We start from the raw sequence: 57,671 nt of genomic DNA on the forward strand, positions 1-57,671 counted from the left end.
TCTGCGGGGACCTGGTCGAGGAGTCCGGCGAACCGCAGGCGGGCCGGGACGCCTTCCCCGCCCGCTGGCCGCTCTCGCTGGACCGGCTGCTGGCGCTGGGCGGCGAGGACGCGGTGTACGTGCCGGGTCCGGTCCGTCCGGCACCATCCGGGTGTGCCCGATGAGTCCGCGTCCAGGGCATATGCGACCCTGGACGCATGATCTTCATCGCCGTCAAATTCACCGTCCGCAGCGAAGAGCGGGACAACTGGCTCCCGGCCGTCGAGCCCTTCACCCTGGCCACCCGGCAGGAGCCGGGCAATGTGTTCTTCGAGTGGTCGTACAGCGTGGAGAACCCCGACCAGTTCGTCCTGCTGGAGGCCTTCGCCTCCCCCGAGGCCGGGGCCGCCCACGTGAAGTCCGAGCACTTCGCGGCGGCCATGGACCTGATGGCGGACCTGGTCGCCGAGACCCCGGAGATCATCAACGTGGAGGTGCCGGGCGAGGGTTGGTCCCGGATGGCGGAGGTCACCCCGCGCCCGCGGTGAGGCCCCCGCGCCTCTTCCGGCGCGGCCCCGGTCAGGCCGCGTGGCCGCCGTCCACCACCAATTCCGCACCGGTGATGTAGCCCGCCTCGGCACCGGCCAAGTAGGCGACGAGGGAAGCGACTTCGTCCGTGGTGCCGAAACGGTCCAGGGCGGTCGCCGCACGCTGGCCGGCGGCGAAGGGGCCGTCGGCCGGGTTGAGGTCCGTGCCGACCGGACCCGGCTGCACCAGATTGACCGTGATGCCGCGCGGGCCGAGCTCGCGGGCGAGCGGCTTGGTGAGACCGGCCAGCGCCGACTTGCTCATCGCGTAGAGGGTGGAGCCGGGACCGCCCGCGTGCCGGCTCAGGGCCGTACCGATGGAGATGATGCGGCCACCGTGCTCCATCAGTCCCGCCGCCGCGCGGCAGGCCAGGAACACCGCCCGCACATTCACCGCGAGCACCCGGTCCGCATCGGCCGGGGTGAGGGTGCCGATGGGGCCGAGTACGCCGATCCCCGCGTTGTTGACCAGGATGTCCAGCCGGCCCAGCGCCTCCGCGGCGCCGGTCACGGCCGCCGGGACCGCATCGGGGTCGGCCGAGTCCGCGCGCAGGGCGACGCCTCGCCGCCCGTACGAGCGGATCCTCGCCACGACCTCTTGGGCGGCCGCCTCGTCCTGTACGTACGTCAGTGCCACGTCGACGCCCTCCCGGGCGAGCCGCACGGCCGTCGCGGCGCCGATGCCGCGGCTGCCGCCGGTGACGAGTGCGGTGCGGGTCGTGCCGGTCACAGTGCTGGTCATGACGGTTCCTCCGTCGGTCGGTGGTGTCCGGGCCGTTGCCCCGACACGGACCAGCAAAGTCGCTGCGCCCGGCCGTCACCGGCGGGAATCGGACCCCTGCCTGGGCTGCGCTCCCCATTGCCCGGCCGGCGCGCACCGATGAGTCTCCACATCTGCCGGCCCGCCGGCCCGGCCGGATCCGGCACCTTCCCGCCCGATGCCCGAGCAGGCTTCTCCGGACAGGGCGACGCCGGTACGGTGATCGTTCCGCGTGCGAGCCGTCGAGGTCTCCACACCTTTTCCCGTGGAGAACCAGGAGAAGCAGCCAGGTGTCCTCGATCGCCGCGCCCGCCCTCGCCCCGTCCCGCCGCGCCTGGCTCACCGATCTGCCCGTGCTGCTCGTCGCCGTCGTCCGGGGTTCGAGCTACCTGGCGGCCAAGGGCATCACCACCGCCCAGACGGTCCTGGCCGTGCTCGTGCTGCGGTTCGCCGTCGTACTGTCCGTGGCCGGCCGGCGCAGGCTGCGGGCGCTTCCTCTTCGTCTTCTGCACGCTCTTCGCCTTCTTCGTGCAGATGTGGTCGGTACGCCGCACCTCGCCGTCCCGGGTCGGCCTGCTGCTCGGCACGGAACCGCTGTGGCCGCCGCCGTGGGCATCGCGATCGGCGGCGAGCGGCTCGGCGTCTGCGGCGCGGCGGGTGCGGTGCTCGTCCTGGCCGGTACCGCCCTGGGCCGCCGCGCGCTCACCCCGGCCGCTTCCTGAGCCGGCCGCCGGGCGCGCCGCCCGTCCGAAAGTCTCGTCTTCCGCGACTTTGGTCGCCGGTCGCCTCCGCACGGCCGGGATCACCTGCCCGGCCTCGGTAGTTTTGTGGCATGACCCGTACGGAATACCGCTGGCTGCTGCCCTCGGCCATGGCCGACCCCGAGCTGCCCGGCGACCGGCCCGGCCGCTCACGACGCACCGTGCGGGACTGGGCCGTCGACCTGACGGCCTTCCTCTGTGCGCTCGCGGTGGGCATGATCACGGTCGCGACGATCGAGGCCGACCCCACCACCCCCGACGGCGTCCTGCTCGCCGACATCGTGGTCGGTGCCCTGGCCTGCTGTGCGCTGTGGGTGCGGCGGCGGTGGCCGGTCGGCGTCGCGGTGGGCCTGGTGCTGATCTCCACGGTCGAGCCGGTCGCGGCGGGGGCGATGCTCGTCGCGCTGTTCAGCGTGGCCGTGCACCGCCCGTTCCGGCCCGTGGTGGCCATCGCGGTGCTGTCCATGGCCCTCGTCCCCGCACAGACGTATCTGCGCCCCGACCCCGAGACCTCGTTCATCGAGGCCGTGGTCATCGGAGTGCTGCTGACCCTGCTGGTGGTCAGCTGGGGCATGGTCGTACGGTCCAGGCGGCAGCTCGTCGTCACCCTGCGCGAACGGGCCCAGCGGGCCGAGGCCGAGGCCGGACTCCGCGCCGAACAGGCGCAGCGGCTCGCCCGCGAGGCCATCGCCCGCGAGATGCACGACGTCCTCGCCCACCGGCTGACCCTGCTCAGCGTCCACGCGGGCGCCCTCGAATTCCGCCCCGACGCGCCGACGGCCGAAGTGGCCCGCGCCGCCGGGGTCATCCGGGACAGCGCGCACGAGGCGCTCCAGGACCTCCGCGAGATCATCGGGGTTCTGCGCAGCCCCGGCGAGAGCGACGGCGACCGGCCGCAGCCCACCCTCGCCACACTGGACTCACTGATCGGCGAGTCCCGGCTGGCCGGCATGAAGGTCACCCTCGACAACCGCGTCGACGACCCCGGCGCGGCCCCCGCCGCCACCGGCCGCACCGTCTACCGCATCGCCCAGGAGGGCCTGACCAACGCCCGCAAGCACGCGCCCGGCACCGAGGTCACCGTCACGGTCGCCGGCGCCCCGGGCGAGGGACTCACCGTCGAGGTGCGCAATCCGGCGCCCACCGAACCCTTCGAGCAGGTCCCCGGCTCCGGCCAGGGACTCATCGGCCTCACGGAACGCGCCACCCTGGCCGGGGGCAGCCTCGACCACGGGCCGCAACCCGGCGGCGGCTTCCGGATCAGGGCCTCGCTGCCGTGGCCGGCCTGACCGCCGCGGGCACCCGGGGGCCCGGCACGGCCGGTCTTCGGGCCTGGCTACGGTGGTCGCCATGACCACCCCGACCCCGATGGACCCCGCGGCCCGGCCCGTCCGGCTGATCATCGTCGACGACGACCCGCTCGTACGCGCCGGACTCACCCTCATGCTCGGCGGCGCCGACGACATCGACATCGTGGGGGAGGGGGCGGACGGCACGGAGGTCGCCGGACTCGTCGACCGGCTGCGCCCCGACGTGGTGCTGATGGACATCCGCATGCCGGGCATGGACGGGCTGACCGCGACCGAGTCGCTGCGCACCCGGCCCGACGCCCCGGAGATCATCGTCCTGACGACGTTCCACGCCGACGAACAGGTGCTGCGGGCCATCCGCGCCGGAGCGGCCGGTTTCGTACTGAAGGACACCCCGCCGGCGCAGATCGTCGACGCGGTACGACGGGTGGCGGCCGGCGATCCGGTGCTGTCGCCCGCGGTGACGCGTCAGCTCATGGCCCGCGCGGCCGGGACCGGGCCCCGCACCGGCCGTGACGACCGGGTGGACCGCGCCGACCGGGCACGGGTGCGGGTCGCCGCACTCGCCGAGCGGGAGCGCGAGGTCGCGATCGCCGTCGCACGCGGCCGTTCCAACGCCGAGATCGCCGCCGCGCTCTACCTCAGCGTGGCGACCGTGAAGACCCAGGTGTCCCGGATCCTGACCAGGTTCAACTTCAACAACCGTGTCCAGATCGCGCTGTTGGTGCATGACGCGGGCCTGCTCGACGATGACGGCACGGAGCCGGCGGCATAGGGTGAACCGGTCGGTCCGAAACGATCGGGCCGACCGGGCCGTCAGACCACAAGGGGCGATCCCATGTCCGATGCCAGTGGCCGTGCCGATGTCGATGTCGATCTGCGCGGGATCGCGGACTTCACCGCGAACCCCTATCCGTACTACGAGAAGCTGCGCGCCGCGGGCCCGGTGCACAGCGTCCGCACCGACGAGTTCGAGCGCGTCTGGCTGGTGGTGGGGTACGAGGAGGCCCGCGCCACCCTCGCCGACCCGCGGTTCGCCAAGGACTGGCGGGGACTGCCGGGCGCACCCACCGAGAGCGACCCCATCTTCCTCAACATGCTGGAGCTGGACGCACCCCACCACACCCGGCTGCGCAAGCTCGTCGCCCGGGAATTCACCGCCCGCCGGGTCGAGGCGCTGCGCCCTCGCGTCCAGCAGATCACCGACGAACTCCTCGACGCGATGGTGCCCGCCGGCCGTGCCGATCTCGTCGAAGCGCTGGCCTTCCCGCTGCCGATGACCGTCATCTGCGAACTGATCGGGGTGCCGGACCTGGACCGCGCCGCCTTCCGCGGGCTGTCCAACGGCGTCATCACCCCGGCCTCGCCGCTCCAGGAGATGGAAGCGGTCCGCGCCATGAACGCGTACCTGCTCGAACTCATCGAGGACAAGCGGTGCTCGCCCGGCGACGACCTGATGAGCGCGCTGGTGCGGACACGCGACGAGGAAGGGGACCGGCTGTCGCCCGACGAACTCGTGGGCATGGCCTTCCTGCTGCTCGTCGCGGGCCACGAGACCACGGTCAACCTGATCGCCAACGGGGTACGGGCACTGCTCGACCACCCCGGCCAGCTGGCCGCCCTCCGCGACGACCCGGAGCTGACCGGCGGTGCGGTCGAGGAGATGCTGCGCTACGACGGGCCGGTGGAGAACGCCACGTTCCGCTACCCGCGCGAGCGGGTCGTGATCGGGCGCCGGACCGTCCCGGCGGGAGCGCCGGTCCTGGTCTCCCTGGCCGGCGCCGACCGTGACCCGGCCCGCTACCCGCGACCGGACACCTTCGACATCCGCCGGGACGCCCGTGGCCACCTGGCCTTCGGGCACGGCGCCCACTTCTGCGTGGGTGCGCCGCTGGCCCGGACGGAGGGCAGGATCGCGATCCGTACGCTGCTGGAGCGCTGCCCCTCCCTCGCGCCGGACCCGGACCCGGATGCGGGGGAGCTGGACTGGATTCCCGGGATGCTGATGCGGGGGGTGCGCGGACTGCCCGTCCGCTGGTGAGCCGGGGCGCCCCGGACCGGGGGACTCGACCTGGAGACGGGCGCCGCTCCCGGCGGGAGACCTCGCACGCCTCCGCGATCAGCAGCGCGGACAACGCCTCCCGGCCGTCGCACGGGTTGGCCCGATCGCCCCGCACCACCCCTACGAACGCGTCCAGTTCGGCCTCGTACGCCGGAGCGAACCGCTCCAGGAAGCCGGGCCAGGGCGAGGAGGGGGCCGGCGGGCCCTGCGGTTCGGCCGAGGTGACCGGTGTACGGCCGTCCAGTCCGACCGTGATCTGGTCCAGCTCGCCCGCCAGCTCCATCCGGACGTCGTAACCGGCGCCGTTGCAGCGGGTGGCCGCCGCCGTCGCCAGGGTGCCGTCGTCCAGGGTCAGCAGCACCGCCGCCGTGTCGACGTCGCCGGCCGCCCGGAACATCCCGGGCCCGGCGTCCGACCCGGCGGCGTACACCTCCGTCACCTCACGGCCCGTCACCCACCGCAGCATGTCGAAGTCGTGGACCAGACAGTCCCGGTACAGCCCCCCGGAGAGCGGCAGATACGCGGCGGGCGGCGGGGCGGGGTCCATCGTCACCGCCCGCACGGTGTGCAGCCGGCCCAGCGCACCGGCCCGCACGGCGTCCCGGGCCGCCGTGTAACCCGCGTCGAACCTGCGCATGAAGCCCAGCTGGAGCACGCTCCCGGACCGGTCTACCTCGCGCAGCGCGCCCAGCGTTCCCAGCAGGTCCAGCGCGATCGGCTTCTCGCAGAACGCCGGGAGCCCGGCCCGCGCCGCCCGGCCGATCAGCTCCGCGTGCGCCGAGGTGGCCGAGGCGATCACCACCGCGTCCACCCCCGCGCCGAACACCTCGGCGGCGCCCGGGACCGCCGTCGCGCCGACGTGCCCGGCGACCTCTGCCGCCCGCGCCCCGTCGGTGTCCGTCACCACCAGGGCGTCCACCTCGGGATGGCGGGCCAGCACGCCCGCGTGGAAGGAACCGATCCGGCCGGTGCCGATGAGTCCGATGCGCATGGACCCAACGTGCCGTCCACCGGCTGCGCTGTCAACCATATGTCCTGACAAGGTGCGCCTTGTTCGTTGGTCATGCTGTCCGGACAACAGGACAACAGGACGACCGGACGACCGGTCTTCCGGAGTTTCTGACGTGAGGGATACCCTCCACGCGTGCCCAAACCCACCACCGACCCGGCCGCACTCGAACTCGGCGTGGACCGTTCCAGCCCGATCCCGCTCTACTTCCAGCTCGCCCAGCAGCTGGAGGCCGCCATCGAGCAGGGCCGGCTCGCCCCCGGCAGCCTCCTCGGCAACGAGATCGAGCTGGCGGCACGGCTCGGCCTGTCCCGGCCCACGGTCCGCCAGGCCATCCAGTCGCTGGTCGACAAGGGGCTGATGGTGCGCCGTCGCGGCGTCGGCACCCAGGTGCTGCACAGCAGGGTCAGGCGCCCGCTCGAACTGAGCAGCCTCTACGACGACCTGGAGGCCACGGGCGGGCACCCCACGACCCGCGTCCTGCGCAACACCGTCGAACCCGCCGACGCGGCGGTGGCCGAGGCCCTCGCGGTCGCCGAGGGCACCGACGTCCACCTCGTCGAGCGGCTGCGGTACGCGCACGGCGAGCCGCTGGCACTCCTGCGCAACCACCTGCCACCCGGGATCGTCGACCTGGACACCGCGCGGCTGGAGGCCACCGGCCTGTACCGGCTGATGCGCGGCGCCGGAATCACCCTGCACAGCGCCCGCCAGACCGTCGGCGCCCGGCTCGCCACCGCCGAGGAGGGGACAGTGCTCGCCGAGGCGGAAGGGGCCGCCCTGCTGACGATGGAGCGCACCACCTTCGACGACACCGGGCGGGCGGTCGAATTCGGCTCCCACATCTACCGGGCCTCCCGCTACAGCTTCGACTTCCAGCTGCTCGTACGGTGACGACGGCCGCCCGGCCCCGTTGACGCCGCGTACCACCACCGCTAGAACTCCTCCAGCCGCACTCGGGCGGCCGGGAGAGAAGGCGGACCCACCATGCGTACCTCTCGCAAGGCAGCAACCCTGATCACCGTCGCGGCCCTCGGTCTGGGGCTCGCCGCCACCGGCTGCAGCGGCTCCGGCGGCCGGAGCGCCGAGGAGAGGCCCGCGCGGGGCGGCGCCGGCGCGGCCGCCGGGACTCCCCGGATGAAGATCGCGATGGTCACGCACTCCGGGGAGGGCGACACCTTCTGGGACATCGTGCAGAGCGGCGCGAAACAGGCGGCGGCCAAGGACAACGCCGAGTTCCTGTACTCCGCGAACAAGGAGGGCAAGGAACAGGCCCAGCTGGTGCAGGCCGCCATCGACCAGAAGGTCGACGGGCTGATCGTCACGCTCGCCAAGCCGGAGGCCCTCAAGGACGTCGTCGCCAAGGCCGTGAGGGCCGGCATACCCGTGGTGACCATCAACTCGGGCGCACGGTTCTCGAAGGAGGCCGGCGCGCTCGGACACATCGGGCAGGACGAGCAGGTCGCGGGTGAGGCCGTCGGCGACGAGCTCGACGCACGGGGCCGCAGGAAGGCCCTCTGCGTCATCCACGAGCAGGGCAACGTGTCGCTGGAGGAACGCTGCGCCGGGGTGCGCAAGACCTTCGGCGGCGAGGTCGAGAACCTGAACGTCGAGGGCACCAACATGCCGGCCGCCACCTCCTCGATCGAGGCGAAGCTCCAGGCAGGCAAGGACATCGACGCGGTCGTCACCCTCGGCGCCCCCTTCGCCGCCGCCTCCGTCAAGGCCAAGGAGGGCTCCGGCAGCAGGGCCGAGATCGACACCTTCGACCTGAACGCCGAGGTCGTCGAACGGCTGAAGGCCCGGGAGGTCGGCTTCGCCGTCGACCAGCAGCCCTACCTCCAGGGCTACCTCGCCGTCGACGGACTGTGGCTCAACCGCACCAACGGCAACGTCGTCGGCGGCGGAAGGCCGGTGCTCACCGGTCCGGCGATCGTCACGGCGAAGGACGTGCCGCAGCTGGAGAAGTACACCGCGCGCGGTACCCGGTGAACCTCCCGCACCCCGCCGCGCCCACCCGGCGCCGACACACGCGTCCCGCCCCTGCCGGGCGGTGCCGGCGACCGCTCGGGGATACTTGGCCAGCCGGGCCGGGAGTACACCATCCCCGGCCCCTCCAAGCAGCACAGCGAGCAGCACAAGAAGGGCACGGCGTCGTGGCAAGGGTTCGGACAGGGGTACGTGCGATGGGCGCCGTGCTTGCGGCGGTGCTCGGGGCTTCCCTCGTGGGATGCAGCAGCACCGGTGGCAAGCGGGCGGAGGAGCGCGCGGCCCGGGCCGCCGCCGAGGGCCGGGCCGCGGTGGACACACCCCGCTGGACCTTCGCGATGGTCACCCACTCGGGCGACGGCGACACCTTCTGGGACATCGTCCAGCGGGGCGCCGAGCAGGCGGCCGTCAAGGACAACATCAAGTTCCTGTACTCGCACAACGACGAGGCGCAGCAGCAGGCCCAGCTGGTGCAGGCGGCCATCGACCAGAAGGTCGACGGGCTGGTCGTCACCCTCGCCAAGCCCGACGCGATGAAGGACGTCGTGGCCAAGGCCACCAGGGCCGGAATCCCGGTGATCACGGTGAACTCGGGCTCCGCGGAGTCCAAGCGGTTCGGCGCCCTCACCCACATCGGCCAGGACGAGTCCATCGCGGGCGAGGCGGTCGGCGAGGAGCTCAACGCACGGGGACGCAAGAAGGCGCTGTGCATCCTGCACGAACAGGGCAACGTCGGCCACGAGCAGCGCTGCGCCGGAGCGAAGAAGACCTTCGACGGCCAGCTGCAGAACCTGTACGTCGAGGGCACCAACATGCCCGACGTCCAGGCGTCCATCGAGGCGAAGCTCCAGGCCGACAAGAACATCGACGCGGTCGTCACGCTCGGCGCGCCGTTCGCGGACGCCGCCGTCAAGGCGAAGAAGACCGCGGGCAGCAGGGCCGAGATCGACACATTCGACCTGAACGCCAAGGTCGCCACCGCCCTGACGGACAAGACCCTCGGCTTCGCGGTCGACCAGCAGCCCTACCTCCAGGGGTACGAGGCCGTCGACCTGCTCTGGCTCTACCGCTACAACGGCAATGTGCTCGGCGGTGGCCGGCCGGTCCTCACCGGACCGCAGATCATCACCTCCAAGGACGCCGCCGAACTGGCCCAGTACACCAAGCGGGGGACCCGATGAGCACGGTTGCCGGACCGTCCGCCCCGGCCGGGACCGACGAGCGGCTGATGCGCACCTCACCGCTGCGCAGGCTGCTCGGCCGCCCCGAGCTCGGCTCGGTGGTGGGTGCCGCGGCCGTCTTCATCTTCTTCTCGATCGTCGCCGACAGCTTCCTGCGCGCCTCCAGCCTCGGCACCGTGCTGTACGCGGCCTCGACGATCGGGATCATGGCCGCGCCGGTGGCGCTGCTGATGATCGGCGGCGAGTTCGACCTCTCCGCCGGTGTGCTGGTCACCAGCTCCGCGCTGGTCTCGTCGATGTTCAGCTACCAGATGACCGCCAACGTCTGGGTCGGCGTCTTCGTGTCGCTGCTGGTCACCCTGGCCGTCGGGGCGTTCAACGGCTTCATGCTGACCCGTACGAAACTGCCGAGCTTCATCATCACGCTCGGTACCTTCCTGATGCTGACCGGCCTCAATCTGGGCTTCACCAAGCTGATCAGCGGCACCGTTTCCACCAAGGCCATCGGCGACATGGAGGGCTTCGACTCGGCCCGCAAGGTCTTCGCCTCGCAGTGGACGATCGGCGGCGTCGAGTTCAAGGTCACCATCCTGTGGTGGGCGGTCCTCGTCGCGATCGCCACCTGGATCCTGCTCCGTACCCGCTTCGGCAACTGGATCTTCGCGGTCGGCGGCGAGGCCGACGCGGCCCGCGCGGTCGGCGTACCGGTGATCCGCACCAAGATCGGGCTCTATCTCGGGGTCGCCTTCGCCGCCTGGGTCTCCGGCCAGCACCTGCTGTTCTCCTTCGACGTGGTGCAGTCCGGAGAGGGCGTCGGCAACGAGCTGATCTACATCATCGCGGCCGTCATCGGCGGCTGTCTGATCACCGGCGGTTACGGCTCCGCGATCGGCTCCGCGGTCGGCGCCTTCATCTTCGGCATGACCAGCAAGGGCATCGTGTACGCGGAGTGGAACCCGGACTGGTTCAAGTTCTTCCTCGGAGCCATGCTGCTCCTGGCCACCCTGCTCAACGCATGGGTACGCAAGCGCGCGGAGGCGACGAAATGACGGCCCCCAAGGCACCGGCCGACCGGGAGGCGCCCCACCGGGCGCTCGTCGAGCTGGACCACGTCAGCAAGTTCTACGGAAACATCAAGGCACTGACGGACGTCTCGCTGGAGGTCCACGCGGGCGAGATCTCCTGCGTGCTCGGCGACAACGGCGCCGGCAAGTCCACCCTGATCAAGATCATCGCGGGGTTGCACCGGCACGACGCCGGGACCTTCCTCATCGACGGCGAGGAGACCACTCTCGCCAACCCGCGCGACGCGCTGGACCGCGGCATCGCCACGGTCTACCAGGACCTGGCCGTCGTCCCCCTGATGCCGGTCTGGCGCAACTTCTTCCTCGGCTCCGAGCCGACCACCGGCGCCGGCCCCTTCAAGCGCCTCGACGTGCGGCTGATGCGCGAGACGACCCGCTCCGAGCTGCTGCGCATGGGCATCGACCTGCGCGACGTCGACCAGCCGATCGGCACCCTCTCCGGCGGCGAGCGCCAGTGCGTCGCCATCGCGCGGGCCGTGTACTTCGGCGCCAAGGTCCTCGTCCTGGACGAGCCCACCGCCGCGCTCGGCGTCAAGCAGTCCGGGGTGGTGCTGAAGTACGTGGCGGCCGCCCGCGACGCGGGTCTCGGCGTGGTCCTCATCACGCACAACCCGCACCACGCGTATCTCGTCGGGGACCGTTTCGTCCTGCTGAAGCGGGGCGCCATGTCCGGCAGCCACACCAAGGAGTCCATCACCCTGGACGAGCTGACCCGTCAGATGGCGGGCGGCAGCGAGCTGGAGGAGCTCAGCCACGAGCTGGAACGGGCCCCCGCGCCGACGCATCTGGGCGGCCACCCGGTCAAGGGCGACGCCGAGTAGCCCCGGCCGGTACCGGCCCCGTACCCGCCGGTCCGCCAGCCCAGGTGCCCCGGCAGTGGCAGAATCGAGCCCGACGGGCGCAGTCCGCCGCCGGGAGCACCGCCTCCGGCCCCCCAGACCCCGCAGGGACGATGAGCACGTACCGCGACTTCACACACCGCGGCTCCGCCCGCGCCACCGTCCTTCGGACAGTGGGCACCAGGGAGCGGCGCTCGCACCTCACGGCACCGCGGGTACCCACCGTCGGCATCGACATCGGCGGTACGAAGGTGATGGCGGGCGTCGTCGACGCCGACGGCAACATCCTGGAGCAGCTGCGCACCGAGACGCCGGACAAGTCCAAGAGCCCCAAGGTCGTCGAGGACACCATCGTCGAGCTGGTCCTGGACCTCTCCGACCGGCACGATGTGCACGCCGTCGGCATCGGCGCGGCCGGCTGGGTCGACGCGGACCGCTCCAAGGTGCTCTTCGCCCCGCACCTCGCCTGGCGCGACGAACCGCTGCGCGACGCCCTCGCCTCCCGCCTCGTCGTCCCCGTCATGGTCGACAACGACGCCAACACCGCCGCCTGGGCGGAGTGGCGGTTCGGCGCGGGCCGCGGCGAGGACCACCTCGTCATGATCACGCTCGGCACCGGCATCGGCGGCGCGATCCTGGAGGACGGCCAGGTCAAGCGCGGCAAGTACGGCGTCGCCGGTGAGTTCGGCCACATGCAGGTGGTGCCCGGCGGGCACCGCTGCCCCTGCGGGAACCGCGGCTGCTGGGAGCAGTACAGCTCCGGCAACGCCCTGGTGCGCGAGGCCAAGGAGCTGGCCGCCGCGGACTCCCCGGTGGCGCACGGGATCATCGAGCGGGTCAAGGGCAACATCCCCGACATCACCGGGCCCCTCATCACCGAACTGGCCCGCGAGGGCGACGCGATGTGCGTCGAGCTCCTCCAGGACATCGGCCAGTGGCTCGGCGTCGGCATCGCCAATCTGGCCGCCGCGCTCGACCCCTCCTGCTTCGTCATCGGGGGCGGCGTCAGCGCCGCCGACGACCTGCTCATCGGACCCGCCCGGGACGCCTTCAAGCGCCATCTCACCGGCCGCGGCTACCGACCCGAGGCCCGGATCGCCAAGGCCCAGCTCGGCCCGGAGGCGGGTATGGTCGGCGCGGCCGACCTCGCCCGGCTGGTGGCCCGCAGATTCCGCCGTGCCAACCGCCGCCGGGTCGAACGGTACGAGCGGTACGCCCAGATCTACGACCAGGCAGCGAGCACCATCCGCAATACGCGCAACACCCGCACCTCCTAGGGATCCCCAGACACATGACCGCAGCCGAGCACCCCGTCCTGCCGCGTCAGTCCACGCCGCCCGACGACGGCCGGCCGCCGCAGGACCGGCGCCGGACGATCCGCCGCAGGCTGATCACGGCGACCATCATCGTGCTGCTCATCGGCATCCCGGCCGGCTATCTGCTGATCTCCGCCGGGCAGAGCCGCCGCGCCGGTCAGAACAAGGAGGCCGAGGCCTCCGCGCAGGGGCTCCGGGAGGGCTGGCCGTCCCGGATGCAGCGCCGGATCTTCGAGCTGCCGATGCCCGGCAACTCCCTGGACGTGCAGTACTACGAGACCAACAACTGGAAGGCGAGCCGGCTCTACGTGGAGTTCCGCACCACGTCCGCCGGGCTCGACCGCTTCCTCGGCCGGATGGGCAGCGGCCGCTCCGACCTGGAGCCCGGCAGGGTGACCATCGGCGACCGCGACCGGAAGGTCTCGGGCTGGCAGTTCGGCTCCGGGGTCGAATGGGCGGGCACCAGGCACACCAACAAGGACCCGCGTCCCACTCAGGACATCATGGTGAACATGACCGACCCGATGAACCCCGTCGTGTACGTGGTCTCCGCGGCGACCCCCTGAGCGCCGACCCCGCCCCCGCAGGCTCTGCCGACCACCTGCGTCACCTGCATCGCCTGCGTCACCCGTGTCACCTGCATCACCCGCGCCACCCACGTCACCCGCGTCATCCGCGTCACCCGGCGGCGGCCGTCCCGGCCGGTCGCGCGCGGGCGCGCAGTGTCCCCGGCGCAAGGCCCAGCCGGGACTCGGCCGTCTCGATGGCCACATCGCCGTAGTCCGGGCCGTCCTGCGGCGCGTCGTCGTTCGCGTACGCCCCCAGCCCGTCGACCGTGATGAGGATGTGCAGGGCCGCCCCGACCTCGTCGTCGGTCGTGAACTCTCCGGCCCGGACACCCTTGCCGACCAGGGCGACCACCTCGGCGCGCGTCTGTGACTCCTGCGCGCCCACGGCCTCGCGCAGCGCCTCCTTGAACCTGCTGAGGTGCCGCGCGTTGAGCCACAGGCGGCTCAGGTCCCGGTGGTCGCCGTCCGTCAGGCGCACCAGGAAGCGTGCCAGCCGCTCCACGGGCGGCAGATCCTCCTCGTCCGAGGGCAGCAGCGACCCGCGTTCCGTCGTGGCGGCGAAGGCGAACGCCTCGCCCAGGAGACGGTCCGCGACCGGGAAGTAGTGGCTGATCAGACCGGGGCGGACACCCAGGGCGTCGGCGACGCGGCGCAGCGTGATCCGCTCCAGCCCCTCCTCCAGTCCGATGCGGGCGGCGGTCCGCAGTATCTCCGCGCGGCGCTGCTCGGGCAGCTTCCTGGATTGCTTCGGCCGACCTCTTGACGTCATGGACCAAAGGTTATTGGATCGGTGACCAATAAGTTGTTGGCCATGTGCCCAATAAAGGCAGCGTCGCCCGGACATCCGAGAGGCCTCGATGACGACACCACCCACCACCGCCGCAGGAGCCCTCGACGGGCAGGGCTCCGAGCGCCCGGGGCAGCCGGAGACCCGCGGGATCGACCTGATTCCCGCCGACGAGCGCGGCGGTCGCCCACGGCAGCTCTTCGCGGTCTGGGCGGCGCCGAACGTCAGCTATCTGAGCCTCGTCGTCGGCGCCACGCTGATCCTGATGGGGCTCACGCTCCCGCAGGCCGTCGGCATCATCCTGGCCGGGAACCTGCTGTGGATCTGTACGGGCGTCATCGCGGCCGGCGGTCCGGCCGCCGGTACCAGTGGGTCGGTCATCTCACGCGCGTTCCACGGCGTCATCGGCAACAAATTCGTGCTCGTCCTGACCGGCTGGCTCATCGCCGCGGCCTATCTCGCCCTCAACTGGTCGGCCGCCTCGGTCGCGGGCATCGCACTGGCCGCCCGGACGGGTCTGCCGGACAACGCGGCCGTCCACGCGAGCGTCATCGTCCTCATCGCCGCGGCGACGCTGCTGATCGCCATCTACGGATACGCGACGATCGTCCGCCTCTACACCGCGCTCAGCGTCCTGTTGACCGTCGTGTTCATCGTGGTCACGGGATACGTGCTCGCCGGGACGGACTGGTCCTACGCCCCGGCGGAGCCCCTCAGGGGCGGTGCGCTGGTCGCCACGATCGGCATCGGCTTCGCCATCATCGCCTCCACGCCGCTCTCGTACAGCAACAGCCCCGACCTGGCCCGCTACCTGCCGCGCGACAGCAGCCCGTTCGCCGTGGCCGGCTGGACGGCGCTGGGCGCGTACGTGCCCAGCGTCCTGTTCACCACGGTCGGCGCCCTCGCCGCCACCACGCTCGACATGACCGACCCGCAGGCCGCGCTGGAGGGCATTCTGCCGGGCTGGTTCGTCCCCGTCTTCGTCGTCGCGGTGGTCGTCAACACCATGGCGAACAACGGAATGACGGCCTACAGCGCCAGCCTGTCGATCCAGTCGGTCGGCGTCCGGCTCGCACGCATCCCGGCCGTCCTGACCATCGGCGTCCTCGGCACGGCCATGACGCTGTACGCGATCCTCGTCCAGGACTTCCTGACGAGCGTCAACACCATGCTCCAGCTCGTGGTCGTCGTGACCGGTCCGGCCATGGCGGTAGCCGTGACCGACCTCGTCATGCGGCGCAACCGCTACAACGGGGCGGACCTGATCAAAGAGGAGCGCGGCGGGCCGTTCTGGTACCACCGCGGTGTCCACTGGTCCGGCATCCTCGCGCTGGTCGGCGGCGGCGTCACCGCCCTGATGTGGGTGAACACCACCTTCTGGACCGCCCCGCTCGCGCGGCTCATGGGCGATGTCGACCTGTCGGTCCCGGCCGGCATGGGTGTCGCCGCCGCCGTCTACTGGGCCGCCGCCCGCATCCTGCGGACCGTTCCCCGTCCCTGACGGTTCCCGCCGCCCGCCCCCACGTACAGCACCACCGGAAGGAAACCCGTGTACGCCGATGTCATCGTGACGGCCGACCACGTGGAGACATTCGCCGAGGAGTCTCCCCACCCGCGGACCGACGAGGCTCCAGACCCGCGGGCGACCGCCACCGCCACCCCTGTGGCCACCGCGAACGCGATCGCGATCCGCGACGGCCGCATCCTCGCGATCGGCGCCGCCCCGGACCTCGAACCGGTGCGCGGCCCCGGCACGGTCGTCCACACGTTCCCGGGCGCCACGATCCTGCCGGGCCTCACCGACGTCCACGCCCACCCGGTGTGGGGGTCGATCGAGATCGGCAGCGGCGTGGACCTCTCCGGCGCCTCGACGCTCGACCAGGTGTTCAGCTGCCTGGCCGACGCCGCTCAGGGGCGGCCGGCGGGCGACTGGATCACCGGCTTCGATCTCGACGTCAACGTCTTCGACGAAGAACCCACCGGCACCGTGTTCGCGGACCCGTTCCCCGGCCGGCCGATCTCGCTGATGACGCGGGACGCGCACGCGCTCGTCGTGAGCCCCCGCGCGGTCGAAGTCGTCGGGCTCACCGGCCGCGAGACGTTCACCGACGCCTCGTCCGTCGAGGTCGGACCGGACGGCCGCCCCACCGGTCACGTGGTCGAGCTCCAGGCGATGGACCTGGTGTTCGCCCACTACCCCGAGGTGCCGGTGGACACCGCCGCCGGGTACGTGCGCCACCAGCTCGACATCCTCGCGCGCAGCGGGCTGACCGCACTGCACGCGCTCGACTTCACCGACCCGTCCGAATCCGTGTACCGGCACATCGAGGAGCACGGGGAACTGCCGCTGCGCATCCGCTGCTCCCCGCTGGTGCCGGCCGACTCGGCCCCCGAGGTGTGGCAGGACATCGCCGACCAGCAGGGACTGCGTGGGCGGCGCTGGCACGTCGAGGGCGCGAAGTTCATGCTCGACGGCACGGCGGACAACGGCACGGCGTGGTTCGAGCGGCCGGACACCCACGGCGAGAACCGGGAGCCGCTCTGGCGCGACCTCGACGCCTACCGGGCCGCCGTGCGGTTCTTCACCGAACGCGGCATCCCGACCGCGACCCATGCCATCGGCGACCAGGCCGTGCGGTTCGCGCTCGACGTCATCGAGGAGGTCGGCCCGGCCGGCCGCGCCCCCCACCGCATCGAGCACATCGAGTCCGTCCCCGACGACCTCCTCGGACGGTTCGCCGAACTCGACGTGGTGGCAAGCCTCCAGCCCGTCCACGGCACCCGGCACACCCGGGCCGACGCCACGGACAACTGGTCACGGCGGATCGGACCCGACCGCGTCGCCCACGGCTGGCGCACCCGCGACCTGCTGGACCACGGTGCCGTCGTGGCACTCGGCTCCGACTGGCCGATCGGTCCCGGGGACCCGCGCATCGGCCTCGCCGACTGCCAGCTCCGACGCCCGGTCGAGGAGCCGGACACCGCGCCCGTCCAGCCCGGCCAGGCGATCTCCGCCCGCGAGGCCTACACCGGAATGACGGCAGCGGCCGCCCGCGCCGCCGGAGCCTCGCACGAGCTCGGCCGGATTGTGCCGGGCCATCTCGCCGACCTCACCGTCTTCGCCGCGAACCCGCTCGGCCTCGCCCCCGAAGCACAGCCCGGCAACCCCGTCCTCGCGACGGTCGTCGGCGGAGCGGTGCAGCTCCACCCGAACAGCACAGAAGGAAACCAGTGACCGCCATGTCCATCCCCCGCCCCGAGAACCGTCCCCACATCGAGGTCGCGGCCACCGACCCCTACGAGCGCGGCGTCGCCCGGGGCGAGCAGCTCCACGACGGCATCCCCGCCGCGATCGAGGTGTACGACCGGCTCTTCGCGCTCGGCGGCATCACCGCCGCCCGGGTACGGGAGGACGCCGAGCGCGCCCTCGAAGCGACCGGGCGCTTTTGGCCCGCGGCCCGCACCGAGATCGCGGGCATCGCCAAGGGGGCCGGTGCCGAGGAGTGGCGCGTGGCAGCGCTCAACGCCCGCACCGAGATCCTGGCCCGCAGCGTCGCCGTGCCACCGGGGGAGTGCACCACGATCGTGCGCCGCGACGGGGCCGCGGGCACCTTCGGCGTCCAGACGTGGGACTGGCACGTCGAGCTCAACGGCATGTGGCACACGCTGGAGTCGCGCGGCGGCGCCCATGACGTCGTCGGCCTCACCGAGAACGGCATCCTCGGCAAGATGGGCGTCAACAGCGCCGGTCTCGCCCTGCACTTCAACATCCTCGGCCATGTCGACGACGGCATCGGCGGCATCCCCGTCCATGTGCTCTCGGCGATCGTCCTCGAAGAGGCGGGGAGCGTCGCCGAGGCCGTCGAGATCATCCGCAGCGCGCCGCTCGCCTCGTCCGGATCGTTCGCGCTCTTCGACGAGAGAGACGCCGTGCTGCTCGACATGAGCCCCGTCGGCATCTTCGAGACGCGTCCCGAGAACGGCACGCTGCTGCGTACGAACCACTTCCTGACGCCGACGCCGGCCGCGGGCGAGAAGACCTGGCTCTACCAGCCCGATTCGGGCGAGCGCTACGACTTCGTCCGCGACCGCCTCGCCCGCAGGCAGCCGCCGACCACGGTCGACGAGCTCGCGGACTTCCTCGTCACCGGGGCGGGCGAGCCCCCGGTGACCTGCCTGCCCGACCCGGACATGCCGCTCGGCCGGCGTTGGGCCAGCCTCGCGACCATCACTCTCGAACCCGCGACGCGCACCGCCAGGATCCTCGACGGCACGCCCGCCGACATCGGCGTACGCGACTGGCGGATCCTCACCGCCGGCTGATCCCGGCGCCGCGCCCACGGGCCCGGACGACGACGAGCGGACCGGCCGGGCCCCATGACCCGGCCGGTCCGCTCGCACAGTGTGATCCTCGCCCGCACCACGGCCGGCGCCCGACCGCCGACCGTCGACGGCCCACGACCGAGGGCGGACCATGACCGAGGGCGGACCATGACCGACGGCGCACCTGCGGCAGCCGCCTACCGCACGGCCCGCAGCAGACCGGCGATCTCGGTGAAGCCGTGCCGCTCGGCGTGCTGGAGGGGCGTGACCCCCTCGCCGTCCGGGAGGTCGGCCGTGGCACCGGCGGTGATCAGCAGCTCGATGATCTCCTGGTGCTCCGGCCCGCCGTCGCCGAGGATGACGGCCTCCAGCAGCGCGGTCCAGCCGAGCCGGTTGACGTGGTCGACGTCGATGCCGGTCTCGCGGAGGACGGCCCGGACGTAGTCGACGTGGCCGCGCTCGCTCGCGGGGATGAGGGAGGTGCCGCCGAAGCGGTTCGTCACCTTCGGGTCGGGGCCCGCCGGGAGCAGGGCGCGCATCATGGCGACGCTGCCGGTGACACCGGTGACCAGCCAGGGGCTGTCGAGGCGGTCGTCCTGGGCGTCGGGGTCGGCGCCGGCGGCGACCAGCGTCTCGGCGACGGCCACATGACCGGCGAGCGCGGCCAGCAGCAGGGGCGTGCGCAGATGTGCGTCGCGGGCCTCCACCGCGGCGCCGGCGGCGAGCGCGGCCCGCACGGTGTCGGCGTCACCCGCCTCGGCGGCGAGCAGCAGATCGCGGTCGAGGGCGTTCGACGCGGCGCTCCTCGACCGCCGGGGGATCCGGGTGCGCAGCGCGGACAGGGTCGTCGTCATCGTCGTGCGCACCGCGATTCCGATCCCCGCTCTCAGGGCCGCGCGGACGCGGACGGAGGAGAGAGGGGACCGGCGGTGCACGGTACGGGGGGTTCCGTGCACCGCCGGGGTCACAGCGGCCGTACCTCGCAGAGGCGTCGGCATGGCCAATGGCTACTTGGCGAGCTCGGCGACGCCGGCCCGGGCGAACTTCTCGTCCAGGTCGCCGCTCGGGGCGCCGGCCACGCCGATGCCGGCGATCGGGGCACCCTTGACCGTGACCGGGGCGCCGCCGGCGAGGAACAGGGTGCCGGGGATGTCCTTCAGGGTCGGGGCGTTGGCCAGGCGCTTGGCGAGCTCGGAGGTGGGGGCGTTCCAGGAGACGGCGGTGAACGCCTTCTTCTGGGCCGCGTCGTAGGACTGCGGGCCGGCGCCGTCGCCGCGCAGGGTGACGACGGTGTTGCCGTTGCGGTCGACGACGGCGACGGAGACGCGCTGGTTCTCCTTCTTCGCGGCGTCGAGGGTGGCCTCGGCGGCCTCGATCGCGGCCTTGACCGTCAGGTGCGTCGTGCGCATCGTGTTCTTGTTCTTCACGTCGGCCTTGGCGACCGCGGCGGCGGGTGCGGCGGCCGGAGCGGCGTTCGCCGAGACCGCGCCGAAGGCACCGGCACCGAGGGCGGCGGCGAGGGTCACGCCGGTGGCCAGGACGCGGGTCCGCTTGGAGATCTTCTTCATGATGGCTGTTCCTTGTGGTCGTCGCTCGGGTCCGGGGCCCGGGCGGTCCCGGGGCGGGGAGGCCGGGAGGACCTGCGCCGTCCCGCTCCGGGATCAATCCTGCGGCCGTGGTGGGCCTCGGCCGGTCGACCCGGCGGCTCGTCGTCGGCGCCTGCCCGGTGGACCCCGGGGTCGACCGATCGGTTGACCCCGGCCCGCCACGCGCGGCCGGAGCGGACCGGACAAACGCAGGGCAGGACACTCGGGGCAGGACCCACGGGGCTCGACGCACTCGGAGCACGACGCACAGGACACGACGCATACGGCGGCGGACACCGCGAAGAAGCACCATAGGTGTCATCGATAGGTGGCATCGATGTTGAGTCTTGGACTCTATAGGGCCTGGTCGTGCATGGTGGAACACGTCAGTCCAACGGGGCCGGCACCCACCGAAGGGAGTGACCATGTACAACCTCGCCGCAGGTGTCGGGGCTTTCCAGCGCGATGTCTTTCCGGCAAAGGCGGAGCTCTTCGCCCACCTGGCCGACACCCATCGACCGTCGACGCTGTTCATCGGCTGCTCGGACGCCCGCGTGGTTCCGGAGCTGATCACCAGCAGCGAGCCGGGCGAGCTGTTCGTCGTCCGCACCGCCGGAAACCTCGTCCCCGCCCACACCCCCGCACCGGACGGCATCGCGGCCAGCATCGAGTACGCCGTCGCCGTCCTCGGTGTGGAGGAGATCGTGGTGTGCGGGCACTCGGCCTGTGGCGCGATGACCGCACTGGCCGCGCACCACGACCTGTCCGGCGCACCCGCGATCGCCCAGTGGCTGCGCCACGCCGACGCCTCGGTCGCCCGCACCGCAGCCGACGGCCAGGACGTGGCGGCACTGGTGCGCGAGAACGTGCGCGCCCAGCTCGCGAACCTGGCCACCCATCCCTCGGTGGCCAGGGCGAGCGCCGCGAACGCGATCACACTGCGCGGCTGGGTGTACGACATTCCCACCGGAACCGTCGAGGAACTCGTCTCCACCGGCGGGGTCGCCGCCCGCGCGGCCTGACCACCACCACAACACCCCTGACCACCATGAACTTCCGGCCGCCTCCCGGGGCCGGTGCACCGAAAGGAATCCCTCTCATGACGCACGCCCAGTTCGACCCCACCGCCCGCCAGCTGCTCGCCGCCGCGGCAGTCGAGGCCAAGACCCGCAAGGACCTCTCGTGGCAGCAGATCGCGGACGCCGCCGGGCTGTCGGTCGCGTTCGTCACCGCCGCGGTCCTCGGTCAGCACGCCCTCCCGGCAGCCTCCGCCGACGCCGTCGCCGAGCTTCTCGGCCTGGACGAGGACGCGGCGATGCTCCTGCGGACCATCCCCACCCGCGGCTCGATCCCCGGCGGCATTCCCACCGACCCGACCATCTACCGCTTCTACGAGATGCTCCAGGTCTACGGCACCACCCTCAAGGCCCTGGTCCACGAGGAGTTCGGCGACGGGATCATCTCCGCGATCAACTTCAAGCTGGATGTCAAGAAGGTCGCCGACCCCGAGGGCGGCGAGCGCGCCGTCATCACCCTCGACGGCAAGTACCTCCCGACCAAGCCGTTCTGACGTCTCGTCAGTACCGCATTGAGCGGGCCGACGGAGACCGTTCCGTCGGCCCGCCCGGCTCAGGGGCGGTCGGTGAGGTAGCCACCCATGGAGGTGAAGTACTCCGTGGCGGGCAGCTCCCGGCCGTCCTCGGTGCGTACCCGGGTGATGGCCAGGCCGTGGTTGCGGCCGGTGCGGGCGTCGGCTCCGGCGACGATCACCACGCCCTCGCCCTCGCGGTAGAAGATCCGGCCGGGCGTACCGCCGTAACGGCCCCGGGACACCACCGAGGCGAGAACTTCGAGCCGCTTGCCGCGGTGGAAGGTGAAGGCGCTGGGGTACGGCTCCGACTGGGCGCGGACCAGGCGTTCGAGGTCCTCCGCCGGCCAGCTCCAGTCCATGCGGATGTCTTCGGCCGACCGCTTGTGGAAGAAGCTGGCCAGGGAGCGGTCCTGCTTGGTGAACTCCGTCTGCCCGGCGGCGATCAGGCCGAGTGCGCCGATGGTGACCGGGGCGATGAGGTCGACGGTCTTGTGGAAGAGATCCGTGGCGGTGTCCGCCGGTCCGACCGGAACCGCCTCCTGCCGGACGATGTCACCGGCGTCCAGATCGTCGTCCATCATGTGCGCGGTGACACCCACCTCGGACTCCCCGTTGATCAGGGCCCAGATCAACGGGGAGAATCCGGCGTACTTCGGCAGCAGCGAGTCGTGGACGTTCAGTGTGCCGTGGCGCGGGAGGCCGAAGATGTGCGGGGGGATCCAGGTGCGCCAGTTGTTGGCGACGATGATGTCCGGGTCGGCCTCCTTGAGGCGCTCGAACAGCTCGTCGTCGTCGGGACGGTTGCGTATCAGCACCGGGACGCCGTGCTCCTCGGCGAGGTCGGCCACCGAGTCGCTCCAGATCTTCTCGTACGCATGCTCGCTCTTGGGGTGCGTCACGACCAGTTCGACACTGTGCTCGGAGTCCAGGAGGGCTTGCAGGGTGCGGTGCCCCCAGGTCTGGTAACCGAACATGACGACCCGCATGGGGTTCCTCCTCAGGGCAGGGATAGACCGGCAGTAAGTAAAGCAAGGCTTACCTTAGTTTGCAACAGGGCGATTTCGGACCTTGATTGACGATCCGTCAGGTGATGGTGCGCACTCCGTGACGGGCCGCCCTATCGACAACGTCGTGCGATTAGCTTAGGCTCACCTAAGTTTGGACGGGTGGCCTGCTCGGCATGCCCGCCTCTCGTATCTTTCCTACGCCTGACAGGCGGCTTTCCCGCACGATGGGAGTGACATGTCACCGGTTCTTCCTGGCGACGCACCACTGGTCCATGACCTGATCGGAATCGGCTTCGGCCCCTCCAATGTGGCCATGGCGATCGCGCTCAGCGAGCACAACACCCGCGTCGGCAGGCAGGAGTCCGTCACCGCCCACTTCTTCGAGCAGCAGCAGAGCTTCGGCTGGCACCGCGGCATGCTGATCGACGACGCCACCATGCAGGTGTCCTTCCTCAAGGACCTGGTGACGCTCCGGAACCCGTCCAGCGAGTACAGCTTCCTCTGCTATCTGCAGAGCAAGGGCCGGCTGATCGACTTCATCAACCACAAGAACCTCTTCCCGCTGCGGGTCGAGTTCCACGACTACTTCGAGTGGGCCGCGGCCAAGGTCGACGACATGGTCTCCTACGGTCACGAGGTCGTCTCCGTCACGCCGTTCGTCCACGACGAAACCGTGGAGTACCTGGACGTGACCGTCCGCTCGGCGGAGGGCCTCTCGGTCCACCGGGCCCGCAACCTCGTCATCGGAACGGGACTGCGCCCGCTGATGCCGGAGGGCGTGGAGCGGGGCGACCGGGTCTGGCACAACTCCGATCTGCTGCGGAAGGTCGACGCGCTGGAGGGCACCTCGCCCTCGCGGTTCGTCGTCGTGGGCGCCGGCCAGAGCGCCGCCGAGAACGTCGCCTACCTGCACCGCCGCTTCCCCGAGGCCGAGGTCTGCGCGGTCTTCTCCCGCTACGGCTACAGCCCCGCCGACGACAGCAGCTTCGCCAACCGGATCTTCGACCCGGGGGCGGTCGACGACTACTTCGCCGCGCCCGAGAGCGTGAAGAACCGGCTGATGGCCTATCACGGCAACACCAACTACTCCGTGGTGGACATCGACCTGATCGACGACCTGTACCGGCAGATGTACCAGGAGAAGGTCCTCGGCACCGAACGCCTGCGCTTCGTCAACGTCTCCCGGGTCACCGGGGTGCAGGAGACGCCCGACGGCGTCCGTACCGTGGTGAACTCCCTCGTCACGGGCGAGGAGACGCTCCTGGACGCCGATGTCGTGGTGTTCGCCACCGGTTACAGCCCGGCCGATCCGCTCGGCCTGCTCGGCGAGGTCGCCGACCGCTGCCTGCGCGACGACGCGGGGCGGGTACGCGTCGAGCGCGACTACCGGGTCTCCACCGACCCCGGACTGCGCTGCGGAATCTACCTCCAGGGCGGCACGGAGCACACCCACGGCATCACTACGTCCCTCCTGTCCAACACCGCGATACGGGTGGGTGAGATCCTGGACTCGCTCCTCGACCGGGGAGCCAAGTCCGCCTCCGACGAGGCCCGTCCGGTCGCCGACGGCACCGGTACGCACGCGTGAGGTGCGGGGCAGGCCAGGCCGCCCCGGCGGATCACGAGGGATGACGAACGTCGACATGCGCACGATTGCAGTTGAGCGCCCCGCACCCGGGGGTACGACGCAGGCCCGCCGGCGGCGGATCCTGGGTCTGGGCGCGCTCCTGGCCGCCCTGGTGATCGCGGCGGCGGTGTCGCTGGCCGTCGGCGCGCGTGCGCTGAGCCCCGCCGAGGTCTGGCACGGGCTGTTCACGGCGCCCGAGGCCGACCGGCGGCTCACCGAGATCAGGCTCATCGTGCACACCGTCCGGGTGCCCCGGACGGTGCTGGCGATCGTGGCGGGCCTCGCCCTGGGGGTCGGCGGTGCGCTGATCCAGGGGTACACCCGCAACCCCATAGCCGACACCGGCCTGTTGGGGGTGAACGCCGGCGCCTCGTTCGCCGTGGTGTCGGTGATCGCGGTGTTCGGGTTCGCCGACCCGTTCCAGTACGTCTGGTTCGCCTTCCTCGGGGCGGCGGTCGCCGGTGTCGTCGTCTTCGGCCTGGCGAGCATCGGCCGGGGCGCGGGAAACCCGCTGACGCTCGCCCTGGCCGGGCAGGGGCTCACGGTCTTCCTCGCGGCGATGACCACCGCGGTCGCGCTCTCCGACCAGAAGTCGCTGAACGCGCTGCGGTTCTGGAACTCGGGCTCCGTGGCCGGTGTCGGATTCGACGTCATCCGGCCGGTCACCGCGTTCATCGCGGTCGGACTGGTGCTGGCGCTGATCACCCTGCCCGCCCTCAACCTGCTCAATCTGGGCGACGACGTGGCGCGGGGGCTGGGCGTGAACATCGCGCTGAGCCGGACCGTCGGCATCGTCGCCATCACCCTGCTGGCGGGCGCGGCCACGGCGGCGTGCGGCCCCATCGCGTTCCTCGGCCTCATGGTGGCCCACGTGGCCCGCCACCTGACCGGCCCGGACTACCGCTGGCTGGTGCCGTACGCCGGGCTGCTCGGCTCCGTGATCCTGCTGGTCTGCGACATCGCGGGCCGACTGGTGGTGCGGCCGGGCGAGTTGGACGCCGGCGTCGTGGTCGCCCTCCTCGGCGCCCCGTTCTTCGCGGTCCTGGTGTGGCGCGGAAAGTTCAAGAGCGCATGAACGGGACGGACATGAATCCATCGGTGGCACCGGGCGTACGGCTCGGCCAAGTGTCGTTCGTCTGGCGGCCCTGGCTCGTCCTGGTCACGCTGCTGCTGGCGGCGGCGGCCTTCCTGATCTTCTGCATCTCCATCGGCGTCGGGGACTTCCCCATCGGGCTGCCCCGGGTGATCGCCACCATCCTCGGCCGGGGCGAACAGGTCGACGAGTTCGTGATCATGGACCTGCGGATGCCGCGCGCCCTGGCCGGTCTCGTCGTGGGGTTCGCGCTGGGGATGTCCGGGGCGATCACCCAGTCCGTCGCACGCAATCCGCTCGCCAGCCCGGACATCCTGGGCATCACCGGGGGAGCCGGCGCGGTCGCGGTCTTCCTGGTGACGGCGTCGGGCGGCGCCGCGGCGGCGGTCGTCGGCTCGGTGGGCCTGCCCGCGGCGGCGCTCGCGGGCGGTCTCGGCACCGGTCTGCTGGTGTACTTCCTGGCCTGGCGGCGCGGGATCGACGGCTTCCGGCTCATCCTCATCGGCATCTCGGTGAGCGCCGTGATGGAGGCGATCACGACCTGGCTGCTGGTCTCCGCCGACATCAAGGACGTGGCCAGGGCCCAGTCGTGGCTGGTCGGTTCGCTGGACGGCCGGTCGTGGGACGAGGTCCGGGTGGCGTTCTGGGGCACGCTCGTCCTCGTCGTCGTCGTGGCCGCCGTCGCCTTCCAGTTCAAGCCGATGCACCTCGGCGACGAGGTCGCCGCCGGCCTCGGCGTCCGGTACTCCCGGGTGCGGGCCGCCCTGCTGCTGTGCGCGGTCCTGCTGGCCGCGCTGGCGGTGAGCGCGGCCGGTCCGGTCCCGTTCGTCGCCCTGGTGGCGCCGCAGGTCGCGATGCGTCTGGCCAGGTTCCCGACGCCGCCGATGGTGGCCTCCGGTCTGGTCGGCGCGGTGCTGCTGATCGGCTCGGACCTGGTCGCGCGCACGGCGCTGCCGATCACCCTCCCGGTCGGCGTGGTCACCGCCGCGATCGGCGGGCCCTTCCTCATCTACCTGCTGGTGCGGGCAAACCTCAGGTAGGCGCCAAGAATGCGGAACAGATCTACACAAGGAGGGCTCGTGGCCGCTCAGTTCACCACCGGGACCGATGCCGGAACCGACGCCGTGACCGGCGCCGGGGTCAAGGGCGTACCACGGCTGGCGGCCAGGGGCGTCACGGTCGGATACGGCGGCCGGACAGTCATCGACGGCCTCGACGTGGCGATACCCCCCGGGGTGATCACCACGATCATCGGCCCCAACGGCTGTGGGAAATCCACCCTGTTGCGCACGCTGACCCGGTTGCTCAAGCCGACCTCGGGGGCGGTCGTGCTGGACGGCGAGGACATCGGCAGGCTCCGGACCAGGGACGTGGCGAAGAAGCTCGGTCTGCTCCCGCAGGCGCCGGTCGCGCCCGAGGGGCTGACCGTGGCCGACCTGGTCGCCAGGGGGCGCCACCCGCACCAGAGCTGGCTGCGGCAGTGGTCCTCGGACGACGCCGGCGTGGTGGAACGCGCACTGGCCATGACCGGGGTGTCCGAGCTGGCCGACCGTCCGGTCGACTCGCTCTCCGGCGGACAGCGCCAACGTGTCTGGATCTCCATGACGCTGGCCCAGGGCACCGATCTGCTGCTCCTGGACGAGCCGACGACGTACCTGGACCTGGCGCACGCGATCGACGTGCTCGACCTGGTCGACGACCTGCACGAGTCGGGGTGCACCGTGGTCATGGTGCTGCACGACCTCAATCTGGCGACCCGTTACAGCGACAACCTGATCGTGATGCGGGCGGGCTCCATCCTGGCGCAGGGGCACCCGCGCGATGTGATCACCGCCGAGTTGCTGGACGAGGCCTTCGGGCTGCGGGCCACGGTCATCGACGACCCGGTGGGCGACCGGCCGCTCATCGTGCCGATCGGCCGTACGCACGTCCGGCTCGACCCGTAGAACCCGGCGTTCCGGGAGGACCGGCCCAAGTGATGCCCGACAGGGGAAAGTTCGAAGGTTAGGCTAGGCTGACCTCACTTGAACAGGGTAAGGTTTGGCTGCCCTTACATTGAGGTGCAGTGGACTGTGTGAAAGCAAGGGATACCGGATGCTTCTCCATCGAACGACGCGTGTGAGGCCCTGGCGGCGGGTGGCGGCGACACTGGCCGCCGCGACGCTCGGCGTCGGCCTCCTCGCGGGGTGCGGTTCCGATTCGGCGGACAAGAAGAACGAGGACGCTCCGGCCGCCGCCTCCGGCGCCTTCCCGGTCACCGTCGAGCACGCATTCGGATCCACGGAGATCACCAAGGCCCCCGAGCGCGTCGTCTCCGTGGGCTACACGGACGACCAGGCCATCCTGGCCCTGGGCATCAAGCCGGTCGGCATGGTGGACCAGTACCCGAATCCGGCGGGCAAGTCCCCCGACATCAACACCCAGTGGCCCTGGGTCAAGGACAAGTGGGGCGACACCCGCCCCGAGGTCGTGATGAGCAACGGTGACTCGGGCCCCAATTACGAGAAGATCGCCTCGCTGCGGCCGGACCTGATCATCGCGGTCTACTCCGAGATCGACAAGGCCGCCTACGAGAAGCTCTCCAAGATCGCCCCGACGGTGGGCCGCACCAAGGGCGAGAAGGAGCCCTTCAGCGCGCCGTGGCAGGACAACGCGGTGCACATCGCCAAGGCGCTGGGCAAGGAGTCCGAGGGCACCGAGCTGGTGCAGGGCATCCAGGGCAAGCTCGACGCGGCCGCCAAGGCGCACCCGGAGTTCGCGAAGCAGACCGCCGTGGCGCTGTCCTGGTACAAGGACTCCGTCGCGCCGTTCACCTCCACCGACGTGCGCGGCCGACTGGTGACGGGCACCGGATTCAAGTACCAGACCAAGATCGACTCGGTCGCGGACGGCAAGTTCTTCACCGTGCTGTCCCCCGAGCGCATCGACCTGGTCGACGTCGACCGCATCTTCGTCATCAACGACAAGGCGGACACGGACGCGCTGAAGAAGTTCGAGCTGTTCACCAACCTCCCCGCGGTCAAGAACGGCAAGGTCTCGTACCTGCTGGACAGCGAGGGCCCGGCGGTCGGTGCCGCGATGTCCCAGGGAACCCTGCTTTCCTTGCCGTACGCGATCGACGAGCTCGTCAAGTCGGTCAAGTAGCAATGCCGACCGGACGGCCCCGTCCCCGGAGAGATTTGGTCTTCGTGTGAGTTCCACAGACGCTCCCGTCGCCCCCGCAACCCTGCGCACGGCGACCGGGGGCGAGGCCACCGCGTGGGTCGTGGCGCACTGCCGCCGCGCCCCGTGGCTGACGGCCTCCACCGTGTTCACCACGGTGGCCGGGGCGGCGCTCCAGGTGCTTCCCGTGCTCCTGCTGGGCCAGGTGGTCGACGGGGTGGTCGAGAACGAGTCGCGCTCCGTGCTGGTCACGGTCGGGGTGCTGATGGGGGCCGCCGCGCTGCTCGGCGGGGGGCCCACCGCGCTCTCGACATATCTGATCGGGCGGCTGGGCGCGGATCTGCTCGCCCGGCTGCGGGAGGGCGCCGTCCGCGCGGTGCTCGGGATGCCGAGCGCCCGCGTCGAACAGGTCGGCCGGGGCGATGTGCTGTCCCGGGTCGGTGACGACGTGGCCGTGCTGTCCAGGGGCATCAGGGCGGCCATCCCCACCGTGTTCTCGGCGGGCGTGCTGGTCGTCATCGCCACGGTCGGCATGTTCGGACTGGACTGGCGGCTCGGCCTGGCCGGCGCCGGCGCACTGCCCGCGTACGCGCTGGCCCTGCGGTGGTACCTGCCCCGCTCCGCACCGCTCTACCGCAAGCAGCGGGCCGCACAGGCCGACCGTGCGCAGGCGCTGATCAGCGGTCTCGACGGGATCGACACCGTACGGGCGTACCGCCTGGAGGGCGCCGTCCGCGAGAAGGTCACCGAGGAGTCGTGGCGGGTGCGCGATCTCGGCGTCGAGGTGTTCCGGTTCTTCGGGCGGTTCGTCGGCCGGGAGAACCGCGCCGAGTTCATCGGACTGGTCCTCATCATCGTGGTCGGATACGCCCTGCTGGAGGCCGACGCCGCCTCACTGGGCGAGGTGTCCGCGGCCCCGCTGATGTTCCACCGGCTGTTCACCCCGCTGGGCGCCATCATGTTCACCTTCGACGAGGCGCAGAAGTCCGGCGCGAGCCTCACCCGTCTGGTCGGGGTGCTGGGGGAACCCGCGGAGGACCGGCTGGTGGGCGATGTGTCCGTCGCGCAGGCGGACCCCGGGGCGTATCCGGTGACCGTGGAGGGGCTGACCTTCAGCTATCCCGGCAGCGACGAACCGGTCCTGCAGGAGGTGAACCTGTCCGTCCCGGCCGGGGGTTCGCTCGCCCTGGTGGGCGCGACGGGCGCGGGCAAGTCGACCCTGGCCGCCCTCGTCGCCGGCACGGGGACGCCGCAGACCGGGTCGGTGCGCATCGGATCGCAGGACCTCGCCGGTCTGGACGAGGCCGGGGCGCGGGCCCTGGTGAGCATCCTGACGCAGGAGACCCATGTCTTCTCGGGGCCGCTCGCCGAGGACCTGCGGCTCGCCGCACCCGGCGCGAGCGACGACCGGCTGCTGGACGCCCTGCGCACGGTCGGCGCCGGCGAGTGGGTGGAACTGCTGCCCGACGGGCTGAACACCATGGTCGGTGAGGGCGGCGAGCGCCTCGATGTCACCAAGGTCGCCCAGATCGCCCTGGCCCGGCTGGTGTTGGGCCGCACCCCGGTGGTGGTGCTCGACGAGTCGACCGCGGAGGCGGGCAGCGAGGGCGCCGCCGAACTCGAACGGGCCGTGCTGGCCGCCTGCTCGGGCCGGACCACGCTGTTCGTGGCGCACCGGCTGACCCAGGCGATGGCGGCGGACCGGATCGCCGTGCTGTCCGAGGGACGTGTGGTGGAGGAGGGAACGCACGGGGAGTTGGTGGCTCTGGGCGGCCAGTACGCGCGCCTGTGGCGCGCCTGGCGCGAGGGCAGTTAGCCAAGCCTGAGTTGGGTCAAGCCAACTTTCATATCCTGGAAGGATGCTGAGTCGTCGATGATGGAAACGAGCGCCCCTCGTGTGCTGCTTTCTCCCGCTCGCCTGACCGCCGTACGCCGGCGGACCGGCGACTACGGTGACCGGACCATCGCCGGAGCGTGCGCCATCGCACTGGGGTACTGGGCGACCGGCGCCGGCCCCGAGGGCCTGGACCTCACCCCGGGTACGCAGTTCACCGACGTGCTCGGCTGGGTCGACAACGGCGGCGCCGGGAGCGCGGGTTGGGAGCCCGGCGAGGACGGCCGGAGCATCGCCGTCCCGGCCGGCGCGGCCCTCGCCGACGTACAGCTCGCACTGGACGACCTGGCCGACTTCCCGGACCGGCCCCTCGGCACCGTCGGCCCGTCCGGTCCGGCGGCGAGGCTCGAATCCCTGGCCCGGTGGAACGACACCCGGGCCGACCGGGTCCGCCCGACCGTCGTGGAGATGTTCCGCGAGCAGGCCCGCAGCCGACCGGACGACATCGCGATCATCGATGAACACCGCTTCTTGACCTACCGTCAGGCGGACGAGTATTCAGCTCAGTTGGCCCACCACCTGATCTCGCGCGGACTCGGTGCGGAGCAGGTCGTCGGGATCTCGCTGGGACGCTCCGCCGAGATGGTCGTCGGGCTCCTCGCCGTGCTGCGGGCGAAGGGCGCGTTCGTGCCGCTCGACCCGCAGTGGCCTGCCGCGCGCCGCGCCGTCGTCGTCGAGGACGCCCGCGCCGTACTGCAGCTCAACGACTCGGGTGAGTGCGGCCGGGGCGAACCGGAAGCCGTGGCCGTCGATCTCGGCGACTGGAAGTTCGGCGGCCATCCGGCCGAGGGACCGGAGGGGGACATCCCCGGCACGGCCCTGGCCTATGTGATCTTCACGTCCGGTTCGACCGGGCGGCCCAAGGGCGCCATGATCCGGCACGAGGCCATCAGCGAGCGCCTGCTGTGGCAGGTCGAGGAGATCCTCGGCTTCGGCCACGACGACGCCTCGCTGTTCAAGGCGCCGCTCTCCTTCGACATCTCCGTCAACGAGATCTTCCTGCCGCTGGTCTCCGGCGGACGGCTGGTGATCCTGCGGCCCGGCGGCGAACGCGACCCGCACCACCTGCTGAGCGTGATCGCCGAGCACCGGGTCACCTTCACCTACCTGGTCTCGTCGATGCTGGACGTACTCCTGGAGATGGCGGGCGACTCCGGCTGCCTGGACAGCCTGCGGCACGTGTGGTGCGGCGGCGAGGTACTGACCCCCGAGCTGTACGAGCGGTTCCGCACCCAGCTCGACATCCCGCTGTACCACGGCTACGGCCCGGCCGAGACGACCATCGGCGTCTCCCACGTCGTCTACCGCGGCGAGGCCGAGCGGCTGTCGACATCGATCGGCAGGGCCAACCCCAACACCCAGCTGTACGTGCTCGACGACGAGCTGCGCCCGGTCGCCGTCGGGGTCGGCGGCGAGCTGTACGCGGGCGGCTTCCTCCTGGGGCGCGGTTACGTCAACGCACCCGGCCTGACGGCGTCCCGGTTCGTGGCCAACCCCTTCGCCTCCGACGGGTCCAGGCTGTACCGGACCGGTGACCTGGCCCGGTTCGCCCCGGACGGGTCGCTGGACTTCCTCGGCCGCGCCGACAACCAGATCAAGATCCGCGGCATGCGGCTGGAGATCGAGGACGTCGAGGCGGGCCTCGCGGAACACCCGGGGGTACGCCACACCTGCGTCGTCGCGAAGAAGAACACCGCGGGCGGCACCTACCTGGTGGGGTACGTGATCCCCGCCGCCGGTCACGAGGACCTGCGGGCGGACGACGTCAAGGCGTGGGCCGCCGGGCACATGGTCGAGTACATGGTGCCCACCCACCTCGTCGTGATGACGGAGTTCCCGCTCACCGCCAACGGCAAGCTCGACCGGCGCGCCCTGCCGGAGCCCGTCATCGGCACCGGCTCCGTCGTGGCTCCCGTCACCGGGAACGAGCGGGCGGTGTGCGCGGCCGTCGCGTCGGTGCTGCGGCTCGAACAGGTCGGTGTCGACCAGGACTTCTTCCGGCTCGGCGGCGACAGCATCCTGGCCGTCTCGCTGCTCGGCGCACTGCGGGACGCCGGGCTCTACGTCACCGTGCGGCAGATCTTCACCCACAGCGGCCTCGGGGCGCTGGCCGCGGTGGCGAGCCGCGAGGACGTGTCCGTCGCGGACCGCGGCGATGTCGCGACCGGCTCCGTCGTGGGATCGCCCATCGTGCAGTGGCTCGGCCGGACCACCGACGCCATCGACGGCTTCGTGCAGTCCGTCGTGCTCAACACCCCGGCGGAGCTGACCGCCGAGGCGCTCGACGGGATCCTCGCCGCGGTGCTGGGGCGGCACGACATGCTCCGTGCCGAGCTGGTGCGGGGCGAGCGCTGGGGCTTCGAGATCCCCGAGGCCGGCCGGGCCGTCGTGGGGTGGCAGGAGAGCGGCCGCCCGCTGGAGGAGTGCGTCGCGCTCGCCGCCGAGGGGCTCGACCCGGACCGGGGCGTGATGCTGCGCGCGGTGTGGCGCCGTGCGGCGCGGCAACTGGTCCTGGTCGCCCACCACGTCGTGATCGACGGTGTGTCCTGGCGGATCCTGATGGACGATCTGGCCACGGCATGGAGCCGGTACGCCTCGGGCGCCCCGGTCGAACTGCCGCGGGCGGGCACGTCGTTCAGGCGATGGACGCAGTTGCTGGCGCGCACGGACTTCGATGCGGACCGCACCCATTACGAGCGGCCGCTGCCGGGCGCGGACGCACCGCTGGGCAGGCGTGCGCACACCGGGGCGGACACCGTCGCCCGGGAGCGGACCAGGACCGTCGGCATCGGGCCCGAGGACACGGCCGCGCTGCTGGGCGCCGTCCCCGCGAGGTTCCACGCGGGCGTCAACGACGTACTGCTCACCGCGCTCGCCGTCACCCTCGCCCGGTGGCGCCGCGACCGCGGCCAGGACCAGACCTTCGCCCACATCGAGCTGGAGGGACACGGCCGGGAGGGAGGTGTGGTGGCCGAAGCCGCCGGTTTCGAGCCCGAACTGTCCCGTACCGTCGGCTGGTTCACCACGCTGTTCCCGGTCACCGTGGACCCCGGCGCGGCGGCCGACCTCACCGCACCCGCGTACCTGGCCGCCGCACTCAAGGCCGTCAAGGAGGACCTCGCCCGGGTGCCGGGCAACGGCGTCTCCTACGGCGTCCTGCACCACCTGACCGGGGCCGGACCGGCCACCCCGGCACCGCAGGTGCTGTTCAACTACCTCGGCCGCTTCGACGCGGGCATCGGCGGCGACTGGCAACTCGCCCACACCACAGGCCAGCTGGGCGAGAAGCGGGATCCGAGGATGCGGCTGCCGCGCGCCCTGGAGTTCAACGCGATCGCCGAACCCGGCACCGACGGCGAGTACCGGCTGGTCACCACCATCTCCTGGCCCGAGGGGATGTTCACCGACGAGGACATCACCACCCTCGGCCGGTACTTCCGGTCCGCCCTGACCACCCTGGCCGCGCTCGAAGAGGGCGGCCACACCCCCAGCGACTTCCCGCTGGTGGAACTCACCCAGGCCGACGTCGACGACCTGGACGGCCCCGCGCTGCGCGACGTCCTGCCGCTGACCCCCCTCCAGGAGGGCCTGTACTTCCACTCGGTCTTCGACGACGACGCGACCGGCAGCTACGTCGAACAGCAACTGCTGACCCTGGACGGCGACGTGGACGCCGGCCGGCTCGCGGCGGCGGCCACCCGGCTGCTCACGCTGTACCCCAACCTGGCCGCCCGGTTCACCGCCCTCGCGGACGGCCGGGTGGTCTCCGTGCTCGAAAGCGGCACGCCGGCTCCGTTCACCGTGCTGGACCGCCCCGCCATCACCGACGACGAGATCCGCGAGCACGCCGAGCGGGACCGCCGCGCCGGATTCGACCTGGCCACCGGGCCGTTGATGCGCTACACGCTCATCCGCACCGGCTCCGGGCGCAACGTGCTGGTGCAGACCGTGCACCACATCATCGCCGACGGCTGGTCCGTACCGCCGATGCTCCGCGCGCTGCTGGCCGAGTACCACGCACCGGGCACCGTGCACCCGCTCGGCGGCTACCGCGACTACGTGGGCTGGCTCGCCGCACGCGACCAGGACGAGAGCGACCGGGTGTGGCGCGGCGAACTCGCCGCACTGCCCGGCCCCTCGCTGGTCGCCGAGGGGCACACCCCCTCCGAACGGTTCGCCGACATCGCCGTCGAGCCCGCCGACGACATCGACGCCGCCGCGCGGTCGGCCGGGGTGCCCCTGAGCGTGGCCGTGCACAGCGCGTGGGCGGTGACCCTGGGCGGCATCCTGCGCGCCGACGACGTCGTCTTCGGCTCCACCGTCTCCGGGCGTGACGCGGAACTGCCCGGCATCGGGGACATGGTGGGCCTGTTCATCAACACCGTTCCGGTGCGTGCCCGTTGGTCCGAAGGAACCACGGCGCGCGAACTGCTCGCCACGGTCAGGGAACACCAGAGCACGGTGCTGGCGCACCAGCACGTCTCACTGGCCAGGATCGGCCGCCAGGCCGGCACCGGCCCCCTCTTCGACACCCTGGTGGTCTTCGACGTCGCGACCGACCTGGCCGCGCTGCGCGGCGACGACGACACCCTGACCGTCTCCGGGATCGTCAACGAGGGTGCTCCGCACTACCCGTTGACGCTGGTGGTGGAGCGCACGTCCGAGGGCCGGCCGCGCTTCAGTCTGATCTACGACGGTGAGCTGCTGCGCGAGGCAACCGCCGGGGCGATCCTGCGCTCCTTCGGCGAGACGCTCACCGGCCTGCTGGACCGCCCGGACGCCCCGGTCGGTGACCTGGCCCCGGATGCCGCCCGGCGCCCGGCGCCGGTCCCTCCGGCGACCCTGGGCGAGCTGTTCGACGCCGCCGCGCGCCGTGACCCGGCGGCCACCGCCGTCACCCAGTGCGCCCTGGACGGCGCCACCCGGTCCCTGAGCTACGGTGAACTGGCCGTAGCCAAAACGGAGTTGGCCTCGATCCTGCGCGCGGCGGGGATCGGCTCCGGCAAGCGGGTCGCCGTCGCCGTCCCGCGCTCCGTGGAGCAGGTCGTCGCGCTGGTCGCGACCGTCACCGCGGGCGGCGCGTACGTGCCGCTGGACCTGGCGTACCCGGACGAGCGGCTGGAGTACGTTCTCGCCGACGCCGCCCCGCAGGTCGTGCTCGTGGACCGGGAACAGCGGGACCGCTTCACCCGGCTGCTGGCCCGCGCGGGCGTGAAGGCCCGGGTGCTCGTCCAGGGGGACGAGCTGCCGCGGGCCACCGACGGGCCCGTCGCCGCCCCGCACGACCCCGCGTACGTGATCTACACCTCCGGCTCGACCGGGCGGCCCAAGGGCGTCGCCGTCCCGCACTCCGCCGTGGTGACGCTCCTCGCCAACACCGCCCCCGACATGGGCTTCGGCCCGGACGACGTATGGGTCCAGTTCCACTCCTTCTCCTTCGACTTCGCGGTCTGGGAGCTGTGGGGCGCCCTGGTGCACGGCGGCGAGCTGCTGGTCCCGGACTACGCGCTGACCCGCTCCCCGGTCGACTTCCACCGGCTGGTCCGCGAGCGGGGGGTGACCGTCCTCAACCAGACCCCGTCGGCGTTCCACCGGTTCGTCGAGGCCGACCGGCACGCCGGTGAACCGGTCACCGCACTGCGCCGGATCGTCTTCGGCGGCGAGGCGCTGGACCTCGGGCGGCTGCGCGGCTGGATCGAGCGGTACGGCACCGGATCGCCCGAGCTGGTCAACATGTACGGCATCACCGAGACCACCGTCCATGTCACCCACCGGGTGCTGACCGACGAGGACTTCGCCGCCGGTGACGACGTCAGCCCGATCGGCGGTCCGATCCCCGGCCTGGTCGTCCATCTGCTCGACGACCGGCTGCGGCCGGTGCCGCCGGGCCGGGTCGGCGCCATCTACGTCGCCGGTGACCAGGTGTCGCTCGGCTACCTGGGCCGGCCGGGACTCACCGCGGGCCGGTTCGTGGCCGACCCGTTCGCGTCCGACGGCTCCCGCATGTACCACACGGGAGACCTCGCCCGCCGCACGCTCGACGGGGAGCTGGAGTTCACCGGCCGGGCCGACGACCAGGTGCAGCTCAAGGGCTTCCGCGTCGAGCTGGGCGAAGTGGAGTCCGCGGTCCGGGAGATCGACGGCGTCGTCGACGCGGCCGTCACCGTGGCGGACGACGGCGACCACCTCGTCGCACACGTCGTGGGCCGGGTGCCCGACGACCTCACCGGCCTGCTCGCCGCCAAGCTGCCCGTCCACATGGTGCCGGGCCGGGTGCTGCCGGTCGACGCACTGCCGCTGACGGTCAACGGCAAGCTGGACCGCAGGGCCCTGGCCGAACGCGCCGCCGGGGACGGGACGCCGACCGCACCGGACACCGCACCGGTGGCCGCGGCCGGCACCGCGCTCACCGTGCTGATCGGCATCTTCACCGAGACGCTGCCCGGCGTCACCGTGGACGCCGACACCGACTTCTTCGGCGCCGGGGGCGACAGCATCGTCGCCATCACCGTGATCAACCGGGCCCGGGCGCTCGGCCTGCCGATCGCGCCGCGCGACGTGTTCCTGCTGAAGACACCGCGCGCGCTCGCCGCCCACCTGGGCACGCACGCCCCGCAGCCGACGGCGCCCGCGGCGCCCCGCCGCGAGGACGGCCCGCTGCCGGCGACCCCGATCGTCCTGCGCCGGCGCGAACTGGGCGGATCGCTCGACCGGTTCGCCCAGGCACGGGCGTTGGCGGTGGCCGAGGACATCGGTCTCGCCGACGTCCGGCGCGCCGCCAACGCCGTCGTGGCCGCGCACCCGGTGCTCCGGCTCCGGCTGGGCGTCGAGCACGGCGTGTGGGCGCTGAGCACCGAACCCGCCCGCGAGGTCACCGTCGTTCCGTCGGACGCCGCCGACGCGACCGCCGCGGCGAACGAGGCGGCCGGGCGGCTGGACCCCGAAGCCGGGGACGTCATCGCGTTCTCCTGGCTGGCGGCGAGCCGGACCCTGGTCGTCACCGTGCACCACCTCGCCGTCGACGCGGTGTCCTGGCTGATCCTCCTCGACGACCTGACCACCGCGATGAACGGCGCGCCCCTGGCACCCCCGACCACGCCGTACGCCGAGTACGCCGAGGCGCTGGCCGTCCGGTCCGCCCAGGAGACCGACGGCCTCGGCCACTGGATCACCACCCTCCGGGCGCCCGCACTGCTGCCCGAGGTCCGGGGCCTGCGGAGGACTACGGTCGTACTCGCCCCCGGGACGGGCGACCTGGTGACCCGCACCGCCCCCGCCGCACTCGGCGTGGGCCTCACCGAACTGCTCTGCGGCGCGCTGCGCACCGCGCTGACCCACGTCCAGCCCACACCCACCGATCTCGCGGTCGAACTGGAGCGGCACGGCCGTGTCCCGGCCCTGGAACACCACGACTACTCCCGCACCGTCGGCTGGTTCACCGCCATCGCACCGGTGCGGCTCACCGCGCACACCGACCCCGTGGCGGCGGCCCGCGAGCTCGCCGAACGCCAGCCCGACGAGTCCGGGCACATCGCCTACGGCCGGCTCAGATACCTCAACCCGCAGACCGCCCCGCTGCTGACCGCCCGCCCGCAGGTGCTGTTCAACTACCTCGGCCGGGGCGGCGAGTCCCGGGCCCTCCACCTCACCGGCGGCGAGGAGCACAGCCCGTACGCCGTCGAGGTCAACGCCTGGACCGACGACACCACCGGAAGCCTGCACGCGGAGTTCACCCTCGCCGAGGGCATACCCGACGCGATCGCCGGGCACTGGATCGGCGCGCTGGAACACATCGCGGACGCCTGCGCGACGGCCGAGCGCACCGCACCGGTGACCCCGCTCCAGCGGGGCCTGTTCTTCCAGGCCCAGCTGGCCGGCCCGGCCGGACACTACGTCGCGCAGAGCTGGTTCACCTTCGACCGGCGCCTGGACACCGGCGCGCTGGCCGAGGCGATGGCGTACGTGATCGGACGCCACCCGGTCGTGGGCGCGGGCTTCACCACCGACGACGACGGAAACCCGGTCCAGGTCCTCAGGGCGGACCGGCGGGTCGACGTCCGTACCGTCGAACTCACGACGGACGCCGAGACCGAGGCGCTGCGCGTCCGCGACCGCGAGGCGGGCTTCGACCCCGCCGAGCCGCCACTGGTCCGGCTGACCGTGGTGCGGCTGCCCGGCGGCCGGGACGGCCTGCTGCTCAGCTACCACCTGCTGCTCTGGGACGGCTGGTCCCGCGAGATCGTGCTGCGGGACCTGTTCGACGCGTACGAGGCCGTCGTGGCGGGCGGAGCACCGGTCGCCGCCCCGGCGGTGCCGGGCTTCGAGGAGTACGCCCGGGCGCTCGACGCCAAGGACCCCGAGGTGTCGACCCGCTTCTGGGCGGAGCACCTGGCCGGCCTGTCCGGTCCGACCCTGCTCGCCGGACCGGCCCCGGCCCTCTCCGACGCGCTGCCGCGCGCCCTCACGCACACGATGTCCGCCGAGCTCTCCGCACTGCTGCGGGAGGCCGCCAGGGTGCACGGCGTCACCCTGAACTCGGTGCTGACCGGTGCGTTCGGCCTGCTGCTCGGTGCCCGCACGGGCCGCAGCGACGCGGTGTTCGGCGTGACCGTCTCGGGCCGGGAGGGCGAGGGCCACGACGGGATCGTCGGCGTGCTGCTCAACACGGTGCCGATGTGGACACGTGCCCGGCCCGGCGACACGGTCGGCGGGTATCTGACCGCCGTACAGGCGGCCCGGGTCGAGGCGATGGAACACGAGCACCTGGGACTCGGCGAGATCCAGCGGGCCGGCGGCCACGACACCCTGTTCGACAACCTGTTCGTGCTCCAGAACTTCCTGGACCTGGACGCCTTCGCCGAGATGAACGCCCGGCACGGCATCACCTCGGTGCGGGCCGACGACTCCACGCACTACCCGTTCACCTGGGTCGTCACGCCCGGCGACCGGCTCACGGTCAAGCTGGAGCACCGCGACGACGACCCCGACGGCGCCCGCCGTCTCCTCGACGAGTACCTGCGGGTGCTGGAGGACCTTGCCCGGTCCACGGGCCGGCTGGGCGCGCTGCCGGGACCGGCCCCGGCCCCCGGGCCCGCCGCACGCACCGACATCGGCACCGACACCGTCGTCGACCGCTTCGACCGGGCCGCGGACCGCGATCCGCAGCGGGTCGCGCTCGTCGCCCACGGCTCGACGCTGACCTTCGCCCAGCTCCAGGAACGCAGCCGGGCGGTGGCGGGGGTGCTCGCCGCGCGCGGCATCGGACCCGAGACGGCCGTGGGCCTCGCGGTCCCGCGCTCCCTCGACTCCATCGTGGCGCTCTTCGCCGTGCTGCGCGTCGGCGCCGCCTACGTACCGCTGGAACTGGACCACCCGGACGAGCGGATCGCGGCGATCGTCGCGGACGCCCGGCCCGAGGTGATCCTCACCGTGAGCGCGGTGTCACCCCGGCTGAGCGGCGACCTGATCGAGCTGGACCGCCCGCTGCCCGCGGCCGATCCGTACGTGACGTTCGCGCCGGACGACCCGGACCGCCTGCGGCACCCCGCGTACACGATCTACACCTCCGGCTCGACCGGGAAGCCCAAGGGTGTGGTGACCGAGTACGCCGGGCTCACCAACATGCTGATCAACCACCGGCGACGGATCTTCGAACCGGTGCTCGCCGAGCACGGCCACCGGGTCTTCCGCATCGCCCACACCGTGTCGTTCGCGTTCGACATGTCGTGGGAGGAACTGCTGTGGCTCGCCGACGGCCACGAGGTCCACATCTGCGACGAGGAACTGCGCCGCGACGCCCCCCGGCTCGTCGAGTACTGCGGTGAGCACGGGATCGACGTCATCAACGTGACCCCGACCTACGCCCAGCAGCTGGTGGCCGAGGGCCTGCTCGACAACCCGCGACGGCGCCCGGCACTGGTACTGCTGGGCGGCGAGGCCGTCACCCCGACGCTCTGGCAGCGGCTCGCCGGAACCGAGGGGACGGTCGGCTACAACCTGTACGGGCCGACCGAGTACACCATCAACACCCTCGGCGTCGGCACCTTCGAGTGCCAGGACCCGGTGGTGGGCGTGGCGATCGACAACACCGAGGTGTACGTACTGGACCCGTGGCTGCGACCGCTGCCCGACGGAGTCCCGGGCGAGCTGTACGTATCGGGCATCGGCATCGCGCGCGGCTACCTCGGGCAGAGCGCCCAGACCGCGCACCGCTTCGTCGCCTGCCCGTTCGGCGCCCCCGGCGAGCGCATGTACCGCACCGGGGACCTGGTGATCCGCCGGACCGACGGGAACCTGACATATCTGGGCCGCACCGACCAGCAGGTCAAGATCCGCGGACACCGGGTCGAACTCGGCGAGGTCGAGGCGGTGTTCGCGGCGCACCCGGCGGTGCGTCTGGCCGCAGCGGTCGCCCAGCCCGACCCGCAGGTCGACGGCGCGTACCGGCTGGCCGCCTATCTCGTACTGGACGGCGCCGACCTGGCGCGGGTCGCCGCCGAAGTGGGCGCGGCTCTGCCGGACTTCCTGCGTCCGACGCACTACGCCCAGGTCGACAGCATCCCGCTGACCGTGAACGGGAAGGCCGACACCGGGGCACTGCCGGAGGCCAGGCCGCTCGGCGCACTGACCACGGCCGGCGAACGCGGCCCGGAGACCGGGACCGAGACCGTGGTCTGCGAGTACTTCGCCGAGGCGCTCGACCTGGACGACGACGAGGTGAGCGCGGTGAGCGACTTCGTGTCCCTCGGCGGGCACTCCATGCTGGCGGTGCGGCTGACCGGGCTGCTCCGCCGGGAGTACGGTCCTGTGATCACGATCCGTGATCTGTTCACCCTGCGAACCCCGGAAGCGATTGCCCGCCACCTTGATGAAAACTCCTGACACGCAGCGCCCCCGGCCGGGGGCGGAGATCCTGCGGACCGCGCTGCGCCGCAATGTGGGCCCCATGGTCCGGGGCACCGTCCTCATGGGCCTGTACCAGGCGGGGGAGACGGCCTTCCCCATCGCGCTCGGCCTGATCGTCGAGCACACCATGCAGGACCGCAGTCCCGGTGCGCTCGGTCTGTCGATCGGCGCGCTGGCCGTGATCATCACGACGGTCTCGCTGTCGTGGCGGTTCGGCATGCGCGTCCTGCAGAAGGCCAACACGACCGAGGCGCACCGCTGGCGGGTGCGGGTGGCCGCCTGCGGGCTCCAGCCGGTGGCCAGGGACATCGACCTGAAGTCCGGCGAGGTGCTCACCATCGCCACCGAGGACGCCGACCAGACCGCCGACATCATCGAGGTGGTGCCGCTGCTGATCAGCTCCCTGGTCGCGGTGGTGGTCGCCGCGGTCGCGCTGAGCCTGGCCGACATCAGGCTCGGCCTGCTGGTGATCGTGGGGACCTTCGCGATCCTGTCGGTCCTGGCCGTGATGTCGAAGCGGATCGGCACCAGTACCCGCGAACAGCAGGCCCGGGTGGCGCGGGCGGGCGCGAAGGTCGCCGACCTGATCACCGGCCTGCGCCCGCTGCACGGCTTCGGCGGCAACCACGCCGCGTTCGGTTCCTACCGGAGGGTCAGCACGGACGCCAGGCGCCAGGCGATCACCGTCGCCCGGGTGAACGGCGCCTACGCGGGCACCGCGCTGGCCCTCAACGCGGTCCTCGCCGCCGCCGTGTCCCTGACGGCGGGCTGGCTGGCGTTCGCCGGCCGGATCACCATCGGGGAACTCGTCATGGCCGTGGGCCTCGCGCAGTTCATCATCGAACCGCTCAAGATGTTCTCGGAGATGCCCAAGTACGTGATGATGGCGCGGGCTTCGGCCGAGCGGATGGCGCTGGTGCTCTCCGCGCCGCCGGTGACGACCCCGGGTCCGCAGCGCCCGGCGACGGGTGGCGGCCTGGTGGTCGACGGCGTCCGGTACGGGGCCCTGAGCGGGCTCAAGTTCGAAGTGGCCGCCGGGGAGTTCGTGGCGATCGCCGCCTACCAGCCGCGGGCGGCGGCCGACCTGGCGTCGGTCCTCGCCGTGAACGTCGCGCCCGACGCGTACGCGGGAGTGGTGCGGGTCGGCGGGCAGGCGATGGCGGACCTGTCGGTCGAGGCGGTCCGCGAGCACCTGCTGGTGAACCCGTACGACGGGGAGATCTTCGCGGGCACGCTGCGCACCAACATCGACCCGTCGGGAACGAGCCGGACGATCCCCGAAGCCGTCGAGGCATCCATGCTCACCGATGTCGTCGCCCTCCACCGCGACGGGCTCGACTACGCGGTCCGCGACCGCGGGGCGAACCTCTCCGGAGGACAGCGCCAACGGCTCTCCCTGGCCCGCGCGCTGGCCGCCGACGCCGATGTGCTGGTCCTGCACAACCCGACGACGGCCGTCGACGCGGTCACCGAACAGCTCATCGCCCGCAATGTCGCGAAGCTGCGCCGCGGCCGCACCACGGTGGTGCTCACCAGCAGCCCGGCCCTGCTGGACGCCGCGGACCGGGTGCTCGTCCTGGACGACGGGGTCGTCACCGCCGAGGACACCCACCGCAACCTGCTGGCCGGCGACGAGAACTACTGCCTGGCCGTGGCCCGTTGAGAGGCCGGTGCCGGGGACGTGTCTCATGCACGTCCCCGGCACCGCTCAGGCGAGGGCCCAGGCGACATCCCTGAGCAGGGCGTGGCGCCAGCCCGCCCGGTCGTGGTCCGAGGCCGACCGCGACACCCGTACCGTCGCACCGGCCCGCTCGGTCAGCGCCTCGGTCAGCTCGCAGTGCGGCAGCATCCGCGTCTCGTGCTCCCCGACGTCGAACGCGCAGCGCAGACCGGACAGGTCGGGGCCGCTCCGCAGCCGCGCGACGACGGCGCCCCCGACCGGTCCGCCCAACGGGTCCGGCAGGTCCGCCGCGCCCGGCGCCCACCAAAAGGACGGCGACTGGCAGGCGACCCGCGAGACCAGGTCCGGGAACTCCAGCGCCGCGTACAGCGCGCTCAGCCCGCCCAGGCTCTGCCCGGCCACCACCAGTCGGTCCGGGTCGGCGGGGACACCGGATTCCGCGACCAGCGGCAGCAGTTCGTCCCGGACCGCCTCCCACAGCTCGGGCCTGCAGCCGAATTCGGCCTGCCGGTCCTTGGACGGCAGGAAGACCAGGGTGACGGGCGGCATCTCGCCGCAGGCCGCGGCCGATTCGAACGCGGTCGTCGCCGGGTGCAGATGCAGCCAGTCGTCCCCGTCGAGCAGCAGGACCAACGGCCCGCCGCCGCCCACCGGGTGGACGCGCACGGTGCGCCGGCCGCCGAGCCGCTCGCTCGCCCAGCGGAGCCGGGTGCGGGGGAGCGGCAGTACGTCGTCGGCGCCCACGGCCGGCCAGTGCGGCTGGGCCGGGGCGTCCGGGGTCGCGGCGATGGACCGGTCGCCGCCGGCCCCGACCGGGTTGAACGGATCGGCGCAGGCCGCGCCGTCCGCGATGAACCGGTAGGTGACCCGCAGCCGTGCGGGCATCCGCACTTCGGCGTACCAGCAGTCCGTGTCGGCCCACCGGCGCAGGGGGACCGGCGGCGACCAGCTCTCGAAGTCGATGAGGGCCTCGCCGCCGCGCCGGAGGAACAGGGTCCGCCAGCCGCCGCCGTCGGCGGGTACCGACACGGGGGTCCGGGCCACCGCCCAGAACTCGTCGGTGCCGGGCTCGCCGGGCAGTCCGAACCCGGCGAAGGGGCTCACCAGGTGCATCGGCGTCTCCTTGTGAGAGGGAAGGGGAAGAGGTTAGGCTCAGTCGGTATTAGGTGAGCCTAACCTAATGACTTGGCTCCCTCTGTTTCCGATACCGCCCGCACCCGAGCCCTGACGCACACTCACGACGCCGCCGTCACCGGCCCGTCGGCCCCGAGGAGGCCCCGACACATGAGCACCAATCCCTTCGACGACCCCGAAGGCCGTTTCCTGGTCCTGGTGAACGACGAGGGGCAGCACTCGCTCTGGCCCTCCTTCGCCGAGGTGCCCGGCGGCTGGACGATCGCCTTCGACGAGAACAGCCGAGAGGCCTGCCTGGAGTACATCGAGACCCACTGGACCGATCTGCGCCCCCGGTCCCTCGCGGCGGCCACCGACTGAACCGGCACGGCGTAACCCCGCCCTCGCCTGCGGGAAGGGCTCGTCGGTGGCTGCCTCCGTCGCCTCGGAGCGGCACCGCGGCGAGCAGATCTCCGACCGCGAACCGGGTTCCGATCGGCCGGGTTCCGGTCGTGAACCGGGTTCCGGTCGTGAACCGAGTGAGGAAAGTCTTGATCACGGCCCCGCCGCGCCATGCCCCGTCGCGCCCCGCCCCACTGCGTCCCGCGTTCCCCGCGTTCCCCGCGCTTCCCGTGGCGACACATTCCGTGCGTCCCGCCCGCGCGGAGGACGCCGCCGAACTCGCCGTACTGTCACGGCCGTTCGTCCGTTCGGGGGCGTTGCGGGAGCGGCCCGCCGCGCTCTACGCCGTCCACGCGGCCGACTTTCTCGTGGCGCAGGGGCCCGGGTGCCCCGTCGAGGGCGCCGTCGGCCTGCGGGTGTACCCGGCGGGCCCGGGAGAGGCGCACGGTGCCGTGGGCGTTCTGTACAACTTCTGTGTGGCCGGGCACCGGCAGGGGTACGGGGTGGGCGCCGGGCTCCTGCGCGCCGCGCTGGCCACGGCCCGCGCCCGGTCGCTCGGCGCCCTGTTCACGGCGACGACCGGCGGTGGTGACCTGTTCCTCCAGTACGGCTTCGTGCCCACGGCCGCGCGCTCGGCACCCACGTCCTGGGCAAAGTCCCTGGACCCCCGTCGCAACGCGCGGATCCTTTCGACGATTCTCTGACCACGGGTCCGGGCCCGGGTCAGGCGGCGTCTTCGCCGTGGTCCGGGCCGTCGCCGGGAACCACCGTGGTGCCGGGGCCGGTCTCGCCGAGGACGCCGTGGAGCACGGCGTGCGGTACGCGGCCGTCGAGCACCTTCGCCTTGCGGACTCCGCCGCGGACGGCCCGCAGGCAGCCCTCCATCTTCGGCAGCATTCCGCCGGCCAGCCCCGGCAGCAGCCCGTCCAGCGCATCGGCCGTCAGCTGCTCCACCACCTCGGTGCTGTGCGGCCAGTCCGCGTACAGCCCGGCCACATCGGTGAGCATCACCAGCCGCTCGGCACCGAGGGCCACGGCGAGTGCCGACGCGGCCAGGTCGGCGTTGACGTTGTAGACCTCTCCGTCCTCGCCCCGCGCCACGGGGGAGACCACCGGGATGTGTCCCTGTTCCAGGAGCGTGCCCACCATGCCCGGGTTGACGTCCACGACTTCACCGACGAGGCCGATGTCCACTGCCCGGCCGTCCACCCGGGCCGGCCGCCGCACCGCCGTCATGGTGTGCGCGTCCTCCCCCGTCATGCCCACGGCATAGGGCCCATGGGTGTTGATGAGGCCGACCAGTTCCCGCTGGACCCGGCCGCTCAGCACCATGCGCACCACCTCCATGGTCTCCGGAGTGGTGACCCGCAGGCCCGCCTCGAAGCGGGTCTCCAGGCCGAGGCGGTCGAGCATCGAGCTGATCTGTGGGCCGCCGCCGTGGACGACGACCGGGCGCAGGCCCGTGTGCCACAGCTCCACGACGTCCTGTGCGAAGGTCCGTTGCAGCTCCGCGTCCACCATGGCGTTGCCGCCGAACTTGACGACGACCGTGCCGCTTCGCGGTTCCTCCGGCCGGAAGTGTGGCCTCGCGGACGGACGCGCGCTCGCGCGCTCCGTGACGACCGGTCCCATGTCTGCCCCCACCCTGGTCGTTCGGCCGAATCACCGATCTCGCTTAACTTAGCCTAGCCTAAGTGGGTGTTGCGCCAGGAGCTGTCCCGTCGCGACCGCGGCGGCCGCCACACCTTCTGCCGTCACCGCCGACGCCTGTCGGGGTGAGGGCCGCGCCCGCGCGCGTGCCCGCCGGAGGATCGGGGTCGGCCTCGGTTTGTGCAGGCTGGCGCCCACGACGCGCTTGTTGTCCTTGTACCGCTAGGCCGGGAAACAGCGGGTCGGCCTCCCGCTGCGCGGTGCTCCGGCCGGTGTTCCAGCGTTCGTTGCCGTCGAGGCCGCGGCACCGACGTGAGGTGTCGGTGTGGTTGCCGAGCGCGACCACGAAGCCCTCGGCGGTCCGGGGCCACGCCGGCGCCTCAGAGGGCTGCGATGCGCGGGTGACCCGGTCGGCGGAGGAGTCGGAGGATCTCCAAGTGCCTTACCTCGTATTAGCGTTGGACGCACAGCGGCAGGGCGGCATCACAGCCAGCCGTTGCGCTGGGCCTGCAGGGCCATTTGGAACCGGTTCGCGGCGCCCAGCCGGGCCATCAGGATCTGCAGCCGGCGGAAGAGCGTACGGCGGCTGATGTCCAACTCGCGGGCGATGACGTCGTCGCCCGCTCCTCCCGCGAGGAGCCACAGCAGACGCCGGTCGGCGGGTTGCAGGCCGCCCGGGCGAGTGGTGTGACCGTGGAACGGCAGCGCGTTGTGCCAGGACTGCTCGAACAGCGCCATGAGCGCGGAGAGCAGCCCGCACGGCTGCACGATCAGCATGGTGTTGTGTACGTCCGCCTCCTGGATCGACAGTGACACCAGTGCGTACGCCTCATCGATGATCACCAGCTTGACCGGCACCGACGGCAGCACCCGGGCCTGCTCACCGGCCTTGATGCACGGTTCGATGACGTCCTTCAGATGGCCCGGGTGCTCCAGCGACTCCCGCGAGTACACGACCCGCTGCGTCACCCCTCTGGCGAGGGTGGCCAGCCCGTCGTCCGTGGCCTCCGCCAGCGGGAAGTACGGCGGTGACTCGAACTGCCGGATCTGGTCGCGGGCGCTGGCCCAGGCCTGACGAATCCTGGGGCCGATGGCATCGCCGGTGACGACCTCGACGAGATTGTCGTTGTACGCGGCCAGCCGCTGCCGCCGGAACGAATCGAAGGCGCCCCCGACGGTGATGCGCGACTCCTCGACCTCGGCCGCACGGTGCCGGGCCAGGATCTCCAGGCCGGCGGTCGGCGGAACCGGGGCCACCACGTCCCCGTCCTCCGCTGCGGCGCCGGCCAGCCCGGCGTCGACCAGCGCCCCGTACGCGGCGTCCAGATCCGCGCCGTCCAGACCGGCCGAGGCGGCGATCGCGCCCAACGGGGCGGGGGCCAGTTCGAGCAGCGCCAGATACACCCGGCTCGCCTCCTCACCGATGCCCAGCAGCCGAAGCGCCTCACCCAGTCTCGCGTTCGTCATATGCCCCATTATCGACACCTCCGGCCGGCCGATGTGGCCGATCCGTGCCAGTGGCACTCCTCGGCGCCGAAGACGGTCCGCGGCGGATAGCGTCCGGCGAGGGCGCCGAGCCGCACCGCTCGCCGCCGAGGAACCCACCCAGAGGAAGGCGTACGCAGTGGCCAAGGGGCGAAAGAACGGTCTCTACTCAGGGATCTCCGAGGAACTGTCTGCTCTGATGCGGACGGGCTGGGCGGACACCGAGCGGCACGACCTGCGACTCGACGAGCAGGCCCCGTACGCGGCCCGCCGCCGTGCCGCGCTCTCCGGGCGCTTCCCGGGCGAACGCCTGGTGATCCCCTCCGGGAACCTCAAGACCCGTTCGAACGACGACACATACCCGTTCCGCCCGTACACCGGCTATGTGCACATGACCGGGGACCAGGCCCGGGACGGCGCCCTCGTGCTCGAACCCCGGGCGGACGGCGGCCACGACGCCTACTGCTACCAGCTGCCGCGGGACGGCAGGGACAACGACGAGTTCTGGACCGGCGCCACGGCGGAACTGTGGATGGGACGTCGCCGCTCCCTCGCCGAGTCGGAGCTGGTGCTCGGCCTGCCCTGCCGGGACGTCCGCACCGCGGCCGCCGACCTGGCCGCCGCCTCCGGCGCGCCGACCCGGATCGTCCGGGGCGTCGACCCGTCCCTCGAAGCCGCCGTCACCACCGACGAGGAGCGCGACGACGAACTGGAGGAGGCGCTCAGCGACCTCCGTCTCGTCAAGGACGACTGGGAGATCGGTGAGCTCCGCAAGGCCGTCGACTCCACGGTGCGCGGGTTCACCGACGCGATCGGTGAGCTCTCCGGCGCGATCGCGTCGTCCGAGCGGTGGATCGAGGGCACCTTCTTCCGCCGCGCACGCCTGGAGGGCAACGCCGTCGGCTACGGCTCGATCTGCGCGGCGGGCGAGCACGCCACGATCATGCACTGGACGGACAACGACGGTCCGGTGCGCCCGGGGGAGCTCCTCCTGTTCGACGCCGGTGTGGAGACGCACACCCTCTACACCGCCGACGTCACCCGCACACTGCCGATCAGCGGCACCTTCACTCCTCTGCAGCGCAAGGTCTACGACGCGGTGTACGAGGCCCAGGAAGCCGGCATGGCGGCCGTGAAGCCGGGCGCCGCGTACCGGGACTTCCACGAGGCGTCCCAGCGCCACCTCGCGGCACGGCTGGTCGAGTGGGGCTTCGTCGAAGGACCCGCCGACCGCGCGTACGAGCTCGGCCTCCAGCGCCGCTTCACCATGGCGGGCACCGGCCACATGCTCGGTCTGGACGTCCACGACTGCGCGCAGGCCCGCAACGAGGAGTACGTCGGCGGCGCACTGGAGCCGGGCATGGTCCTCACCGTCGAGCCCGGCCTGTACTTCCAGCCGGACGACCTCACCGTGCCCGAGGAATGGCGCGGCATCGGCGTCCGGATCGAGGACGACCTGGTCGTCACCGACGACGGCCACGAGAACCTGTCGGCGGGGCTGCCCCGGTCGGCGGACGAGGTCGAGGAGTGGATGGCCCGCGTCGCGGGCTGAGCGCGCCGGGGCGGTGAACGCGTGGGCCAAGGGGCGTCATGCCCAGAGCCGTTCGCCGAGAGTCCCGGCGGATCCGGCACCGGGCAGGACGTAGGCCACGGCCGAGGCCCGGTGCTGGAGGAACGGGTTGAGGGCGTCGCGGCCGGCCAGCCGGTTCTGGACGCGGGTGAACTGGGCGGCGTCGCGCATGAAGGCACAGAAGAGGAGGCCGCGGTCGCCCGGTCCGTCGTCGTAGCTGTAACTGCGGCGGAGCATACGGGCACCGCCGTCGAAGCGGGGGCTGGCGAGGCGCACGTGGGCGGTGGCGGGGATGACGTAGGAACCGTCGGGGTTCTTGGCGTAGATGTCCGGCTCGTCGCGCTCGGCGGTGCCGGTGAGAGCGACTCCGTCCCGGGCACGGCGGCCGATCACCCGGTCGCGCCGGTCCTCGGAGAGGGCCGCGAAGCCCTTCACGTCCATGTGGATCCGGCGGTAGACCAGAACGGTGCCGTCCTCGTGGGCCCCGGGCGGGCCCCAGACCCACTGCTCGGCAGCCTCGTGATCGGGGTTGGCGGTGCCGTCCTTGGAACCGAACAGGTTGCGCGGGGTGGTGCCCGGGGGAGTGTGGGGCAGGAAGCCGGACTGCGACCAGCGCGGCACGGCGCCCGCGGTGTGAGCGGCGGCGGCGACGAGTTCGGCGACGACGGCGAGCGTCCAGCGGTCGGCCGCGCTCAGCTGGACCAGGACATCGCCGTTGCTGCGGCGCGGGTCGAGGCGGTCGCCGGGGAACGGCGGCAACTCCGCCAGCGAGGCCGGGACATCGAGGTCCAGCCGGGCGGCGAGGGCGGGGCCGACGCCGACCAGGGAGGTGAGCCGGGTCGTGCCACCGCCCTGCAGCCGCGCGTCCGGCGGGGAGTCGGCGGCGGCGGAGGCGAGCGTGCCGCTCAGCGCGGCCAGGACACCGCGAAGAACCTTCCGGTCGGCGGCGGCCGAGGTCCGGGGGAGGTCGAAGGACAGCAGGTGCGTCGCCGGTTGCTGGGGCGCCGTGACACCTGCCTGCCGGGCGCCGCGGAAGGGGATCGCGTCCTCGGCCGGCGGGGGGCCGGCGGTGGCCCGGCCGGCCGGCCGGTCGCCCCTCGCCAGTTCGTCGGCCGCCGCGCCGGCCCCGGCGGCGAGCACCGCTCCGGCGGCTAGCAGTGCCCGGCGCCGCCCGACACCGGTTGCCGCGGGGCGGGGCGGATCCTGCTCATTTCCGTGTCGGGTGGGCATGAGCCCATTGGAGACGATAAAACATCCTCCATGCAAACCCTGTCTGCATTACGCCAGTTGAACGCCTCGACCGTCCCGAAAGCGGTGTTCCGGGCGGTGTCGCGTCTGTCGGTACTGATCGTCCCGCTCGCGCTGGCGGCCACCGGATGCTCCGGCACGGAACCGGCCCCCGGCGACGCACGGCATCCGGCGGGGAGTGTGCTGCGCGTCCCGCAGGACTTCCGCTCGGTGCAGCAGGCGGTGGACACCGCCCGCGAGGGCGAGACGGTACTGATCGGCCCCGGTGTGTACCGGGAGAGCGTACGTCTCACCAAGCCCCGCGTGGTCCTGCGCGGAACGGACCGCAACAAGGTGGTCTTCGACGGCGGTGTGCGTCTGGCCAACGGCATCACCGTGACCGGCGCGGGCTCGGTGGTGGAGAACCTCACCGTGCATGGCTACCTCGCCAACGGCGTCCTGTTCACCGGGGTCACCGACGAGCGGTTGCAGCAGCGCGGCGCCGGCGGCTCCGCCTACGACCCGCTGGACACCACCCGTTTCCCCGCCGTCCGCGGATTCCGCGCGACCCGGGTCACGGCGTACAACAACGGCCTGTACGGCATCTACGCCTTCGACGCGCGCGACGGAGTGATCGAGGACTCCTACGCCTCCGGACACGCCGACTCCGGCATCTACGTCGGCCAGTGCAAGCCCTGCTCCACCGTCGTCCGCGGCAACACCGTGGAGCGCAACGCGGTCGGCATCGAACTGACCAACGCCTCGGACGGCCTGTCGGTGCTGGGCAATCGCGTCGCCCGCAACCGGGTCGGTGTCACGGTCAACTCCAACGATCTGGAGGCCCTCGCCCCGCAGCACGGCGCGGTGATCGCGGGCAATGTGGTGGCCGACAACAACGCCGCCGACACACCCGAGCAGGCCGACGGGGGCTTCGGTATCGGCATCGGTATCGGCGGCGGCACCGCGAACCGCGTCCAGCGCAACCTGATCCGGGGCAACCGGGCGGCCGGAGTGGTGGTCACCGACCCGCCGGGGCACCCGGCGAGCGGCAACCGGGTCGAAGGAAACCGCGCCACCGGCAACGGCGTCGACCTCGTACTGGCCTCGGCCGACCCCGGCAACTGTTTCGCGGGCAACCGGCCAGGCACCCAGAGCCCGGACGGCCTGGAGGGACGCGCGGGCTGCGGCGCCCGCGACGGGGGCGCACTTCCGACCGGCCGGACCGCTCCGGTGCAGCCGCCGCCCGGCGTCCCGTTCAGTGAGGTGCCGGCCCCGCCCGCCCAGCCGTCCATGCCGGACCCGACGGCCCCGGGCAGCCCGGCGACCGGCCTGCCCGGGGCCGTCGACCCGGCCACGTATCCGCTCCCGAAGGACGTGGACGCGGTGCCGCGCCCGCGCTGAGCACGACAGCGCCGCGGGGTGAGCCGGAGCGCACCGGCAACCCGGGTCTCAGCCGGTGCCCCACGGCGCCTCGGGGAGTTTCGCGCGGCTCTCGCGCCCGGAGAACTCCACGGTGGTCGGAGTCCCCAGGCCCGGCATCCGCATCGTCACCCGCCGCAGGCCGCCGTCACCGTCGACCCAGTAGGTCAGCGGAGACCGTCCGCCGTCGGAACCCGCACGGGGGGTGGCACCCTGGGCGCGCGGCCCGGCGAACCGGTCGTAGCCGCGGCCGTCGATGCGATCACGGCCCAGCCATCGGGCCCCGGACTGGGCGAGCAGCATCGGGTTGTCGGGGCGGTCCGCCCCGAGCCCGATCAGCAACTGGAGCCCGGCGTCCAGCGGATCGCTGGTGTAGGAGCGCGAGGACCAGCCCGAGCGAGGGATGTGCCCGGCCTGCTGCCAGGGCGGTCCGCTGTCGTCCTCGGGCACGGGGGCCAGGCCGAGGCCGCCGGTGTCCCAGACGATCAGCCCGCGATCGAGCTGCCCGGTGACGGGCGGCCCGGAGGCGCCGGAGGACCCGGTCGATCCGGTGACCTGGTAGCTCCCCACGGCCCGATGGGCCCGGTAGTCCACGACCCCCTTGACCCGCACCACCACGCCGCCGCCCTCGGCGGCGGTCAGGGTCACCGCCACGGGACTGGCCCGGTACAGATTCAGCCGCGACAGCGCCAGCCTGGACGCCTCCTCCGTCGTCACCGGCCGCTCGGCCGTGGCGGAGCCGTCGGAGTGGCTGCGGTAGGCGGCCAGGCCGCCCACCGCGGCACCGCACGCCGTGATCGCGATCAGTGTTCTCAACCAGAGGGCCCGACGCGGCGTACGGCCGTCGGTCTTCCTCTTCCGCGCCATGCGGTCGCCTTCTCTCATCGGTCGGTGATGCGGGAGTCGGTCATGCGGGAGGGCGGGTTCGTGAACGGCTGGTCCGCGAACCCGCCCGACCCGGCCCGATCCAAACGAAGGACCCCAGGGCCTCTCGTTCGGTTCAGGCCGGGCTCGCGTGATCCAAACGAAGGGCCCTAGTGGTGCTGTGCCCTTCGCCTGCGCATCAGTACGACCAGGGCCGCACCGAGGCCGGTGAGCGCGACGCAGCCGGCCAGAGCCAGCTGAACCGCCTGACTCATACCCGTGGACGCCATACCCGAGTGGGAGGTGTGGCCGGGTTCACCGGGTGCGCCCGGAGCGTTCGGCCAATCCGGCTTGTCCCCACCCGGCACCGGCTTCGTCGGTTTCGGCGTCGGCTCGGTGGTGTGGAGCCGTCGGTTGACCGCTGTCACCGAGACCCCGTCGTCGAGGTTCTCGGCGGTCAGCACCAGCGGCCCGAACACGGGCTCCTTCGGTGCGGCGTAACCCTCGGGCGGGCTGACCTCCTGCCAGTAGTACGTGCCCGGCGTGCCGGTGCCGCGGCAGATGCCGTCGGTCCGGGTGGTGCAGGGCTTGCCGACCTTCGTGTCCGGGTCCTCACCGGTGGTCTGCAGTTCGTCGGAGCCGTTCGTCTCCTTCCACAGCTGGAATTTCGCGTGGGCCAGCGCTCTGCCGTGCTGGTCGTGCTTGACCAGCCGCAGCTCGCCCTCCTGTTGCCGGAAGCCGAAGTCGTAGGTGTGGTCGTTCTCCCCGGGCCCGCCGGTGGTCAGCGCCCGCTCCGGGTAGCGCGCGCTGCGCGGGACGATGCCCTTGGAGTCGATGAAGTGGTTGTCGCCGACATCCGCTTCCGTGGGCACCCACTGGTGGAGCGGACCGCCCTCGGCGTAGTCGGCCGGTTTGTCGAGGCGGATGGTGTATTTGGTCCTCGGCCGGAGACCTCCGGTGACATTGGAGTCGTCGAAGTAGTACTCGCCGCGCGCCGTCGTCTCCGTCGTTCCCACGAGCTTGCCCGACTCGTCGTACAGGTTGACGGTCGCTCCCACGACCGGGCGTTGGCCCGGGTTCTGGATTCCCTTGCGCTCGGGGTCGTACCAGACCCGGTTGCCGATCTGGAGCGGGGCCTGGTCGCAGAGCACCTCCAGGTCGCCCATCGAGGCGCCCTTGCCGAACGGGGCCACGGCACCCGGCGGGTTGAGGCGCAGGCCGAACTTCGGGTCCTGCGTGCCGTCGCGCTGGAGGAACGATGTGCCGTACCCGAGAGCGGTGTGGTTGGGGTCGAAAGCGGAGACCGCGATGGTGTTCTCGACCTTGGAGAGCGCCATGCCGGCGAACGCCGTGTTGCGGTGACCACCCCAGCTGGTGTCGAAGAAACGGGTGCCCCTGGGGGACCGCCCGCAGCCGTTGTTGGTGTCCATCACATACATGTCGTCCACCGAACAGGCCTTGTTCAGGTCACCGCCCGACATGACGACGGCGGCGGAGCCCGGCGTGGGACCGGCCGGCGCGCGGTCGCCGAAGCGGTCGCGGAAGGCCAGCAGCATCGAGCCGTCGGACTCGAAGTCGATCTCACCCAACTCCGGTTCGGGGTTGGCGATGGTGGAGTTGCCGCACGGACGGCCGTTCTGCGAGTCCGGGTAGGTGCTCGTCCACGGGAACCAGCCCGCGCCGTCGCACGGGCCACCGCCGACCGTGGACTGGCGCGGGTAGTCCAGCGGCTGGTCCAGCACCGGCTTGCGGAACGCCCCGGTGCCGAGGTCGAAGGGCATGACCACGGCGCGCAGGTCCGAGAGCTTCCCGGTGGACTCGCCGGAGCACACCCCGCCGACGTAGCCGACGCCGTCACGCAGACCGAGGCCGAACGGGCGCCAGTCCGCCGCCGCCGGACAGCCCGGATCCGGGATGGCGGCGACGGCCTCGGGCTTCGCCGCGGTCGCCGCCGTGGCGTCGTAGCGGTAGAGCTTGCGGTTGTTGAGGTTGACGACGAACAGGTCCTTGCCGTCTTCGGTGATCTTGATGCCGCCCAGGCTCTCCTTGCCGGGCGCGTCGAGGAAGGCGTCGTCGGTGCCCTGGCCGTGCTCCGTCGTCCCCGCGTCCGGGACGACGGTGAACAGGGTGGTCGACTTCTGCGCGCGGTCGGTCACGTAGATGCCGCCGGCGCCGCCCGGACCGTAGTCCGTGGTGCGCTTGGCGAGCGCCGAGGAGAACACCCGCCTGTCGGCCTTGTTCCACGCGATGCCGAAGAGCGTGCCGGTCTCGGCGTCGGTGGCGATGTTCGTGACGTTGACGTCGACGCCGTCCTGGCCCCGTGCGCTGTAGGGGAAGGAGACCAGCGTGCGCTGGGTTCCCCCCTCGCGCGTGGCGGGCTGACAGGTCGTCACCAGCGGTGCGTTCTTCTGGCAGTAGTCACCCGGGCTCCAGAGCCCGGTGGTGTACGCCACGTTCTTTCCGCCGGAGAGGTCGACGAACTCCTCGTTGCTGCTCAGCTGGTTGGGTGCACCGTCCAGCCCCTTGCGCGAGGCGAAGGCGGGAAACAGTGCTCCCGGCTTCGGATTCACCACCTGTACCCGGTACTTGCCGCCGCTGGGTCCGTCCGCCGCCGGGGTGAGCTTCACGGTGCCGTCGGCCGCGGTGACCCCCTCGATGCCGGTCCCGGCGTCGTCGGTGAGGGTCACCTTGACGCCCGCGATGCCCGGTTCCAGCGCGGGGGTCCACACTCCGGTGTTGTCCACGGCCCGGATCACCCGGACCGTCACCGTCCCGTCCCCCGCCTGCGAGTGCGCCACGGGCGCGACGGCTAACGAGCCACTACCGACAGCGAGGGCGAGCGCGGCCAGCGAGCCGACGGTACGGCGACCGGGCACGCCCGGCCTCCGCCGACGCGTCCCGGGCGCGGCTCCCTTCACTTCTTCATTCGTTGATTTCATCTCCTGCTCTCAGTGTTCAGAAGGACGTGAGGTCCTGCCAGTGAGGGAATACATAGAGATGCGGAGAACCGCCTTTACGAGGATCTTAGAAGCGCTCTGGGCAAGATCGCGGAGGAATGGTGAACTCGTCCGCCGTCGAATTCCATGTGGGCGCCACCGATCACGTCGCGGGCGGAATTCGAAAAGACAAGCGAAATTCGCACTCCTGTCCCATCGGTCACTGCGGTGCCGACGCTTCCCCGGTTCCGGGCCGGGACGTCCGCACCGCGGCCGCTGCACTCCTGTGCGGCGCAGGGGCTGCGCCGCACACGAGCCGGTCGTCACCGACGACGGCCACGAGAGCCTGTCGGCGGGGCTGCCCGGCCGGCGGACGAGGCCGAGGAGTGGGACGGCCCGGATCGCGGGACGGCCACGGCGTGGAGAGGCCCGTGCCGCGGTCAGCGGAACGGTGACCGGCGGACGGACAGGATGGCCACGTCGTCGTGCCGGTCACCGCCTCCGGCGAACGCGCGTGCGTCGTCGTAGAGGGTGGCCGGCAGGTCGGTCGGGGCGAGCGTAACGCGTTCGGCGAGGCGTTCGGTGACGGGATAGAACGTGCCGTCGGGGGCGCGGGTCTCGGTCAGCCCGTCGGTGGTCAGCAGCAGTGTCGCGCCGCGCGGGAAGCCGAACCAGCCGACGGTCGCCGGTTCGGCGGCGAGTTCGGCGAGACCGAGCGGGACGCCGGATTCGAGGTCCGGAGTGCTGACGGTGGCGTTGTACAGCAACTGCGGCAGGACGTGCCCGCAGTTGATGGCCTGCGCCTCCTCGTGCGCGTCGATGTTGACGACGAGCGCCGTGACGAACCGTTCGTCGTCGCCGGTCTGTGCGGCGTAGGAGTTGTGCCGCACGACCGAGGCGTCGAGGGAGTCCGCGAGCGCGGTGAGAGTGGGCTCCCGGTGGGCCGCCTCGCGGAAGGCGCCGATGACGGCGAACGCGGCGCCGACCGCGGGCAGGCCCTTGCCCTGCACGTCGCCGATCAGGACCCGGGTGCCCCACGGGGAGTGGACGACGTCGTAGATGTCGCCGCCGACGAGCCGGTCCTCCTGCACGGGCTCGTACACCCCGTCGACCAGCACGTCCTCGGTGAGCATGGGCAGCGGGCGCAGGATGTGCCGCTGCATCGCCGCCGCGGTGGAGCGCAGCCGAAGGGTCTCGTGCTCGCGTTGGACACGACGGTGGCAGGCGTACACGGAGGCCGCGCCCAGGGCGAGGGTGAACAGCATCAGGAGGATCCTGTCGAGCCACGACCCGGCGTCGCCGTTCTGGACCAGCACCGTCACGGCGACCACGAGCGTGGTCCACGCGGCCACGAACTCCGTCTGGCGCACGGTGCACAGCGCCGACGCCGTACCGGGCAGGAACACGAAGAGCCCGAGCAGCCACACCGCAGACCCGGACAGGGTACCGAGGACCAGCACCAGGACGGTCAGTGACACCACGCCGATCACCACCTCGGCGTTGCGCGGTGGCTCGATGGCGTCGTGGGGACGCGCGAGGTGCTTCGGACGCTTACGGGACACGGGACCTCCCGGGCAGGCGGTGTACCCCCGTACGTTAGGCAGGTCCGGCCGCCGGCGGGCCGCGCCCCGCCGGGCGGTGGCCCCTGTGCCGGACCGGCGGGGCGGCCGGGACCGTGATGGTTCCGTCGCGGACACCCCGCCGGGGTGCAGGACGGGCGGCGGCCGGTGGCGGCATTCCGGCCGTGGGATAGGGTCCACCGAACTGTGCCGAGGCGGACACGGCGGCCGCCCGAGGGGGAGCTGGATGCTGGGGGCATTGGGACTGAGTCCGGGCGAAGAGGCCGTCTACACGGCACTGCTGGCCCGTCCGACAGCCTCCGTGCAGGAACTCGTCCGGCAG

The 57,671-nt window shown here is 72.1% G+C and carries 41 protein-coding genes and 3 pseudogenes (1 of these 44 running past the window's edge); 31 read left to right on the forward strand and 13 right to left on the reverse strand.

The window, feature by feature from the left end; translation table 11 throughout:
• Both AADR41_RS11645 and AADR41_RS11650 read left to right on the forward strand, forming a co-directional pair.
• Positions 1–164, forward strand: a pseudogene (locus tag AADR41_RS11645) (MBL fold metallo-hydrolase); the annotation flags it as partial.
• A 33-nt stretch (positions 165–197) separates the two neighbouring features.
• Entirely contained in the window at positions 198–527 is a 330-nt protein-coding gene (locus AADR41_RS11650) for a putative quinol monooxygenase (RefSeq protein ID WP_342281280.1), read from the forward strand.
• A gap of 31 nt (positions 528–558) precedes the next feature.
• On the opposite strand, the gene AADR41_RS11655 is transcribed toward AADR41_RS11650, so the two are convergent.
• Entirely contained in the window at positions 559–1,308 is a 750-nt protein-coding gene (locus AADR41_RS11655) for an SDR family oxidoreductase (protein WP_342281281.1), read from the reverse strand.
• Between the two features lie 308 nt (positions 1,309–1,616).
• Between AADR41_RS11655 and AADR41_RS11660 the strand changes: the two are divergent.
• From AADR41_RS11660 to AADR41_RS11675, 4 genes and pseudogenes are all read left to right on the forward strand, one after another.
• Positions 1,617–2,048, forward strand: a pseudogene (locus AADR41_RS11660) (EamA family transporter).
• Positions 2,049–2,158: 110 nt separating this feature from the next.
• Positions 2,159–3,376 carry a sensor histidine kinase gene (locus AADR41_RS11665; RefSeq protein WP_342281282.1) on the forward strand — a complete coding sequence of 406 codons (1,218 nt, stop codon included), beginning with the start codon at positions 2,159–2,161 and terminating at the stop codon, positions 3,374–3,376.
• Positions 3,377–3,437: 61 nt separating this feature from the next.
• Positions 3,438–4,172 (forward strand): response regulator transcription factor, encoded by a 735-nt coding sequence (locus tag AADR41_RS11670; protein ID WP_342281283.1) that lies wholly within the window; start codon positions 3,438–3,440, stop codon positions 4,170–4,172.
• 63 nt (positions 4,173–4,235) lie between these two features.
• A complete protein-coding gene (locus AADR41_RS11675; protein WP_342281284.1) occupies positions 4,236–5,438 on the forward strand; it encodes a cytochrome P450 family protein in 1,203 nt (400 codons plus the stop codon).
• Positions 5,439–5,475: 37 nt separating this feature from the next.
• Here AADR41_RS11675 and AADR41_RS11680 read toward each other — a convergent pair.
• Positions 5,476–6,450, reverse strand: a pseudogene (locus AADR41_RS11680) (Gfo/Idh/MocA family protein); the annotation flags it as partial.
• A gap of 153 nt (positions 6,451–6,603) precedes the next feature.
• Between AADR41_RS11680 and AADR41_RS11685 the strand changes: the two are divergent.
• The 7 genes from AADR41_RS11685 (at position 6,604) to AADR41_RS11715 (ending at position 13,444) form a co-directional block, all read left to right on the forward strand.
• The gene (locus tag AADR41_RS11685) at positions 6,604–7,362 is read left to right on the forward strand and encodes a GntR family transcriptional regulator (protein WP_342281285.1); all 759 of its coding nucleotides are present in this window, start codon (positions 6,604–6,606) and stop codon (positions 7,360–7,362) included.
• Positions 7,363–7,455: 93 nt separating this feature from the next.
• Positions 7,456–8,460 carry a sugar ABC transporter substrate-binding protein gene (locus AADR41_RS11690; protein ID WP_342281286.1) on the forward strand — a complete coding sequence of 335 codons (1,005 nt, stop codon included), beginning with the start codon at positions 7,456–7,458 and terminating at the stop codon, positions 8,458–8,460.
• Between the two features lie 164 nt (positions 8,461–8,624).
• Positions 8,625–9,638: a sugar ABC transporter substrate-binding protein gene (locus AADR41_RS11695; RefSeq protein ID WP_446751019.1), complete on the forward strand. Its 1,014-nt coding sequence runs from the start codon at positions 8,625–8,627 to the stop codon at positions 9,636–9,638.
• Positions 9,635–10,687, forward strand: coding sequence for an ABC transporter permease (locus tag AADR41_RS11700; RefSeq protein ID WP_342281288.1), 1,053 nt, complete (start codon positions 9,635–9,637; stop codon positions 10,685–10,687). The genes AADR41_RS11695 and AADR41_RS11700 overlap by 4 nt, the downstream gene beginning before the upstream one ends.
• A complete protein-coding gene (locus AADR41_RS11705; RefSeq protein WP_342281290.1) occupies positions 10,684–11,544 on the forward strand; it encodes an ATP-binding cassette domain-containing protein in 861 nt (286 codons plus the stop codon). Before AADR41_RS11700 ends, AADR41_RS11705 begins: the two co-directional genes overlap by 4 nt.
• Positions 11,545–11,675: 131 nt before the next feature.
• Positions 11,676–12,839: an ROK family glucokinase gene (locus tag AADR41_RS11710; protein ID WP_124721377.1), complete on the forward strand. Its 1,164-nt coding sequence runs from the start codon at positions 11,676–11,678 to the stop codon at positions 12,837–12,839.
• Positions 12,840–12,853: 14 nt separating this feature from the next.
• On the forward strand, positions 12,854–13,444 hold the full coding sequence (locus tag AADR41_RS11715; protein WP_342281291.1) for a hypothetical protein: 591 nt from the start codon (positions 12,854–12,856) through the stop codon (positions 13,442–13,444).
• A 112-nt stretch (positions 13,445–13,556) separates the two neighbouring features.
• On the opposite strand, the gene AADR41_RS11720 is transcribed toward AADR41_RS11715, so the two are convergent.
• Entirely contained in the window at positions 13,557–14,216 is a 660-nt protein-coding gene (locus AADR41_RS11720) for a TetR/AcrR family transcriptional regulator (RefSeq protein ID WP_342281292.1), read from the reverse strand.
• 88 nt (positions 14,217–14,304) lie between these two features.
• Between AADR41_RS11720 and AADR41_RS11725 the strand changes: the two genes are divergently transcribed.
• The 3 genes from AADR41_RS11725 to AADR41_RS11735 are packed head-to-tail and all read left to right on the forward strand — an operon-like array spanning position 14,305 to position 18,557.
• Entirely contained in the window at positions 14,305–15,735 is a 1,431-nt protein-coding gene (locus AADR41_RS11725) for a purine-cytosine permease family protein (RefSeq protein ID WP_342281293.1), read from the forward strand.
• A 48-nt stretch (positions 15,736–15,783) separates the two neighbouring features.
• Positions 15,784–17,469 (forward strand): amidohydrolase, encoded by a 1,686-nt coding sequence (locus AADR41_RS11730; RefSeq protein WP_342281294.1) that lies wholly within the window; start codon positions 15,784–15,786, stop codon positions 17,467–17,469.
• 5 nt (positions 17,470–17,474) lie between these two features.
• Positions 17,475–18,557 carry a C45 family peptidase gene (locus tag AADR41_RS11735; RefSeq protein WP_342281295.1) on the forward strand — a complete coding sequence of 361 codons (1,083 nt, stop codon included), beginning with the start codon at positions 17,475–17,477 and terminating at the stop codon, positions 18,555–18,557.
• Positions 18,558–18,754: 197 nt separating this feature from the next.
• Here the strand turns inward: AADR41_RS11735 and AADR41_RS11740 are convergent, their stop codons facing one another.
• Both AADR41_RS11740 and AADR41_RS11745 read right to left on the reverse strand, forming a co-directional pair.
• Entirely contained in the window at positions 18,755–19,411 is a 657-nt protein-coding gene (locus tag AADR41_RS11740; RefSeq protein ID WP_342281296.1) for an ankyrin repeat domain-containing protein, read from the reverse strand.
• Between the two features lie 153 nt (positions 19,412–19,564).
• Positions 19,565–20,125, reverse strand: a complete 561-nt coding sequence (locus AADR41_RS11745; RefSeq protein ID WP_342281297.1) for a GlcG/HbpS family heme-binding protein — start codon at positions 20,123–20,125, stop codon at positions 19,565–19,567.
• Positions 20,126–20,568: 443 nt separating this feature from the next.
• Between AADR41_RS11745 and AADR41_RS11750 the strand changes: the two genes are divergently transcribed.
• Positions 20,569–21,165, forward strand: a complete 597-nt coding sequence (locus tag AADR41_RS11750; RefSeq protein WP_342281298.1) for a carbonic anhydrase — start codon at positions 20,569–20,571, stop codon at positions 21,163–21,165.
• Positions 21,166–21,242: 77 nt separating this feature from the next.
• Positions 21,243–21,713, forward strand: a complete 471-nt coding sequence (gene cynS, locus AADR41_RS11755; protein ID WP_342281299.1) for a cyanase — start codon at positions 21,243–21,245, stop codon at positions 21,711–21,713.
• A gap of 59 nt (positions 21,714–21,772) precedes the next feature.
• Here cynS and AADR41_RS11760 read toward each other — a convergent pair whose 3' ends face one another.
• Positions 21,773–22,720 (reverse strand): methionyl-tRNA formyltransferase, encoded by a 948-nt coding sequence (locus AADR41_RS11760; RefSeq protein WP_342281300.1) that lies wholly within the window; start codon positions 22,718–22,720, stop codon positions 21,773–21,775.
• Between the two features lie 256 nt (positions 22,721–22,976).
• Between AADR41_RS11760 and AADR41_RS11765 the strand changes: the two genes are divergently transcribed.
• The 8 genes from AADR41_RS11765 (at position 22,977) to AADR41_RS11800 (ending at position 43,085) form a co-directional block, all read left to right on the forward strand.
• Entirely contained in the window at positions 22,977–24,329 is a 1,353-nt protein-coding gene (locus AADR41_RS11765; RefSeq protein WP_342281301.1) for a lysine N(6)-hydroxylase/L-ornithine N(5)-oxygenase family protein, read from the forward strand.
• Positions 24,330–24,384: 55 nt separating this feature from the next.
• Positions 24,385–25,443: a FecCD family ABC transporter permease gene (locus AADR41_RS11770; RefSeq protein WP_342281302.1), complete on the forward strand. Its 1,059-nt coding sequence runs from the start codon at positions 24,385–24,387 to the stop codon at positions 25,441–25,443.
• Complete coding sequence (locus tag AADR41_RS11775) at positions 25,440–26,501, forward strand: FecCD family ABC transporter permease (protein WP_342281303.1); 1,062 nt, start codon at positions 25,440–25,442, stop codon at positions 26,499–26,501. The genes AADR41_RS11770 and AADR41_RS11775 overlap by 4 nt, the downstream gene beginning before the upstream one ends.
• Positions 26,502–26,540: 39 nt before the next feature.
• Positions 26,541–27,407 carry an ABC transporter ATP-binding protein gene (locus AADR41_RS11780; protein WP_342281304.1) on the forward strand — a complete coding sequence of 289 codons (867 nt, stop codon included), beginning with the start codon at positions 26,541–26,543 and terminating at the stop codon, positions 27,405–27,407.
• 148 nt (positions 27,408–27,555) lie between these two features.
• Positions 27,556–28,605: an iron-siderophore ABC transporter substrate-binding protein gene (locus AADR41_RS11785; protein ID WP_342281305.1), complete on the forward strand. Its 1,050-nt coding sequence runs from the start codon at positions 27,556–27,558 to the stop codon at positions 28,603–28,605.
• Between the two features lie 46 nt (positions 28,606–28,651).
• Positions 28,652–30,439, forward strand: a complete 1,788-nt coding sequence (locus tag AADR41_RS11790) for an ABC transporter ATP-binding protein (RefSeq protein WP_342281306.1) — start codon at positions 28,652–28,654, stop codon at positions 30,437–30,439.
• A 57-nt stretch (positions 30,440–30,496) separates the two neighbouring features.
• Positions 30,497–41,398: a non-ribosomal peptide synthetase gene (locus tag AADR41_RS11795; protein WP_342281307.1), complete on the forward strand. Its 10,902-nt coding sequence runs from the start codon at positions 30,497–30,499 to the stop codon at positions 41,396–41,398.
• Complete coding sequence (locus AADR41_RS11800) at positions 41,385–43,085, forward strand: ABC transporter ATP-binding protein (protein ID WP_342281308.1); 1,701 nt, start codon at positions 41,385–41,387, stop codon at positions 43,083–43,085. The genes AADR41_RS11795 and AADR41_RS11800 overlap by 14 nt, the downstream gene beginning before the upstream one ends.
• Before the next feature lie 45 nt (positions 43,086–43,130).
• Here the strand turns inward: AADR41_RS11800 and AADR41_RS11805 are convergent, their stop codons facing one another.
• Entirely contained in the window at positions 43,131–44,216 is a 1,086-nt protein-coding gene (locus tag AADR41_RS11805; protein WP_342281309.1) for an alpha/beta hydrolase-fold protein, read from the reverse strand.
• 171 nt (positions 44,217–44,387) lie between these two features.
• Between AADR41_RS11805 and AADR41_RS11810 the strand changes: the two genes are divergently transcribed.
• Both AADR41_RS11810 and AADR41_RS11815 read left to right on the forward strand, forming a co-directional pair.
• The gene (locus AADR41_RS11810; protein WP_342281310.1) at positions 44,388–44,597 is read left to right on the forward strand and encodes an MbtH family protein; all 210 of its coding nucleotides are present in this window, start codon (positions 44,388–44,390) and stop codon (positions 44,595–44,597) included.
• A 251-nt stretch (positions 44,598–44,848) separates the two neighbouring features.
• A complete protein-coding gene (locus AADR41_RS11815) occupies positions 44,849–45,322 on the forward strand; it encodes a GNAT family N-acetyltransferase (protein ID WP_342281311.1) in 474 nt (157 codons plus the stop codon).
• Between the two features lie 19 nt (positions 45,323–45,341).
• Here AADR41_RS11815 and argB read toward each other — a convergent pair whose 3' ends face one another.
• Entirely contained in the window at positions 45,342–46,250 is a 909-nt protein-coding gene (argB, locus tag AADR41_RS11820) for an acetylglutamate kinase (RefSeq protein WP_342281312.1), read from the reverse strand.
• A 501-nt stretch (positions 46,251–46,751) separates the two neighbouring features.
• Entirely contained in the window at positions 46,752–47,735 is a 984-nt protein-coding gene (locus AADR41_RS11825) for a LuxR family transcriptional regulator (RefSeq protein ID WP_342281313.1), read from the reverse strand.
• A gap of 157 nt (positions 47,736–47,892) precedes the next feature.
• Between AADR41_RS11825 and AADR41_RS11830 the strand changes: the two genes are divergently transcribed.
• Complete coding sequence (locus tag AADR41_RS11830) at positions 47,893–49,305, forward strand: aminopeptidase P family protein (RefSeq protein ID WP_446751020.1); 1,413 nt, start codon at positions 47,893–47,895, stop codon at positions 49,303–49,305.
• A 36-nt stretch (positions 49,306–49,341) separates the two neighbouring features.
• Here the strand turns inward: AADR41_RS11830 and AADR41_RS11835 are convergent, their stop codons facing one another.
• Entirely contained in the window at positions 49,342–50,553 is a 1,212-nt protein-coding gene (locus AADR41_RS11835) for a Dyp-type peroxidase (protein ID WP_342281314.1), read from the reverse strand.
• Between the two features lie 30 nt (positions 50,554–50,583).
• On the opposite strand from AADR41_RS11835, the gene AADR41_RS11840 reads away from it, so the two are divergent.
• Positions 50,584–51,951, forward strand: a complete 1,368-nt coding sequence (locus AADR41_RS11840; protein WP_342281315.1) for a right-handed parallel beta-helix repeat-containing protein — start codon at positions 50,584–50,586, stop codon at positions 51,949–51,951.
• 48 nt (positions 51,952–51,999) lie between these two features.
• Here the strand turns inward: AADR41_RS11840 and AADR41_RS11845 are convergent, their stop codons facing one another.
• The 3 genes from AADR41_RS11845 to AADR41_RS11855 all read right to left on the reverse strand — a co-directional run bounded on the left by AADR41_RS11845 (position 52,000) and on the right by AADR41_RS11855 (position 57,331).
• Positions 52,000–52,836: a hypothetical protein gene (locus tag AADR41_RS11845; protein WP_342281316.1), complete on the reverse strand. Its 837-nt coding sequence runs from the start codon at positions 52,834–52,836 to the stop codon at positions 52,000–52,002.
• Positions 52,837–53,003: 167 nt separating this feature from the next.
• Positions 53,004–55,709: an SdrD B-like domain-containing protein gene (locus AADR41_RS11850; protein WP_342281317.1), complete on the reverse strand. Its 2,706-nt coding sequence runs from the start codon at positions 55,707–55,709 to the stop codon at positions 53,004–53,006.
• 500 nt (positions 55,710–56,209) lie between these two features.
• Positions 56,210–57,331 carry a PP2C family protein-serine/threonine phosphatase gene (locus AADR41_RS11855; RefSeq protein ID WP_342281318.1) on the reverse strand — a complete coding sequence of 374 codons (1,122 nt, stop codon included), beginning with the start codon at positions 57,329–57,331 and terminating at the stop codon, positions 56,210–56,212.
• Between the two features lie 244 nt (positions 57,332–57,575).
• Between AADR41_RS11855 and AADR41_RS11860 the strand changes: the two genes are divergently transcribed.
• Positions 57,576–57,671: the start of a helix-turn-helix domain-containing protein gene (locus AADR41_RS11860; RefSeq protein ID WP_342281319.1), read on the forward strand. It continues 933 nt past the right edge of the window; the window shows 96 of its 1,029 coding nt (coding positions 1–96); the start codon lies at positions 57,576–57,578; the stop codon falls past the right edge of the window.

This window comes from Streptomyces sp. CLV115 (assembly GCF_038448545.1).
GTDB classification, from domain to species: Bacteria; Actinomycetota; Actinomycetes; order Streptomycetales; family Streptomycetaceae; genus Streptomyces; species Streptomyces sanglieri.

What these genes read in the sequence shown, in the direction of transcription:
- AADR41_RS11775 (WP_342281303.1), top strand. Translation starts at nt 25,440, where the DNA reads ATGAACGGGACGGACATGAATCCATCGGTGGCACCGGGCGTACGGCTC.
- AADR41_RS11840 (WP_342281315.1), top strand. Translation starts at nt 50,584, where the DNA reads ATGCAAACCCTGTCTGCATTACGCCAGTTGAACGCCTCGACCGTCCCG.
- AADR41_RS11725 (WP_342281293.1), top strand. Translation starts at nt 14,305, where the DNA reads ATGACGACACCACCCACCACCGCCGCAGGAGCCCTCGACGGGCAGGGC.
- AADR41_RS11705 (WP_342281290.1), top strand. Translation starts at nt 10,684, where the DNA reads ATGACGGCCCCCAAGGCACCGGCCGACCGGGAGGCGCCCCACCGGGCG.
- AADR41_RS11675 (WP_342281284.1), top strand. Translation starts at nt 4,236, where the DNA reads ATGTCCGATGCCAGTGGCCGTGCCGATGTCGATGTCGATCTGCGCGGG.
- AADR41_RS11655 (WP_342281281.1), bottom strand. Translation starts at nt 1,308, where the DNA reads ATGACCAGCACTGTGACCGGCACGACCCGCACCGCACTCGTCACCGGC.
- AADR41_RS11800 (WP_342281308.1), top strand. Translation starts at nt 41,385, where the DNA reads ATGAAAACTCCTGACACGCAGCGCCCCCGGCCGGGGGCGGAGATCCTG.
- argB (WP_342281312.1), bottom strand. Translation starts at nt 46,250, where the DNA reads ATGGGACCGGTCGTCACGGAGCGCGCGAGCGCGCGTCCGTCCGCGAGG.
- AADR41_RS11805 (WP_342281309.1), bottom strand. Translation starts at nt 44,216, where the DNA reads ATGCACCTGGTGAGCCCCTTCGCCGGGTTCGGACTGCCCGGCGAGCCC.
- AADR41_RS11735 (WP_342281295.1), top strand. Translation starts at nt 17,475, where the DNA reads ATGTCCATCCCCCGCCCCGAGAACCGTCCCCACATCGAGGTCGCGGCC.
- AADR41_RS11825 (WP_342281313.1), bottom strand. Translation starts at nt 47,735, where the DNA reads ATGACGAACGCGAGACTGGGTGAGGCGCTTCGGCTGCTGGGCATCGGT.
- AADR41_RS11665 (WP_342281282.1), top strand. Translation starts at nt 2,159, where the DNA reads ATGACCCGTACGGAATACCGCTGGCTGCTGCCCTCGGCCATGGCCGAC.
- AADR41_RS11845 (WP_342281316.1), bottom strand. Translation starts at nt 52,836, where the DNA reads ATGGCGCGGAAGAGGAAGACCGACGGCCGTACGCCGCGTCGGGCCCTC.
- AADR41_RS11650 (WP_342281280.1), top strand. Translation starts at nt 198, where the DNA reads ATGATCTTCATCGCCGTCAAATTCACCGTCCGCAGCGAAGAGCGGGAC.
- AADR41_RS11710 (WP_124721377.1), top strand. Translation starts at nt 11,676, where the DNA reads ATGAGCACGTACCGCGACTTCACACACCGCGGCTCCGCCCGCGCCACC.
- AADR41_RS11810 (WP_342281310.1), top strand. Translation starts at nt 44,388, where the DNA reads ATGAGCACCAATCCCTTCGACGACCCCGAAGGCCGTTTCCTGGTCCTG.
- AADR41_RS11750 (WP_342281298.1), top strand. Translation starts at nt 20,569, where the DNA reads ATGTACAACCTCGCCGCAGGTGTCGGGGCTTTCCAGCGCGATGTCTTT.
- AADR41_RS11715 (WP_342281291.1), top strand. Translation starts at nt 12,854, where the DNA reads ATGACCGCAGCCGAGCACCCCGTCCTGCCGCGTCAGTCCACGCCGCCC.
- AADR41_RS11700 (WP_342281288.1), top strand. Translation starts at nt 9,635, where the DNA reads ATGAGCACGGTTGCCGGACCGTCCGCCCCGGCCGGGACCGACGAGCGG.
- AADR41_RS11745 (WP_342281297.1), bottom strand. Translation starts at nt 20,125, where the DNA reads ATGAAGAAGATCTCCAAGCGGACCCGCGTCCTGGCCACCGGCGTGACC.
- AADR41_RS11690 (WP_342281286.1), top strand. Translation starts at nt 7,456, where the DNA reads ATGCGTACCTCTCGCAAGGCAGCAACCCTGATCACCGTCGCGGCCCTC.
- AADR41_RS11785 (WP_342281305.1), top strand. Translation starts at nt 27,556, where the DNA reads ATGCTTCTCCATCGAACGACGCGTGTGAGGCCCTGGCGGCGGGTGGCG.
- AADR41_RS11760 (WP_342281300.1), bottom strand. Translation starts at nt 22,720, where the DNA reads ATGCGGGTCGTCATGTTCGGTTACCAGACCTGGGGGCACCGCACCCTG.
- AADR41_RS11770 (WP_342281302.1), top strand. Translation starts at nt 24,385, where the DNA reads ATGCGCACGATTGCAGTTGAGCGCCCCGCACCCGGGGGTACGACGCAG.
- AADR41_RS11795 (WP_342281307.1), top strand. Translation starts at nt 30,497, where the DNA reads ATGATGGAAACGAGCGCCCCTCGTGTGCTGCTTTCTCCCGCTCGCCTG.
- AADR41_RS11835 (WP_342281314.1), bottom strand. Translation starts at nt 50,553, where the DNA reads ATGCCCACCCGACACGGAAATGAGCAGGATCCGCCCCGCCCCGCGGCA.
- AADR41_RS11740 (WP_342281296.1), bottom strand. Translation starts at nt 19,411, where the DNA reads ATGACGACGACCCTGTCCGCGCTGCGCACCCGGATCCCCCGGCGGTCG.
- AADR41_RS11720 (WP_342281292.1), bottom strand. Translation starts at nt 14,216, where the DNA reads ATGACGTCAAGAGGTCGGCCGAAGCAATCCAGGAAGCTGCCCGAGCAG.
- cynS (WP_342281299.1), top strand. Translation starts at nt 21,243, where the DNA reads ATGACGCACGCCCAGTTCGACCCCACCGCCCGCCAGCTGCTCGCCGCC.
- AADR41_RS11670 (WP_342281283.1), top strand. Translation starts at nt 3,438, where the DNA reads ATGACCACCCCGACCCCGATGGACCCCGCGGCCCGGCCCGTCCGGCTG.
- AADR41_RS11765 (WP_342281301.1), top strand. Translation starts at nt 22,977, where the DNA reads ATGTCACCGGTTCTTCCTGGCGACGCACCACTGGTCCATGACCTGATC.